The organism is Enterobacter sp. WI-ESBL-E8 (assembly GCF_053364895.1).
The window spans coordinates 1-57,671 of the sequence record NZ_JBRWXJ010000002.1 but is presented as its reverse complement, the minus strand read 5'-3'; the positions used below and the strand labels follow the sequence as shown (position 1 = coordinate 57,671).

Genomic DNA, 57,671 nt, shown 5'->3' with positions numbered 1-57,671 from the left:
AGCCGATGCCTCAAACAGATGAGCTCAGCCTTGAGTGCCGGGCACTTAAAGACGACATCGAAAAAAGCTTTAAAACCAGTGATAAAACTTGAACTCGTCAGCTATCTGAAGGTGCAATCTGCCATGAGTTTACAGCAGGCATGCAGGACGTTATCGCTGAGCAGTACGGTGTATTTTTATCAGCCTGATACCCGGTATGATGAACCGTTGATCCACACACTGACTGAGCTGGCAGAACGCTTTCCGCGGTACGGTTTTAAGAAGCTGTTCCATCTGCCGTGCAGGCTGCGCAATACATGGAACCATAAGCGTATTCACTGAATTTACTGCCTTGTGAAATTGGATTTTCGTCATAAAGGAAAACATCGGCTGCCAGTGCGTAATCCAGCTCCACTGGCGACGACGCAAGCGTTAAACCAGAGCTAGTCCATCGATTTTATGCACGGTTCGCTGGTCTGTGGCAGACGCTTCAGAGCCTTCAATGTGGTGGATGATTTTAACCGTGAAGCGCTGGCGATAGAAATCGACCTTAATATCCCGGCTCAGCGAGTCATCAATGTGCTGGACAGGATCGTGGTAAACCGCAGCTATCCGTTGAAGATGCGTATGGTAACTAGCCAGAACTGGTCTCGCTGACGCTGGCACAATGCGTCGAAGAACATGGCGTGCAACTCGAATGTATTAAGCTGAGCAAGCCTACACAAAATGATTTTATCGAACGGTTCAACCAGACATACCGGAAAGAAATCCTGGATTTTTAACTGTTCAGAACATTGAATGAAACACAGGAAATTACAGAGCGCTAGCTGATGGAATATAACGACGAGCGGCTACATGAATCCCTGACTAACCTGACGGAAGAATAATACCGGCTTATGGCTGCAAACCGGAAATCTAAAAAAGAGAGTGGGAAAAACAGGTGTGTCAAAATTAGTGTAACACATTGTTTACACATAAAATTATACAGTACCTATAACTACATGATTTTTATACTTTTAAAGTATCTTTATTCTCGGATTTGTTTTTTGACTCTTTAAAGTATTTTTTAAATGTAAATGTTGACAAAAAAAATTAATCATACATAAATATAGTATGTTAGACTAAAGAGAGCTATAACATGGGCATCATTAAAATATTTACAAATTCCGTTGCATGTACTTTTATTATTTTCATTTCAAGCTCCACATATTCATCCTCTGATATAACAGAGTATAAAGATAATGAATTAAAAGAGGTGGCATCACAGAATACATGTCCTGCTGATATTGATTGCGATGATCCTTCATGGTTTTATATGGGAGGTAGACCTGATTGCTGTATGCCTGATTATGTTGCTAAAGGAAAGTGATTTTATAATAACTATTATTTTAATGTGTTGTTCAATTAATAATAAATGTTAACAGGATTAGGTAAAAACCTAAACAGGTTTTAAGTATGGAGTTGGTAATATATATTCACAAATAATTTCGAGTTAAGTTTTTGTATTTGCAATTTATTTGATTTTGAAGTGATATAAAAAACGGCTGAATTGAATTGTAATAATTAAATTTCACATAGTTAAATCATTCACGTGGTAATTTATATCCAAGATGATAAAATCTATCTAAATATTTTTTTGCCTTTTTATTTAAGGCGCACACTTAGTTCTTTCAGTTAAATATTATTTTAATGGGGATACTGCAGAGTTTAAATTTAATAATCAGGTTGTATTGCAATATTAATTTAAGATAACTATGGTCATATTATTGATTGCGAAAGAGATGTTGTTAGTTTATAATCATATTTAACTTTTCCTTATTTAAAGGATGCTTTTATGAATAAAAAAATGTTAACAAATAATATATATAATCATAATCAGATAGCTTGGAATAAAATGGCAAAAGAACAAAGCCCTTGGTCGCAACCAGTGAGCTCTGAAATAATTGCAGAAGCACGTGCAGGAAGATTCAATTTACCTTTGCTGCCAACTAAAATACCTTCAGGATGGCTTCCTGATCAAGTGCAAGGTATGAGTATTTTGTGCCTTGCGGCTTCAGGAGGGCAACAAGCACCTATTTTGGCTGCTGCTGGTGCTGATGTTGTCGTATTTGATGCTTCACCAGAACAATTGGCACTTGATGAACTCGTAGCAAAACGTGAATGTTTGGAATTAAAAACTATTTGTGGGGACATGCGTGATCTTTCCACTTTTTCTGATGAATCATTTGATCTAATCATTCATCCAGTGTCGAATCTTTATGTGCCTGATATAAATATAGTTTGGGATGAGTGCTTCCGTGTATTAAAATATGGCGGACGTTTGCTGAGTAGTTTTTATAATCCTGTAGCATTCGTATTTGATAGGGATCCTTATCTCAAGGAAAAAGGGATAACAAGACCTTGTTATAAGTTACCTTATTCTGATATGAAGGATCTTGAACCCGACTTATTAGAAGATAAAAAAATAAACTCTATACCACTAGTATTTGGGCATACATTAAATGATCAAATTGGTGGGCAATTAGATGCAGGTTTTATTATCAATGGATTTAATGAATCTTTCCACCCTAACCCACGCTTTCTTATAGAAGAGTATGTTCCTGTTTTGATTGCAACCTGTTCGTTAAAAGTAAAGAGTATGAGCTTATGAAACATAGGAAATGTTGTAAACTATAATTTTAACATTTACTTATATACATGCTTTTTGTATGGTATCATGATACTCAATGACAGTTTTTATCTATAAACGGGTGATTAAGATATGTTTTATGTTTTATGTTTTATGTTTTATGTTTTATGTTTTATGTTTTTTATTGTAAAAAAATGCAGTTATACTTCTAAAATATTTCTTTAGATTACTATTCATAATAATAGGTTGTAAATGAATAAACTAAAGTTACGATTGGTTGAGTGACTGTTACTCTATAAATTCAGCACAAAATGTGTGCTGACTTTGCCTATATCCTTGATCAAAAGAAGGCTTAGTTAACATTTTACAGGGTGTCTAATTAATGAAAAAATTAATTTTACAAGGTGAAGGTAATTCAATCTTTGGAAAAGATTCCAATGCTTATCATGAAGGTAGACCTAATTATCCTTCGAGAATATATACTTTATTACGTGAGTATAATAATGGTCGACCATTTAATAATGCTTTCGAAGTCGGTCCTGGTACGGGGCAGGCAACCGAAAATTTACTCAAAATGGGACTGTCTGTGACAGCAGTAGAATCCGATTCAAAATTATCAGATGATCTAACTCGAAGGTTGTGTGAATTGTATCCAGAGCGACTTAAAGTTATTAATTTGAAGTTCGAAGAATCATTGCTTGCATCTGAATATTTCGATCTTGGTATTGCAGCCACATCTTGGCACTGGATAGATCAATTATCAGGAACATTAGAAGCATTCAGAATTATTAAGCCAGGAGGATGTTTTGCAATCTGGTGGACCGTGTTTCAAGACCGGTGGAAAAAGGACGATTTTTATCAAAAAACAGAACATCTTTTTCGATGTCTTAGCTTTACTCCTTCTTATCAAGGCAGAGATATTACACCATTTGGTTTACAGAAAACAGCAAGAACAGAAGCTCTTGTTAGGGCTGGATTTGTTGATGTTATAAACGAAGTCGTAGACTGGCATACTGAAATGAGTGCATCTCAGACAAAGGCTCTCATTTCGACTTTTTCACCTGTGTTAAAGCTGGAAGAGAAAGAACGAGTTTCTTTACTTGATGAGATTGAGCGTATTGTCAATATAGAGTTCGGTGGGAAAGTGACTCGATACTTTTCCTCTGTTATCTATCTTGGCCGTAAGCCCGATAACTTTATATTTTAAAGATTATATTTTTGAACTGCCTCTGGGATCTTGGATACTAAACCCCTGTGAGAAATTTTTTACTGACTAACATCTGGAAACATTATCATGCTAAATTTGTGTATTAGCTATTTTTTTTCATTTTAACAGGAATAATATCCGCCATGCAAAAAGATCAACTATACCAATGACCCTGACCCAAAATCCTGCGCCATTCAGAAACAGAATGCCGGCATTGTCTACACTCCCTGAACGGAGGTGGTGCCGATGAAAAAATCACGATTCACCGAAGAGCAGATTTTTTTGCACTGAAGCAAGCCGAACCGGTGACGTCTGTGCCTGAGGTCTGCCGTAAGCTGGGAGTGATTTTACACTACTGGAAGCTGAATATGGCGTCCTGAGCCTTCCCACCATGATCGGGAAAAACCATGTTGGTACAGATCCAAAGTTTATCTCTTGTGAACGGTCGGTTAGGCTATCACGATATTCAGAAAATTATCCCTTAGGGGATCTTTTATCCGTGAATTCCAGGCTATGCCAGTTTGCCATGTTGTATATTCGCCTTCCAGAGCAATAAGATTTACCCCTGATGAAAGAATATATCGGACACTTTCTGGTAGAAGAGCCACTCCATAACCAGCAGCGACAAGTGCCAGTAGGGTTTGAATATCATCGGCAGCAGCCACTTTTTTAGAGAACAAGTTATGCGACATCAGGAAGCGGGAAGTTTGTGTTGACAATCCTTCCCCGCGGTTTGGCGAAAGCTGGAGAAGAAGGTTTTTTTCAATCAATTTCAGTGCTGTCTCTCCTAAACCGGTAAGACAGTTTGATGCTACAGCAAGGACCAGCTTTTCTTCCGCCAGAACCTTACTTTGCAATTCATCAAAAACAGGTAACCGTACAAAGCCAGCCTGGAGATTTCCTTCAAGCAACTCGCGGCACTGCACCATTGAAGGCATATCATTAAGAAAAACCTGTATATCAGCAAACAAACTTCGAAAAATTGCAACTTTTTCAGGGGCTAAGCGAAAAGATGAAATGCCAAATCCCAGCATTATTTTGCAGGTATTACCTTTTTGTATATCCCCCGCCTTTCTTAGAAATTTTTCATAGTAGTTCACAGCCTCGTACGCCTCATGAAGCAACTGCTCCCCAGCTATAGTCAATTTTGCACCATGGCGGCCGCGTTGGAAAAGTGTTACTCCAGAGAGGTTTTCAAGCATTTGAATCTGCTTTGTCAGTGCAGGCTGTGTTACACTGGACTGACCCCACGACAGTAGATAAATTCTGTCCTCACGACGATGTCAGTCCATTCTTGTATGCCATTCGTCTGACAGAAGACAGAAAAAATGCATTACGTCTTACAGCAAAGATGATTTCCGCATTTTAAGTTCTTGAAATCCACTTGCAGTTAATTTTAAATGCAGTTGAGAAACTTGAAGAGGAAACAGGTTTCTCATTTTTACTCACTCCTGAAGGAGCCATTAAGTCTATAAAAAACGCTCTGTTGCGGAGCTAATTGCAGAGAAGAAATCTAAATTAATTCCATAAGGAGCAAAATGAAACAGGAAAAGAAAGATGTATTCAATTGGTTTTCAAAGGGGGGAGGGGAATATGCTCGCTACAGGCCAGAATACCCGGCTGAGATTGCTAAGTTTCTTAGCGGGTTATCAGACAGCAAAAAAGTGCTCTGGATGTAGGTTGTGGTACCGGTCAGCTTACCCGACTACTTTCCATCTACTTTGAAAGAGTTATCGGCGTTGATCCAAGCGAAGATCAGCTTAGTGAGGTACATCTGATTTTCCAGATATTACTGTCATCCTTCGATGCCGCACACCAGTCAATAAAGCCATGAACGTCAAGGTATATGTGTAACTCCTTGAAAATAATGCTAATAAATTAAAGTTTAACCATTGGTTGAAGCGGTTAGGTTATCCAGGTGGTACAGTCTGGATGAGGGAGGCATGTGAAGAGAAATCCTTCTTACTTGCAATCAGCATCAGTTTAGGCTCTTAACTGCAAATCAGTAACGTCATATCTGCAAACCTACCGCCAGTATTCTGCCGCGCAGGCTGAAGCCACCTAATGTTAAGTAACGATTTAAACTGTGCGGTTGTTATCAGTTTTTCCTCTGCCTGATATCCAGCTTCCATTGCCAACGTCAGTTGTAAATTTATCTTAAGACTCTTAAACATGCTCCTCATATACAGGGTTATGACCTGATATCACTGGTGTGTCGCATTGTTGTCGTGATTGTGTCGTATACGACGCCGGGCTAATATGCGAATATTTACACAGGCATTGAAGAGGACGATAACAATGACGACTGTCGGTGAAAAGGTGAAAACGTATCGCCTGCAAAAAGCTTGGTCGCAGGAACAACTGGCTGAAGTCACCTCTCTTTCTGTAAGGACCGTGCAGCGTACCGAAAAAGGTCAGAAGCCGAGTCTGGAAACACTCAGCGCACTTGCCTCTGCCTTTGGTGTTAATGTTTCTGAACTCTCGGAAGAGACTTACGTAGCCAGCAATGCTCTTGATGAACGTATCAGTGAAGCCAAAATTCAGGTAGCACAAGAAACCTCGTTTTACAGGATTCTTGTTACTGCAGTTCTGGTATGCACAGTATTAGTGATAATTAACTATCTTTTTACTCCGAAAAGTTACTGGTCCGTTATGGTGGTTGTTATATGGGGGAGCCTTGTTACATTCAGGGCAATAAGAGTGTTTATCATTCGTGGAAAAATTGCCTTATGGCAACAACGCAGGTTGCAGAAAATTCTTCGGTCAGGAAATAAAAAACTGGATAATAAAGCCACTGAAAGGTGATAATGTTTCGATTCAATTTGTATTAAAAAAGATTCACTTTCGTAAATGAGGAAAATTATGGATATAGCACTCTTTTTAAGAGAAACACCCGTCTGGGTATGGATCCTGTTGGCATTTTTATTGCGCCGCGGTTTTGCTGCTCTTTATGATCGGGAGATGACAACCGGTCGGCTGTTTTTTCTCCCGGTGATTTTTCTTGTCTGGGGAGCATATGGTGCTATCACCGAGACAGAACTGGCTGGCGTAAGTCTTATAATGATGGCTGCAGGACTGCTCGCAGGAACCGCTCTTGGATACAGATTGTGGCGCTCACAGCCACCGCTGAGAGATTCTGATAATCCGGGCATGATTATCAGAGCCGGGACACCGCTGACCCTGGGACTGATTGTGATTACTTTTTGCATGAAGTTTATCCTTACCTCAGCTATTTATCTGCAGCCTGGATTAGAGTCATCCGCAAGTTTTTGTATGTTGTTTGGCGGTGTGACGGGGCTTGTTGATGGTGTATTCTGGGGGGGGGCCCTGAGACTCTTCATACCTTGGTACAACAAAAGATGATTAACCGTAACTGCCTGTAATCGAAATCGCACCTACCCGCGATCAATTAGCCTGGTGAAACAGAAATTTTCTTCTGCGGTAAGCGATGGACATCCGGTTAGAGTTGACCCAAAGTAGGCAACCAAATGAGACTGTTTTTCTATCTCACTTGTTTCTTATTGTCTCGTCCCGGCGCCAGGTTTGTATCATCAAAAGTCCAACTAGACAGTATCAATCATTAAGGTACTATACGGCTACCACCGCGTTTCAACCTGAGTTCAGGCTCTAACCCCGCAGACGCAAATCCTTCGCGATATAAGCTGTGAAACCATCTGAGCAGAAAAAACCAGGTGCAGCGGCCGTACTGGAAGGTGCGAGTTAGAGCTGTTACTGGATTCCTGTGCTCCGGAGATACGACCCGCGTGGCTTGTCTCGCCCTCAGCGTTAAGGAGCTGCAGGATATCGTGTTTGCCCTGATTCAGCAGGGCGTAACACTCAGCAGCAGGCAAACTTTCCTCTACTGGCACATCTTGCAGCTAATAAATTAGAATATGTTTTAACCACAATTACAAGCGAGCATACTGAATACTGATATCAGAATAGTACAGCATATAAATATCTATTCAATGCATACCATCGAAGTTACCTGAAAATTTATTTCCGTTAAACAATGTATTACTTTGATGTTTTTTGAAACATCCTGAAGCATTATTCCAGATCTTGAAATAACGTTGCTAAATTATATGGTATTTATAATACTGTGTTTTACTCATTCTGAATGATGCAGATACTGAAAATAAATAGAGCCTAAACAAAATTAAAATAATGAATGTCAACCCGCAATGTGTATCCTTAATAAACACATATAAAATATCATTCTTTTAATGATGCGTGTATTTTTAGATTTAATGTTCTGCTTTGAATTATATGGTTTTTTCTAAAGAGTGTTAAGTTTTATAATTGAGGCTAACTATCAATGTCGATTATCTTTTAATCCCTCCCCTATCAAAACTCCTTGCTTACTTTTTCTTGTAAAGCCGAAGGGAGGCATGTATGTTTACCTTATGAAAAACTCACAGCGATTTAACTAATTTTGTCTTGAATAAACACTCCGATACAAGGAAGTACAAAAAATGACAACAAAACAAAATTCATGTTTTTTTTCCCGACGGAAGATGTTTTCTCCTGCGCTGCGATCACTTGTCTGGATAAATATTGTCATACAGGTAGCTTTCCCGCTTGTTGTGGCTTTTACACCATTAATGGCTGGGGCTGAGCAACATTTTCTGCAAGCATCGCCCTTAACTCTGCGTATGCAGGAACAAACCCCGGGAGTCGGGGAAACCTCTTACTCAGCGACCAAAAAAAATAATCTAACAATGGAAAAGTTCCACATCTTCGCGCGTAGCCAGAATAGCCCGCAGCCTGGGGATAATGTGGACATACCGCTGATGAAGGCAGAGGATACTAAAACCACGACAGATGCCCTCCCCGAAAGGTCCACCTCTGCAGAAGAAGGCGATGAGCAGGCGCAGAAAGTTGCCGGGTATGCCTCACAGGCTGGGAGCTTCCTGGCTGGCAGCGCGAAAAGTGATGCGACAGTTTCCATGGCCCGGGGTATAACCACCGGCGAGGCGGGCGGAGCCCTTCAGCAGTGGCTGAGTCACTTCGGTACTGCCCGCGTGCAGCTGGACGCGGACAAAAACTTCTCCCTGAAGAACTCGCAGTTCGACCTGCTGATGCCCCTGTATGACCAGGACAATGAGATGGTTTTCTCCCAGGGTAGCCTGCACCGCACCGACAGCAGGTCCCAGGCTAATCTCGGCGCCGGGTGGCGCCACTTCACCCCCACATACATGCTGGGGGGGAACATGTTCGGGGACTACGACCTGTCCCGGGATCACGCGCGTATGGGAGTTGGGGTGGAATACTGGCGGGACTTCCTGAGGTTGAGTATCAACAGTTACATGCGTCTGACGGGATGGAAAGACTCTCCGGACCTGGCGGATTATCAGGAGCAGCCAGCGAACGGCTGGGATGTCCGGGCGCAAGCCTGGGTACCGTCGCTGCCGCAGCTGGGCGGCAAGCTTACGTATGAGCAGTACTATGGCAAAGAAGTCGCCCTGTTCGGGGTGGACAGCCGCCAGAGGAACCCGCATGCCATCACGGCCGGGATTAACTATACCCCGGTGCCGCTGATTACCCTGGGGGCGGAGCAGCGTCAGGGCCAGTCAGGCAAAAGCGACGCCAGGCTAACGATAGGGATGAACTACCAGCCGGGAGTGCCGTGGCGTACCCAGCTGGACCCGACAGCGGTGGCTGCCATTCGTAGTCTCACCGGCAGCCGGTATGACCTGGTGGAGCGCAACAACAACATCGTACTGGAGTACCGTAAGAAAGAAGTTATCCGGTTGCACACAGCAGAACTGGTGATGGGGCACCCCGGTGAACAGAAATCCCTGGGGGTGTCGGTGACCAGCACTTACGGGTTGTCCCGCATCGACTGGGATGCACAGGCTCTGAGTGCAGCCGGTGGTAAAATCACACAGAACGGCGCAGATTACGCGGTGGTGCTCCCGGCGTACCAGTCATCGGCGCAGGGTGTAAACACGTACACCGTCAGCGGTGTGGCGGTTGACACGAAGGGCAACCGCTCTGACAGGAGTGACACTCAGGTGACGGTGCAGGCGCCTGAGGTGAACAAACAGACCTCGACCTTCACGCCTGTAAGCAGCGTGCTCCCGGCGGACGGGAAGAGCACGCAGGTGCTGACCCTGACGCTGCGGGATGAAAATAACCAGCCGGTGGACATTGATGTGAAGGACATCAGTCTGAAAACCAGCGTACCGCAAAGCGCCGCGGTATCGGCGCTGACTCGAAAATCTGCCGGGGTCTACACCGTTACAGTGACGGCGGGCATGGATGTGGAGATGGTAACCCTGACGCCGTCGTTGAGTGGTATCACATTATCTCCGGCTGAGGTGACCATCAACAGTACCGCGCCGGATGCAGGGCAATCGGTATTCACGGCGACTCCGGAGACCATTGTCGCTGACAATACGGCCACCTCCGCGCTGACTCTGGTTGCGAAGGACGCGCAGGGCAATCCTCTGACGAACCTGAAGGGCAGTCTGACGTTTGTGGTGAAGGACAGCAGCGGTCAGACACCAGCCAGCGGGGTTATTACAGAAAGCGCTATAATGGAGAGTGGTATAAAAGGGATGTATACAGCAAATATGAAGGGAGTCGTAGCGGATAAATACACGGTGGTACCAGAATACAATGGTACCGCAATGGGTAGTTTGAGTACCACAGTAACTTTAACTTCGAATCCCTCGTATATGGACTCCGGTATTGTGACGGACAGAGACAGCTATGTTACCGGTGAAGACATGATGGTGACGGTAACGCTGAAGGATGCGCTGGGTAATGCTGTGACCGGTGCGTCAGCCCTGCTGACCGGTAACGCGGTGACGGTGCCGGACGCGACGCTGAAGAGCGGTGGCTGGAAGGACAACGGAGACGGTACCTACACGGCGACATACGCAGCCACCACTGCAGGCACGGGTCTGAAGGCGGTGCTGAAGCTGGCGGACTGGAGTGGTACGACAGAGTCAGCCGTGTACGCCATCACGGCGGGCCAGCCGGCACAGTCGCAATCCGGTATTGTGACGGACAGAGACAGCTATGTTACCGGTGAAGACATGATGGTGACGGTAACGCTGAAGGATGCGCTGGGTAATGCTGTGACCGGTGCGTCAGCCCTGCTGACCGGTAACGCGGTGACGGTGCCGGACGCGACGCTGAAGAGCGGTGGCTGGAAGGACAACGGAGACGGTACCTACACGGCGACATACGCAGCCACCACTGCAGGCACGGGTCTGAAGGCGGTGCTGAAGCTGGCGGACTGGAGTGGTACGACAGAGTCAGCCGTGTACGCCATCACGGCGGGCCAGCCGGCACAGTCGCAATCCGGTATTGTGACGGACAGAGACAGCTATGTTACCGGTGAAGACATGATGGTGACGGTAACGCTGAAGGATGCGCTGGGTAATGCTGTGACCGGTGCGTCAGCCCTGCTGACCGGTAACGCGGTGACGGTGCCGGACGCGACGCTGAAGAGCGGTGGCTGGAAGGACAACGGAGACGGTACCTACACGGCGACATACGCAGCCACCACTGCAGGCACGGGTCTGAAGGCGGTGCTGAAGCTGGCGGACTGGAGTGGTACGACAGAGTCAGCCGTGTACGCCATCACGGCGGGCCAGCCGGCACAGTCGCAATCCGGTATTGTGACGGACAGAGACAGCTATGTTACCGGTGAAGACATGATGGTGACGGTAACGCTGAAGGATGCGCTGGGTAATGCTGTGACCGGTGCGTCAGCCCTGCTGACCGGTAACGCGGTGACGGTGCCGGACGCGACGCTGAAGAGCGGTGGCTGGAAGGACAACGGAGACGGTACCTACACGGCGACATACGCAGCCACCACTGCAGGCACGGGTCTGAAGGCGGTGCTGAAGCTGGCGGACTGGAGTGGTACGACAGAGTCAGCCGTGTACGCCATCACGGCGGGCCAGCCGGCACAGTCGCAATCCGGTATTGTGACGGACAGAGACAGCTATGTTACCGGTGAAGACATGATGGTGACGGTAACGCTGAAGGATGCGCTGGGTAATGCTGTGACCGGTGCGTCAGCCCTGCTGACCGGTAACGCGGTGACGGTGCCGGACGCGACGCTGAAGAGCGGTGGCTGGAAGGACAACGGAGACGGTACCTACACGGCGACATACGCAGCCACCACTGCAGGCACGGGTCTGAAGGCGGTGCTGAAGCTGGCGGACTGGAGTGGTACGACAGAGTCAGCCGTGTACGCCATCACGGCGGGCCAGCCGGCACAGTCGCAATCCGGTATTGTGACGGACAGAGACAGCTATGTTACCGGTGAAGACATGATGGTGACGGTAACGCTGAAGGATGCGCTGGGTAATGCTGTGACCGGTGCGTCAGCCCTGCTGACCGGTAACGCGGTGACGGTGCCGGACGCGACGCTGAAGAGCGGTGGCTGGAAGGACAACGGAGACGGTACCTACACGGCGACATACGCAGCCACCACTGCAGGCACGGGTCTGAAGGCGGTGCTGAAGCTGGCGGACTGGAGTGGTACGACAGAGTCAGCCGTGTACGCCATCACGGCGGGCCAGCCGGCACAGTCGCAATCCGGTATTGTGACGGACAGAGACAGCTATGTTACCGGTGAAGACATGATGGTGACGGTAACGCTGAAGGATGCGCTGGGTAATGCTGTGACCGGTGCGTCAGCCCTGCTGACCGGTAACGCGGTGACGGTGCCGGACGCGACGCTGAAGAGCGGTGGCTGGAAGGACAACGGAGACGGTACCTACACGGCGACATACGCAGCCACCACTGCAGGCACGGGTCTGAAGGCGGTGCTGAAGCTGGCGGACTGGAGTGGTACGACAGAGTCAGCCGTGTACGCCATCACGGCGGGCCAGCCGGCACAGTCGCAATCCGGTATTGTGACGGACAGAGACAGCTATGTTACCGGTGAAGACATGATGGTGACGGTAACGCTGAAGGATGCGCTGGGTAATGCTGTGACCGGTGCGTCAGCCCTGCTGACCGGTAACGCGGTGACGGTGCCGGACGCGACGCTGAAGAGCGGTGGCTGGAAGGACAACGGAGACGGTACCTACACGGCGACATACGCAGCCACCACTGCAGGCACGGGTCTGAAGGCGGTGCTGAAGCTGGCGGACTGGAGTGGTACGACAGAGTCAGCCGTGTACGCCATCACGGCGGGCCAGCCGGCACAGTCGCAATCCGGTATTGTGACGGACAGAGACAGCTATGTTACCGGTGAAGACATGATGGTGACGGTAACGCTGAAGGATGCGCTGGGTAATGCTGTGACCGGTGCGTCAGCCCTGCTGACCGGTAACGCGGTGACGGTGCCGGACGCGACGCTGAAGAGCGGTGGCTGGAAGGACAACGGAGACGGTACCTACACGGCGACATACGCAGCCACCACTGCAGGCACGGGTCTGAAGGCGGTGCTGAAGCTGGCGGACTGGAGTGGTACGACAGAGTCAGCCGTGTACGCCATCACGGCGGGCCAGCCGGCACAGTCGCAATCCGGTATTGTGACGGACAGAGACAGCTATGTTACCGGTGAAGACATGATGGTGACGGTAACGCTGAAGGATGCGCTGGGTAATGCTGTGACCGGTGCGTCAGCCCTGCTGACCGGTAACGCGGTGACGGTGCCGGACGCGACGCTGAAGAGCGGTGGCTGGAAGGACAACGGAGACGGTACCTACACGGCGACATACGCAGCCACCACTGCAGGCACGGGTCTGAAGGCGGTGCTGAAGCTGGCGGACTGGAGTGGTACGACAGAGTCAGCCGTGTACGCCATCACGGCGGGCCAGCCGGCACAGTCGCAATCCGGTATTGTGACGGACAGAGACAGCTATGTTACCGGTGAAGACATGATGGTGACGGTAACGCTGAAGGATGCGCTGGGTAATGCTGTGACCGGTGCGTCAGCCCTGCTGACCGGTAACGCGGTGACGGTGCCGGACGCGACGCTGAAGAGCGGTGGCTGGAAGGACAACGGAGACGGTACCTACACGGCGACATACGCAGCCACCACTGCAGGCACGGGTCTGAAGGCGGTGCTGAAGCTGGCGGACTGGAGTGGTACGACAGAGTCAGCCGTGTACGCCATCACGGCGGGCCAGCCGGCACAGTCGCAATCCGGTATTGTGACGGACAGAGACAGCTATGTTACCGGTGAAGACATGATGGTGACGGTAACGCTGAAGGATGCGCTGGGTAATGCTGTGACCGGTGCGTCAGCCCTGCTGACCGGTAACGCGGTGACGGTGCCGGACGCGACGCTGAAGAGCGGTGGCTGGAAGGACAACGGAGACGGTACCTACACGGCGACATACGCAGCCACCACTGCAGGCACGGGTCTGAAGGCGGTGCTGAAGCTGGCGGACTGGAGTGGTACGACAGAGTCAGCCGTGTACGCCATCACGGCGGGCCAGCCGGCACAGTCGCAATCCGGTATTGTGACGGACAGAGACAGCTATGTTACCGGTGAAGACATGATGGTGACGGTAACGCTGAAGGATGCGCTGGGTAATGCTGTGACCGGTGCGTCAGCCCTGCTGACCGGTAACGCGGTGACGGTGCCGGACGCGACGCTGAAGAGCGGTGGCTGGAAGGACAACGGAGACGGTACCTACACGGCGACATACGCAGCCACCACTGCAGGCACGGGTCTGAAGGCGGTGCTGAAGCTGGCGGACTGGAGTGGTACGACAGAGTCAGCCGTGTACGCCATCACGGCGGGCCAGCCGGCACAGTCGCAATCCGGTATTGTGACGGACAGAGACAGCTATGTTACCGGTGAAGACATGATGGTGACGGTAACGCTGAAGGATGCGCTGGGTAATGCTGTGACCGGTGCGTCAGCCCTGCTGACCGGTAACGCGGTGACGGTGCCGGACGCGACGCTGAAGAGCGGTGGCTGGAAGGACAACGGAGACGGTACCTACACGGCGACATACGCAGCCACCACTGCAGGCACGGGTCTGAAGGCGGTGCTGAAGCTGGCGGACTGGAGTGGTACGACAGAGTCAGCCGTGTACGCCATCACGGCGGGCCAGCCGGCACAGTCGCAATCCGGTATTGTGACGGACAGAGACAGCTATGTTACCGGTGAAGACATGATGGTGACGGTAACGCTGAAGGATGCGCTGGGTAATGCTGTGACCGGTGCGTCAGCCCTGCTGACCGGTAACGCGGTGACGGTGCCGGACGCGACGCTGAAGAGCGGTGGCTGGAAGGACAACGGAGACGGTACCTACACGGCGACATACGCAGCCACCACTGCAGGCACGGGTCTGAAGGCGGTGCTGAAGCTGGCGGACTGGAGTGGTACGACAGAGTCAGCCGTGTACGCCATCACGGCGGGCCAGCCGGCACAGTCGCAATCCGGTATTGTGACGGACAGAGACAGCTATGTTACCGGTGAAGACATGATGGTGACGGTAACGCTGAAGGATGCGCTGGGTAATGCTGTGACCGGTGCGTCAGCCCTGCTGACCGGTAACGCGGTGACGGTGCCGGACGCGACGCTGAAGAGCGGTGGCTGGAAGGACAACGGAGACGGTACCTACACGGCGACATACGCAGCCACCACTGCAGGCACGGGTCTGAAGGCGGTGCTGAAGCTGGCGGACTGGAGTGGTACGACAGAGTCAGCCGTGTACGCCATCACGGCGGGCCAGCCGGCACAGTCGCAATCCGGTATTGTGACGGACAGAGACAGCTATGTTACCGGTGAAGACATGATGGTGACGGTAACGCTGAAGGATGCGCTGGGTAATGCTGTGACCGGTGCGTCAGCCCTGCTGACCGGTAACGCGGTGACGGTGCCGGACGCGACGCTGAAGAGCGGTGGCTGGAAGGACAACGGAGACGGTACCTACACGGCGACATACGCAGCCACCACTGCAGGCACGGGTCTGAAGGCGGTGCTGAAGCTGGCGGACTGGAGTGGTACGACAGAGTCAGCCGTGTACGCCATCACGGCGGGCCAGCCGGCACAGTCGCAATCCGGTATTGTGACGGACAGAGACAGCTATGTTACCGGTGAAGACATGATGGTGACGGTAACGCTGAAGGATGCGCTGGGTAATGCTGTGACCGGTGCGTCAGCCCTGCTGACCGGTAACGCGGTGACGGTGCCGGACGCGACGCTGAAGAGCGGTGGCTGGAAGGACAACGGAGACGGTACCTACACGGCGACATACGCAGCCACCACTGCAGGCACGGGTCTGAAGGCGGTGCTGAAGCTGGCGGACTGGAGTGGTACGACAGAGTCAGCCGTGTACGCCATCACGGCGGGCCAGCCGGCACAGTCGCAATCCGGTATTGTGACGGACAGAGACAGCTATGTTACCGGTGAAGACATGATGGTGACGGTAACGCTGAAGGATGCGCTGGGTAATGCTGTGACCGGTGCGTCAGCCCTGCTGACCGGTAACGCGGTGACGGTGCCGGACGCGACGCTGAAGAGCGGTGGCTGGAAGGACAACGGAGACGGTACCTACACGGCGACATACGCAGCCACCACTGCAGGCACGGGTCTGAAGGCGGTGCTGAAGCTGGCGGACTGGAGTGGTACGACAGAGTCAGCCGTGTACGCCATCACGGCGGGCCAGCCGGCACAGTCGCAATCCGGTATTGTGACGGACAGAGACAGCTATGTTACCGGTGAAGACATGATGGTGACGGTAACGCTGAAGGATGCGCTGGGTAATGCTGTGACCGGTGCGTCAGCCCTGCTGACCGGTAACGCGGTGACGGTGCCGGACGCGACGCTGAAGAGCGGTGGCTGGAAGGACAACGGAGACGGTACCTACACGGCGACATACGCAGCCACCACTGCAGGCACGGGTCTGAAGGCGGTGCTGAAGCTGGCGGACTGGAGTGGTACGACAGAGTCAGCCGTGTACGCCATCACGGCGGGCCAGCCGGCACAGTCGCAATCCGGTATTGTGACGGACAGAGACAGCTATGTTACCGGTGAAGACATGATGGTGACGGTAACGCTGAAGGATGCGCTGGGTAATGCTGTGACCGGTGCGTCAGCCCTGCTGACCGGTAACGCGGTGACGGTGCCGGACGCGACGCTGAAGAGCGGTGGCTGGAAGGACAACGGAGACGGTACCTACACGGCGACATACGCAGCCACCACTGCAGGCACGGGTCTGAAGGCGGTGCTGAAGCTGGCGGACTGGAGTGGTACGACAGAGTCAGCCGTGTACGCCATCACGGCGGGCCAGCCGGCACAGTCGCAATCCGGTATTGTGACGGACAGAGACAGCTATGTTACCGGTGAAGACATGATGGTGACGGTAACGCTGAAGGATGCGCTGGGTAATGCTGTGACCGGTGCGTCAGCCCTGCTGACCGGTAACGCGGTGACGGTGCCGGACGCGACGCTGAAGAGCGGTGGCTGGAAGGACAACGGAGACGGTACCTACACGGCGACATACGCAGCCACCACTGCAGGCACGGGTCTGAAGGCGGTGCTGAAGCTGGCGGACTGGAGTGGTACGACAGAGTCAGCCGTGTACGCCATCACGGCGGGCCAGCCGGCACAGTCGCAATCCGGTATTGTGACGGACAGAGACAGCTATGTTACCGGTGAAGACATGATGGTGACGGTAACGCTGAAGGATGCGCTGGGTAATGCTGTGACCGGTGCGTCAGCCCTGCTGACCGGTAACGCGGTGACGGTGCCGGACGCGACGCTGAAGAGCGGTGGCTGGAAGGACAACGGAGACGGTACCTACACGGCGACATACGCAGCCACCACTGCAGGCACGGGTCTGAAGGCGGTGCTGAAGCTGGCGGACTGGAGTGGTACGACAGAGTCAGCCGTGTACGCCATCACGGCGGGCCAGCCGGCACAGTCGCAATCCGGTATTGTGACGGACAGAGACAGCTATGTTACCGGTGAAGACATGATGGTGACGGTAACGCTGAAGGATGCGCTGGGTAATGCTGTGACCGGTGCGTCAGCCCTGCTGACCGGTAACGCGGTGACGGTGCCGGACGCGACGCTGAAGAGCGGTGGCTGGAAGGACAACGGAGACGGTACCTACACGGCGACATACGCAGCCACCACTGCAGGCACGGGTCTGAAGGCGGTGCTGAAGCTGGCGGACTGGAGTGGTACGACAGAGTCAGCCGTGTACGCCATCACGGCGGGCCAGCCGGCACAGTCGCAATCCGGTATTGTGACGGACAGAGACAGCTATGTTACCGGTGAAGACATGATGGTGACGGTAACGCTGAAGGATGCGCTGGGTAATGCTGTGACCGGTGCGTCAGCCCTGCTGACCGGTAACGCGGTGACGGTGCCGGACGCGACGCTGAAGAGCGGTGGCTGGAAGGACAACGGAGACGGTACCTACACGGCGACATACGCAGCCACCACTGCAGGCACGGGTCTGAAGGCGGTGCTGAAGCTGGCGGACTGGAGTGGTACGACAGAGTCAGCCGTGTACGCCATCACGGCGGGCCAGCCGGCACAGTCGCAATCCGGTATTGTGACGGACAGAGACAGCTATGTTACCGGTGAAGACATGATGGTGACGGTAACGCTGAAGGATGCGCTGGGTAATGCTGTGACCGGTGCGTCAGCCCTGCTGACCGGTAACGCGGTGACGGTGCCGGACGCGACGCTGAAGAGCGGTGGCTGGAAGGACAACGGAGACGGTACCTACACGGCGACATACGCAGCCACCACTGCAGGCACGGGTCTGAAGGCGGTGCTGAAGCTGGCGGACTGGAGTGGTACGACAGAGTCAGCCGTGTACGCCATCACGGAACGCGTGTTTATAAAAGATCTTCTCGCTGGTGACTATCGGTTTTCTCCTGATTCTGGATTTCCTTCAACAGGTTATAAAGGGGCGGAATTCAGAATTGAGCTTAATGCGACCAATGTCTCTGACTATGATTGGACATCCAACCAATCATGGGTTTCTGTCAGTAATGGCATAGTAACTTTTTCGGATACAGGGAATAATGACGCTGTTACTATAACAGGTAAACTAAAAAACGGCGATGTAACAGTAAGTTATACATTTAGGCTGAGTGCTTGGTTTGATTTTAGCGCTGGATCAAGTGTAGTTTATCCAGAGGCTGTTAATCACTGTAATAGCCTACCGGGGTATACATTGCCGACTATAAATCAATTAGTTTCAGCAAAGGGTAATATTCGTGCTGTTGGAACCTGGTGGGGCGAATGGGGGAGTGACAGATATTATCCCAAATCAGATATTAAGCCTGAAGCATATTGGTCAAGTACGGTGGGTGGCGGTACATGGCCATATTTTTACTATTGGGTTATTTATGCTGATACTGGGGTATATCATGCTGCGTATACGGGGGATTCACTCTATGTAGTCTGTCGGAAGGATTTAGCAGGATGAATATTGTAAGTTTTGTTTTGATTTAAATTTTAGTATATAAAATATGCTAGCCATAGAATGGTAGGGTGATGATGAGATAATTAACATGCCATGATGTTCTTGGGGGGGGCTTGCTCCCCATGTAAGTGATATAAGCATAAAAGCGTAAACATACATGGTGGATAGCCTTCCATGTTTCTTGGTTGAGTTGAAAAGGTGGTATATGAAACTATTTCTAACATCAATGTACTTTGGGAATAACGCTGATGCGTTAGCGCTATTGCATAGTGGTTCAAGGAAAGTTGCAATATGTCTTAACGCTAATGATTTTTTAGGTGATGCGGGGAGATTAAAGTATTTTAATAAGACATCAAAGGATTTTGAATGTTTAGGTTTTGAGGTGGAGGAAATAGATTTAAGACACTATTTTGGCAAACCCAATCAATTAAAGATGTATCTTGATACGGTCGGCATATTTTGGGCGGCTGGAGGTAACACTTTCAATCTTCGCCGTGCTTTTAAATACTCAGGCATGGATGTGTTATTACCTGAGATTCTTAAAGGAGATCACTTTATTTATGGTGGCTTTAGCGCTGGAGCGTGCATAATGTCACCTTCACTTACTGGTCTTAATCTTGTTGATAACCCTGAGGAAATACCTGCTGGATATGACAAAGACATCGTTTGGAGTGGATTAAACTTAGTTGATTACCAAATCGTACCACATTATAATTCAGTTAATAAGAGTCTCGCAAAGTTGATGCAAGACATCATCATAATGTATGATAAAGAAAATATTGTCTATAAGACTTTGACTGATGAGCAGATTTTAATTGTCCATGGTTTAGTTTGATTTTTTACCACTCAGGCATTCTTGAGTTTGTGTGTGAATGAAATGATGTGTATTTTAAGCATCTTTGAAACCTTTATTCATACATTGGTAAAGTGTTTCTAAAATTATCCAGGGTTAAATAATTAAATATAAACTTGTATAGGGAGTGTTCTATAAAACTAATATTCTCCACAGGTGTATGATAAATGTACATTACTGTTCGATATATTGCCTTGGAGTTGTTCCGGTCATAGTGCGAAAAAAATAAATGAATGCGCTATCACTTGCGAATCCTAATGCCTGTGCTGTGTCAGTGATGCGTTGCCCGTCAGAGAGCATTTCTACTGCTTTCATCAGGCGCCACTGCTGACGCCACTGCAGGAAAGACATGCCAGTATCACGACGGAAAATTCGACTTATGGTTTTCTCACTGGCTCCAGTTTTTAATGCAAGTTGCTGCAATGTGGGTGGTAACTCCGTGTGAGGAAGATCTGCCAGTCGCCTATCTTTAGGTAGTGCAAGCATCATTGGCTCATGGGGTGACGCACAAATTTCCGCCTCACATAGTCTTACAAGATAGTAATTTGGCATAGTATTCCAGCAAGTATCCCATGGTTGTTCGGAAATCCGTTCGAGTAGTTCTCGCAACAAGGGTGATACATTGAGTATTGCAGGAAGGAGAGGGAGAGAGGGAAAGTGACGTTTCTGAAACCAAACAGAACGGTAAGCGACACTGTTTTTCATTTCAGCACGATGGCTTACGCCCGAAGGGATCCATGCCGCGCGCGTTGGGGGGAGTAGGCACAGCAGGGAATCGTTGTTCATAGAGAGCTTTACGCAACCTTCACGGGTAAATAGGATTTGCCCCATAGTATGCAAATGCAAACCGGAGTCATGATTGCTGAACTGAGCCTGAATACCTACAACAACACTATTAAAGGTGTCCGGATTAAATGCTTCATCGTTGTTAAGCCAAGCCAAAATGTCTAGTTTCCGATTTTTTTCACTATATTTATAGTACTCAAAAAATATTTTTTTTACAATAGTGTCTCTTGTACATCGGGCAGTATTTTCAACGGTATGCTATTATAGTTTTTACATCATTACTGAATGTTTCCTCAAGTTGAGGAAACCATGTACATCCTGTTGCTGACCTATGGTTTTATTAACTTTCCCATTAGTTCTTCTTATGGGGACACATCAACGAATTCTTAATCGCCACTGGTAATCTAGACACTTTTTATTCATTGATAATATTGGTTTTCATATTCCTTCGGAGGTGACTGATCACTCGAACCATACCGACGCTTACTCTTATAAAAAATTTGATGTAATCAAAAATATCGCTGCCGGCTTCTTCTCTCGAACCGTATATATTTTTTATCCGTTCGCGCTTCAGTAGTCGGAAATAACTTTCTGCAACTGCATTGTCGTGACAGTTAGCACGACGGCTCTTACTGTCCTCCAACCCGTGTGATTTCAGGAACGACTGAAACTCATAGCTTGTGTACTGATCTCCTTAGACGCCTTTCTAAGAGTCAAGACATTTTTGGGTACTATTGATCTGTCGATTTTTATTTCTCAGCAGCTTATAGAATTTGCGTGAGATATAACGCTTGATAAGCGTGGGGACATTGATGAATGTATTAAATCACATAAGTAATGTGACTCTCATGGTGGCTCTGAATAGCGCTCTGCCTTAAAAAACTTCTGCTTTTTGGCACTGAGCGGACAAACACGCTTGCTTGTCGGGTGCTGGCGGCGCCAGTATCGCCAAAGGAGCCGACACCAGCTGAGCTTTTGAAAGCTAAATATGAGCGGATGAAAGCCGATGGCAGTGCATAGGGATGAAATGATCCGCTTTGAGCGAAATATAGTCATTCGCACCCTGAGAATTACACTTTTAAGTGATTCAGGGTATGCGCTTACTGGTTACGAATATTGAGCGAGAATCACGTGATGATCGCTGCTTTTCTTTCGAGCCAGTGGGTGTTCCACGTTCGCTAACGAATACTCAGGGCATGCAGATAAACTGCTGGCTATATTTCTTTCGAAGAGCGTGGAATGCATACCAATCCCCGATAAAAAGGAGTTGGTGATGACTGCGACTAATCAATTTGCTGCGCATGTTGGTCTGGACTGGGCAGATAAAAAGCACGATGTCTGTGTTCAGTTTAAAAACGGTGAATGTACATTCCAAGTGATTGCCCATACGCTCCTCCTTGTATCTCGAAAGTGGATTACTATGAACTGGCTTAGATTTGGCAAGGTGTGTGTAGTCCGATTCCTCCCGGGGTTATTGAAGCCCATAGCATAGCGATTGACGCACAGGCTGAGCCGTTCATCTGAAGTCCAAGCTGCACCGACAGTGGAAAGCGTTCAACCGGGATCTGAAGCAGGAGAGGCTGAAACATCTGGAGTTCGATAAAGAAACGCGGAAACTAACCTGGCATAAATCCGTGGTCAGTCGTCATAACGCGCAGGAGAAGCGCTTTTATGGGCAGGTGCCTTTCTGCGATATAACCGACGTTTTCCGCTTTGTTAACGAACGGTGCCGGTTTCTGCCTGCTATGAAGCCGCTGCAGCCCCGTTATGCAAAAATTACGCTGATGCAGACAGCCTGATAGCGGTCATCGTTGCTCAGGCGATGAATCATGGTCATCACGTGATGGCACGAACCAGCGATATTCCGTTCCATGTTCTGGAAACAATGTACGAACAGTACCTTCGCCTGGCGTCGCTTCTCACAGCCAAAGAATGCATTACAGATACCGTTAAGGAACTGCCGATTTTCCCGCTCTATTCGTTTGACCCGGAAACCCTTTATGGTGCCGTTGACGGGCAAAAATTTGGCGTTGAACGACAGACAGTAAAGCCAGGTATTCGCGTAAATATTTCGGCTGCGGTAAAGGTATGGTAACGGAAAAATCTGGGGTTCCGGCTAAGAACACCTATATCAGTGATACCAGGGAACTTAATACGGAAGCTGCAAAGGCGTACACGCTAAAAGCACCTCTGTGTTCATGTGCGAGATTGGGGTGAGTACGTCGAGGTTAGGACTGCTGACGGACTGTATCTCAGCATTACCGGCAGCAGACGCAGACACAGGAAGAGATGCTCGGGCGCTATATGAGTCATATCCCGGCAAAGAATTTTAAGAAGGTCCGCTACTATGGCTTCTTGTCCAACCGGAAACGGTGCGAACTGCTGCCAAAAGTGTATGAGGCTCTGCAGATGGAGGCGCGGAAATAAACGGAGCAGCCGGGCTTCGCCGCGCTGATTAAAGGGTTCCTGCACACGGATCCGAATAAATGCCTTCTGTACGGCAATCGGCTACGCTTCAGCGGTGCATAGGCTGGCTGACACGCCACGGAGTTAGTGGCAGATGCACAGCATTGACCGGAAACGATGGCTTCTGTCACATGTCACAGGCTGCGGGATAAGTGAGTCTGAAAAACGTCTTTCAGGCTAGAAATGCACCGAAAACCACATTTTATCGGCACAAATTGCATTAGCACCCAACGATACCATTCATGGTAAGGATATTTTTAATAACGATGATTCATTTTCCTAACCATCAAGAGGCTGGTGTTTTATATTTCCCATCAAGTTGAGCCTGCATTTTCAGCCAGAAATTTTCTTGGCAACGATTATAAAACTGCTTTTTCTGCGGTGAAATGGCGTATCCGCCATCATGTACCACATCATAACTGACCCAACACTCATGACAAACGTCATTCGATTGGAAGGTTTCGGATTCCATTCTATATAAAATCTGAACGTCATTATTAAACACGTAAAGGATTTCGCACTCTTCTATCGTGTTTTCCCCTTCAGAGAATCGCTTGAGGGTTTCCGTTTTATTGACCGTTTTTACCGATGACGGCAGTGCATGGATAGCACAAAGGTATGTGTAAAGTCGATGCATGGCAATCTGCCTCCAAACTTGTCACTGTCGGAAATACTTTCCCAAGAATAAAGCAAATACCTGTGTCTTCAGCCAAGATGATGACAGTTATCGGGGGGCATTCAGGTTCCGTTAAATCCCGTTACCTGTTCCTGAATGTTTGAACGGACATGTCCTGTCTCTGTTTGTTTTCGGAAGCCCGCATTTCTTCCGAAAAACCATTTTTTTGCTACCCGCCTGACTCACCACAAGCAATAAGTCTGGAAACCCGAGGGGCACAGCATGCTGCGCCCCTACGTATTATCTTCTGCCGCTTCTTTCAGTAACCATTCGCTAAATATTTCCATCGCCGGGGTCATTGCTTTCGATTTTAAATGGGTTAACCAGTAACTGCCCATATTGATTTCGGTAGCAAATGGGCGCACCAGCTGCGCGGTGGTTAGCTCCCGGACAAACATTTTCGCTGGGGCTAATGCCACACCGCCGGAATGGATAGCGCTCTCGATCATCAGACGGGATGAGTCAAAGATGGCGCCATTCACTCTCACAGCCTGCAAGCCAGCGGCAGCAAACCAGTTTTCCCACTCTTCAGCACGGTAAGAACGCAGTAAATCCTCTTGCAGCAGATCGGCTGGGGTAACGAGCCGCTTAGCCGTAGCTGGCGTGCACAATACGGTCAGCGGAGCATTAAACAGCATCTCGTTATGGGTTGATGGCCACAAGCCCGTGCCAAAACGGATGGCGAAATCAAGCCCTTCGGCGGCCAGATTAACAACGTTGTTGTTGGTGCGCAGCCGCAATTCGACAAAAGGATGCTCTTGCCTGAACCGATCGAGACGTGGTAACAGCCAGCCCACGGCAAAAGTGCCGACGGCAGCCACGGTAAGCACCTCCTGGAACTGCCCCCCTTCAAACTGCCGGAAGGCTTTTTCAATATGGCCAAAGGCGTCGTTTAACACGGCAAACAGCGCCCGAGATTCCTCTGTCATTTCTAAACCACGGGGTAATCGTTTAAACAGCACCATGCCCAGGCGCTCTTCAAGCAGCCGAACCTGTTGGCTAACGGCAGCCTGGGTAACATAGAGCTCCAGCGCTGCCCGAGTGAAACTCAAATGTCTGGCAGAGGCTTCAAAAGCACGTAGAGCATTCAGGGGAGGGTTAGAACGCATAGGTATTATCCAAAAGATTTTCTTTATGTTAGAGAAAATTCTTGTCGCTTGTCAATAACGGTCTAAAAGAAGATAGTTCTCGCCATCTGCAGAACAACCCGCTGAGTTAATCCATTTTATGTGAGGCAAAACATGGTTAAAAATACATTACGTCAAACCACCCTGATGGTCGCTACGGTTATGCCGCTGCTGTTCGGTAGCGCACCATTATGGGCTCAATCCGCTAATGCCAACGCGAATATTCAGCAGCAACTGTCCGAGCTCGAGAAAAACTCCGGTGGCCGCCTTGGCGTGGCGCTGATCGATACCGCCGATAATTCGCAGATCCTGTATCGTGGGGATGAACGTTTTCCCATGTGTAGCACTAGCAAGGTGATGGCGGTGTCGGCGTTGTTAAAACAGAGCGAGATGGATAAAAATCTTTTGGCTAAGCGGATGGAAATCAAACAATCCGATCTGGTCAACTACAACCCGATCGCCGAAAAACACCTGGATACCGGGATGACCCTTGCAGAGCTCAGTGCCGCCGCCATCCAGTACAGTGACAACACGGCGATGAACAAGATCCTTGAGCATCTTGGCGGCCCGGCAAAAGTGACAGAGTATGCGCGTACTATTGGTGATAAAACCTTTCGTCTCGATCGTACCGAGCCTACTTTAAATACTGCCATTCCCAGCGATAAGCGTGACACTACCTCGCCGCTGGCGATGGCAAAAAGCCTGCAAACCCTAACTTTGGGCAAGGCGCTGGGTGAACCACAGCGTGCTCAACTGGTTGAATGGATGAAGGGGAACACTACCGGCGGAGCCAGCATTCGCGCAGGTCTGCCAGCCACGTGGGTGGTCGGTGATAAAACCGGCAGTGGTGATTACGGTACCACTAACGATATCGCCGTGATTTGGCCAGCGAACCACGCACCGTTGGTGTTGGTAACCTATTTCACTCAGCCACAGCAGAATGCAGAAGCCCGCAAAGACGTGTTGGCTGCTGCCGCTAAAATTGTCACCGAAGGGCTTTGAATCAGGGATATGCACCGCGTATCTGCGCCGGGATTTCGACTGACTAGTCCTAGCATAGGTTGACACTTTTATGCCTGTAAAACGCCTGATGCACCGTATCGGGCGTTTTGTATTTTAGTGCCTAGTGAGGCTGCACTCTGTTGTAAATTGCTATTGATTCCCTCACCATCTTTCTTGCCTGCTACAGATCTGCCGGGCGTGACAGCAAAAACTTCGTCTTCAGTATCTCGTTGACCTTTTCCGCCAATGCGTTCTGATAGGCTTTGTCGCATTAAGGGTTTCGCGCACATTTCCACGATAATGCTAACGTGGTCGGTAAAAATCTTTTATTTTCATTATATTGACCTTTTAAAAAAACCGACTGCGACGTTCACATTTTCGACTCTTCGATGATTTTATTGACCGTGGAACGTGCGATACTTATCATCTTTGCTATTTCTGTCGCTCCGGTTTCCTTTGACCTTCTCCCCGTTGATTCATACACACCGATGATAGTAATGTCTTCATATTGACGCGCTCCCAGTATGTGATCCATTCATAATTAGGAATATCCGGCTTCTGACCCCGCCCCCGAATATGCTCCAGTCATAATCAGGAATAACCGGCTTCATGTTGGTTACATATTCTGGCAACCGACAGATTTTTCTGCAAATTCGGACGGGGTCATCCATCCCAGAGTAGAATGGGGACGCTTCTGGTTATAGTGTATGCGCCAAGCCTCGATTTTGGACCGGGCATCTTCCAGCGACATGAACCAGTTTTCATTCAGGCACTCCTGCCGTAGCCTGCCATTGAACGACTCCACCGTCGCATTGTCCGTTGGGGTTCCCGGGCGTGAGAAGTCTATACGGATCTTTAACCAATTCTGCCCATTCGACAGCGTCTGAGAGCATGTGTCCTCAGCAACTATAAGAGAAAGATAATGAGAGCCAGCATTTGAGCGAAGATTGTGAAGGTATGTGAAGCTAAGACAGCGGCAAAAGGGGATGATGTTGGCGTGTCATTTTATGCTTTTTTTGCCAACAAGAATGATGACCCGGAATTACTCATGTAAGTAGCCGAATGGTGGATCATGGAGATGAAGCTGGATCACTTTGAAAAAGCCAGAAAAATCATATCCCTTTTGTAATATAGTTGTAACTTAACTACTCCACTGCTGACAGAGTTTTCCTTTGCAGTAACTGAATTCGTACATATCAGAGAGGGACTGTAACCTGTCGCATCGGCTGTTTCGCGGATACTTAGTTTTTTAATACAGAACTTTCTCGTACCGCTCCTAGTCAGCCTGTTTACCCTGAGATTTCCACATATTATGTGCGTGTTTATTCCGCGAAGTGAGGATGAAAAAAGCATTACGGCGTAAGCCGTAATAATCTCTCACCCTGCCAAGCTTGAACAATCCCAATTTAAGCCACGAAGAAGGTTATGTGAGTCGTCGGAGTGGTCCAGAGTAAGCCTTAATCGGGGCGTATCTCCGCGTTAGCGTGCCGTAAACCGTCCGATCGCAGTCAGTCGTGAAAACAGCCGCTGAACGCCAGTACGCGCATGTAAACCGTCAGATACTGCTCGTTGAGATTGCGCAGGAAATCAGCGACCAGCGCATCAACCAGCGCGGGACATCCGTCGTGATACTTAACTTCCAGAGCTCGAATATGCAGGCGCAAGTCGCTCATGGTGCTGGATAGCGCAGCCAGATCGTCACGCAGTTGTATATGTCCCTGATAATTTATTACGAAGCCTACGGCAGATCGTCGTTAGCGGCCGGGTACTGCTCCAGCAGTTCGTTACCGATATACCCAGAGCCTGTACGCCTCGCCCTATAACGGGTCAGGCTGACCGTGGAATACTGCAGCCGCCAGGCTGTTATGGCGGTGAGGATATGCCGCGAAGCCATCATCAGAAAGGCTAGTCGATGGCTGACGCCGGATAGGAGAGATAAATGTGCTCGTCCCGTTACCACATGGCGAGGTACACTGGCAGATTGCGAGCCGTTACAGCTATGCATGGAAAAGATTAGTTATGAATCAAAGATTGTTTCGATGGTATTGAATAAAACCATGGAATAAAAAATAATCATTCCATTAATAATCAGATATGATTAATAACATCTAATCATTATTAGCAGTTGTATAATGTTAACTATAATTAAGTCCCTGTAATTTATTTTGTGACTTTAATCACGAAAAGAGGTTTGTCCAGATTGGATTTGTTCTTATTGCTGCTGTTTAAAAAATTGACGCAGAGCATGTTTTCATACTTTTAAAGTATACAAATCTTATCTATGAATGACGGCATTAACTTTATTTTTAATAGGATATGTATAATGAAATTGAAAATTTTTAAAACCCTCTACTAAGTTGACTGCTTTTACGCTAATGGGTATCATTTAAAAAAAGATATATTGGTGACTTATGAAACATACTTGTCATGATGTATTTATTCTAAGCCATGATAATCTTTCTGGGTATGGGTTGTACAATTTATGTTTAGAATCAGGTTTGTTTTCAAATGTAAGGATTTTCAAGGAACCATCTGATATTGAATCCGTTATTTATCGTTGTTTATTCTTAAATGAAGAGATCAAAAGAAAAACTGTCATTGTTACCTTTGATTGTGGAAGTAATGGTCCTGGGGAGTTGCCTTTTTTTTTAAAAAGACTTAGTTTGCTCAAGGAATACATTGACTTATTTTTATTAATGCCTCTTAATGCTTTTGGGTTACATTATATTTATAAAAGCCTTAATAATACCATCAGAATTATTTCTGAAAATGAAAATCTTCCCAGCATTTTATGTAAATTAAAGTCTGAGAACTTCTTTGAGAAAGAGTTAGATTATCTCCCGTCATTTACGGAGCATGAATTAAAAGTTTTTTTTAACTTCCTCAATAACCCTTTACTCCCATGCAGGAACAGGCTTAAATATATGAGTGAATATATTATTTTAGATCGACTGGCAAAAAAAATTGGAATGACAAATAGAGAGTTGAGGAGTTGCCTCTATCAACTTAATTGCGAGTATTATATACATTGATAATTCAATGTATATATAACAATTGAGAGTGAAGGGTATGCAATTAAATTACAATAGCGAAACGTGAATTATTATGGTTTACTATGAACCTATATTGTCAATGTCCGGAGCATTGTATGCTATAGAGGTATTAAGTAGAATAACTCACGCATCAAGAGGGGGGTATTTCTGCATCTGTTTTTTTGAAACTATAAGTGATGAAGTGATTTTTCATATTTTTAAGTACCAGTTGCGTCGCTTGAAAGAACATTATGAGTTTTTAATTTCAAGTAATGTTATTGCTTCTGTCAATATTACTTACAGTATTGCTGAATCAATAATTGCTGATAAGAAAATATAAAACGATATTAAGTTGTTAGGTTCTAGCATTTCGCTTGAGATATCAGAGAAATTTTTCTCTCGAAATGTAACATCAACTGCTTATGATAATATTTTATTTAAGCTTATGACCATTTGTCCACTTTGGCTCGATGACTTTGGTACAAAATCATCTAACTATGATTTGCTAAGTACTGGTTTTTTCTGTGGTTAAATTATATACACAGTTATTGCATGTATTGTCAAACGATGACATGGATAAGGTTTTATTATCATCAATTATTGATTATGTCAAAGTGAAAGGAATGAAGTGCATTATTGAAGGAGTAGAGAATTATTTTTTACTATCCATTTCAAAAGGCACGAATGCTACTGCTGCGCAAGGCTATTTGTGGTCTGGTGATTATGATCTTTATGATATGACACGTAGGAAGTTACTTTAGAGAAATTAAAAGCATAACTAAATGCGGATGGTGTAATTAATGTATTAGGGGAGAGTTTGGATATCCAATATATGGCCACTCCCGTTTTTGCAACACTGATTTTTGACGATATCATTGGCTTGCTTAAAGGGGTTCTACGCCAGAACCGCCGAAATTTCCGTCACCCCAGTTTCAGCCCGGCGACCAGCATATCCAAGTCAATAATTTCATTGGAGCTCTGGAAGGTATACGGGTCTATGAGGGGTCAGTTTGGATATCGAAAATTATTGTACGTTAAGGTTGTTTTTTGACCTTCCTACTTTAGCTGGCTTCAGCCCACGAAACTTACCAGAAGCCGGTATCCGGTTGTCTTCCCGCGCCGTCAGGCTGGAGCCGGAAGACCTGAAGTCCCTTTCTCTCCCCTGTATTCTCCACTGGAACATGAATCATTTCTTTGTGCTTCATAAGGTTCGTGGGAGCCGGCTGGTTATACATGATCCCGATAAGGGGAAGGTGACAATCTCCCTGCCGGACGCAGAGAAACACTTCACTGGCGTCGCGCTGGAGCTGATGCCAGCCAGCGATTTCACGGCTAGAGATGAAAGAAAGAAAATTCGTCTTCGCCAGCTGACAGGCAAAACACCCAGCCTGCTGGCGGCAATGTCCCGCATCAGCGTTTTCGCCTTGGCGCTGGAGATACTGACATTAGGAAGTCCTCTTCTCCACCAACTGGTGATCGATGAGGTCCTGGTTGCCGCCGATCGAAGCCTGCTGAGCGTTATCATCATTGCCTTGTTGCTGCTGTCACTGACCCAAATGTTGCTGTCGCTGGCTCGCCAGTGGGCTAGTATTACGCTGTCCGTCAATTTTAATATGCAGTGGACAGCCCGGGTGTTCCATCATCTGGTCCGTCTCCCTCTGGCCTAGTTTGATGGGAGTATTAATGCCCGTTTTGAGGCGGTAGATACGATACAGCAGACGCTGACCACGCAGGTGCTTGAAGGTATTATGGATGTATTGTTTGCGGTGACTGCGCTCTGCATGATGCTGCTGTACAGCCCTGAAATGACGCCGATATGATAAAGCTGATAAAAGAATTTGACGCCCAGGGTGTAGCTGTCCGGTTCATTGATGACGGGATCAGCACTGACGGGGAAATGGGAAAAATGGTGGTTACTATCCTGTCCGCCGTTGCACAGGCCGAGCGCTGCCGAATACTGGAACGCACCAATGAAGGCCGTCAGGAAGCCAGACTAAAAGGCATCAAATTTGGCTGCAAACGTTCTGTGGACAGAAACACAGTGCTGGAGTTTCACCAGAAAGGCACTGGTGCAACGGAAATTGCTCGTCAGCTCAGTATTGCCCGTTCCACGGTTTATAAAATTCTTGAATACGAAAAAATCCCGTAATTTTCATCAGAGGCTATAATTTTTATTTTACATCCGCGTGTTCCTGTGAGAATTTTTTCGCTTCCAGGAGCCAAGTACCATCTGCTTGTTTTTTCACAGTAACAGAGTCCGTTTTCAGCGTGGTTTCCTTAAATGTAATGACAACGTTCCCGGAGAAGACGGTAGTGTCATTAACTTTTGATGTTTTTTCCGAAGTGATTTTAAATTTATCGGCTGACTTAAAAACAATACGGACGTTTCCCTTATATTCCTGAATGGTCTGAATCGCATCAGCGGAAACCTCCATGGAATACACAGGAACGGTGAAAAACAGTGCAGCACAGACAACTGACAAAGCCGATAAATTTTTCATTATAACCTCTTGTAGGGACAGTATATTTTGATTAACACAGCGAACGGTTGACAGCAGGAAAGCTGCTTTACATATCCGGTCGATTCTATCACAACGGCGGGAATTATAAATGCAGGTCCTGCTCCGGAAGGTGCAGTCAGATCCACCGGATACCGGTTCATGCGTTCTCCCGGGTATGATCGGCGCGCCTATCCACCTTAAACGCCAACCATAATCTCTTAACGTGAGTTTTCGTTCCACTGAGCGTCAGACCCCTATAACGAACGTCTGGCGGACATTGTGCTGACCCCAACAGAAAGCCATCAGCAACAACCCGTTCAGGAAGACAACAACACGTCAGCCATCCCCTTCGAGTTCCGGGGGACCGAGACCGAAGATGCCTGTTCCCCTTATCCCTGGAGCACATTATTTTCAGCCACAAAGAGAGGAATAAACCGATACTCCAAGGAGTATCGTTGACGCTGCATCCTAGTGAAGTGGTGGCTTTTACGGGTAAATCAGGGAGCGGAAAATCGACGCTGGTGAAACTTATCCTGGGAATTCATATTCCTGATGAAGGGACAATCAGAACATTTGGCATACCGCAAACGCACCCCGATTATTTTCAGGTACGACGGCGGATTGGTACCGTACTGCAGGATGATCACCTTTTCAGGGGATCCATTGCAGATAGCATTATTTTCTTCAGCAAAGACCGCAATCAAGAAAGAATGATCCAGTGTGCCCGTCTGGCCCAGCGGAAGCGAAGCTGCAAAATGCGACATTTATGGGAAGAAGTTACCCGGCAACTGTTGCCACCGGGTTTAAAGACGTGAATTGTGGTTACGACATTACTGCTTCACAGATGTGGGATTCAGTCCCCGACCAGGAAGTGTCTGACTTACTGCTGTTTAAAATCGAGAGTTCGACCATCGGCCAGAGTGGCCCTCAGCATTTTTGCAGCCAGACCGTTGAATGAGTTATCACCAAAATTGGCCGTGAGTACCGAGCCATCGCTAAATGTGGTTTGTTGCACCCAGCCATCTTTGTCCAGCCAGCTAAAATCAGTCAGCGCTTTATCCCATAACGCCTGATGCAGAATACGGAAACTGGCATCGGCTTTAATTATTTCCGGCAATCTTTCCTTCAGAGTGCTTCGGCTGAGATTAAACAGCGGTGGCGTGTTATATAGTTGGCTAAGCAGTGCGCGCGTGGTTTTGACATCGCTAAATTTGAGATTATCAAAGGTCCAGTGATGTGTAGCAATGACTGCATCATGAAAAACAGCCTGATACAGAGGAAGTCGATAGCGCGGGTCGAACACGACTGTACGGTAGAGTGGTTTTACTTTAGCAGGGCTGAAAAAAGTTGCCGGTTGCGCGCTGGGCCACCAGATCCCCAGATAATATGGCGACTCTTTATTTTGCCGCATATCCTTGTCGCCCCAGCCGAATCCCCAGGTTTCCGTACCGTGTGCAAACATGATATGACGGGCTGTCACTGCATTTCCGTCTTCAGAACCGAGCGGTAACTTGAGGGTATCATTGAACCAGGCCATACGCGCGTTACGATCTGCAGCCATCTGTGCAGAACTCGTCGGGTGGTCCTTCTGGTAATCATCAGAAACCATACCCGTTCCGTCGACATCCAGGAACAGACTGTTTAACCCGGTAAGCTTGATCAACTCACTCATTCTGACTTGAGAGAAAGGCAGAACACAGCCGGGATTGAGGTAGTACCCTTCACCGCCAAAGCCAGGCAATTTCGTTCCATTAGCACGGACGATGGCACATCTTTCCGTTAACGTCCTGGGCAACTGAGCAGTCAGCCAGCTGTCATTCACACCCGGGGGAATGCCGGTGTCATAAGAGTCGTAGCTGCCAATCAGATACCCGGCATCTTTTGCCCGCTTGACTGCCTGCGGATGCAGGAAATCAGCGGTCCAGTTATCGGTACCGAGCCACAGCCGTGTTAAACCTGCATTATGCAAAGACGTGATGACAGGATCGGACAGGCCTGGCCCCCATTGATCTGATGGCGCGAGAAACTGCCCCAGCGTTTGCTCAGCCAGTTGACGAATCTTCACTGCCTGCTGCTGCTGTGCGACCAAAAATGATGGGCTGTCAGGGTTAGAATCGAGTGGAACCAGTATAACCAGTGCACGGTTAATCGCTTCTGTCAGTGGTTGCTTCTGCCAGTCTTTCGGCTCACATCCCTTTAATTTCTCAATCGTTTTTCTGTCTTCGGCAGAGATGTTCTGCCAAAGTTTAGCTCCCGCTGGTGACTGCAAATACCCAATCAGACCCGACCAGTTTTTGACATCTTCCTGTGCCAGCAGCGTGCTGCCCCATAAATAGATATGGCTTGCACCTATTAACTTTTCCCCTTCTGGCACTGTAGCAATTTTATCTCGCAGCGAACTGAATTGACCACTCTGTTGCAGATATTTGCGATAGCGGATGGCGCCCGACAACGGTGTGGTTCCGACATGCAGTAATACATCGAAGGAGTGCTGCTGATTAAATTGATTGAACTCATGCGAGCCCTGCATCACGACTTGTTTACCCTGCTGAGTGAAAGAGATGGTATTACTGAAGGGAGACAACATCAGCCAGCTATAAGTCTTATCTTTTTGCTCTAGCCCCCACAAGGGCAGCTTCAGATCGAAATTGGTGTCGATACTGGAAAGTGCGTTAGTCAGATAAGTCTGCCACTGGGCATTATCAAGCGGGATCCTGCTTCCCTCCCCAACCGCCAACTGCAGTGTGCTGAAATGGGATGGCATGCTGAACCAGTTGAGATTTTGTGGCCGTTCACTGTTGATGGTAAGCCGCAAATCTGAGCCGTCAGGTTTGGCCGTAATCCGGATGTTTCGCTCCGGCCAGTTCCAGTTTGCCTGCGAGGGGGAAGAGTGAAGTTCGCTGACCTTTTGCGCCTGCTGAGGATTATTCACCCTGACTGCGTCAGCGCTGATTTGTAATGTAGCCGGGTCGATATCAAATTTAACGCCTCCCTGTTGTAACAGGATGGCTGAAACTGGCGAGATATTGAGTTGAATGGCAATAAAAATCAGACTGAATCGGACTTTTTTCATAACGATTCCTTTAACGAAAGTAGGAAAAAACTCGTGACATGGCATAATTTTCTGTACGAAATAGATGTACGAATTGTAGAGCATGTACGAAACGGAACGGTTCTGGACGCCATCAGGCTGCCAGCGCCAGCCGCTGATCCATGTTCAGTTCGATACGACCATACGGATTAACATGATGGTATATCAATGGCGTCAGACCACGCCAGTCTTCTTCTGTCATTCGCTGCTGCCAGACCGGCTCTGCCAGCACATTCTGGATCAACAATGTATTGATATAGACCAGACTGATTTGCAACAGGTGCAGAGAGAGCATCGACAGCTCCTGATCCGCAGGCCGGTTGCTGGTGAATTCTCCGTGTTCGCCATAAAAAATAAAATTATTGGCGCTGTTCCAGTTTTCAACGACGTTGAGACCCGCATTAATTTCGCAACGCAGTGACTCATCGTGTAAATAACGGCAGAGGAAGATAGTCTTAATCGCTTTACCCAGCTCTGCGAGTGCCTTATAGGTTGGATGCTGAATGTTATTGCGGGTGAATCGTCGTAATATGGCCTCGGGTTCGGCGGTTCCGGTTTTAAGTGCCGCTGTATATTTGATTATCTCGTCATACTGTTGTGCAATAAGCTCCCAGTCGATCCCCCGGGTTAAAACCGGCGTCAGATGCGGGTACAACGAGGCATCCTGCTTTTCGCACACATACAGTTTCTGTCGGGCGATAGCTTTCAGGCGCGGCAACAGATCGAACCCCAGTACATCACTGAACGCAAAGGCCACCTCACTTTGTCCGTGGCTGTCCACATACTGGTGGTTAATTTCCATGTCGGTGCAGTGCCGCAGAACGCCTTCCATCATCGCGGCCACCTCCGATGAGGAACAGCGGCGCAATTGTGAATAAATACACGTGGAGTGCGTGTCCACATGCCAGTAAATCATCACGCCACGCCCGCCATAGCGGGCATGCCATTCGGTCATCAGATTCTGATCATACGCACCGAACTTTCGGGAGTCCGCAGCACAGGACGTCGTCGCGTTTCCCCAGATAGCGGGCTGACGAATACGGAAAACACCGTTCACAATATGAGCAATTGCTGAGCGTAAAGCATCTTTCTGAATAAATCGCCGTTTAACGTAGCGCAATTCATCATAGTTAACCCGGGGTTGCTGGCTGGCGATACGTTTCAGACCTACATTGGTACCGAGGCCAAACAGACATAACAACAGGCGACGTTGCAGTACCTCGGATTCAAGCACTTCCCGACTGGCAGATGTGCGAAATAACGACGAGAAATGTTCCCGTAAATCCACCTCCTTGAGTATGTCTATCAACTCCAGATCGGCCCAGCGCTGACCAATCTCCTGCTTCAGCGCTGCGGTGTTGGGGGGCTCTGCCTGCTTATCCAGCGGAGTCAGGTGGATACGGTTTTTCCCCTGTTCCCTGATGCGAAGTCTGGGATTATCCAGCAGACCATTATTCAGCGTACCGAGCCAGAAACGCATCCTGTCCTGGATTTGGTTAATAAAGGTTGCCGCATCAGTGGGTGCCTGCAACAGGGAATAATAATATGCGCGATTGGTGGCAAAATCGGCAGGGAGATCTTCTGCCGGATCACGATAACGATCAGCGCCGGTGACCCAGATTTCTTTGTTGCGCAGACTTTTGCGTAAGGCCCGTAACACACAGATTTCATAGTTGATACGATTAATACGCTCTTCACCGGTCGGGCTCTGTACGATGACAACATCCCGCCATTTTTTCTGAATAATACCGTCAACAGGCACATTACCCACCGCATAGAAATGCTGATTGCTGGTCCTGTTTTCCTTAATAATCTGGATGGCATCAATCACAGGGCGATACAGGGCGTTGCCGGACTGAAACTCAAGCCGGTCCAGTACCGGCATCAACATCCGGCGATAGTGGCTACCGTAAGAAGAACGCATGGATTCATGTACTTCCTGTTCGGTGTTTACCCCAAGTGATTTGAATTCATCGACCAGATTTTGCAGCATTTTCTGTGAGATTACGGGATAGACAACCTCCTTTATGACGCCGTCCGGCTGGTCAACAGTGGCCTCGGCCATGCGGAACAGCAGACGCGCCTTACCCCTTACTTTTTTAAACGCCGCAAACTGCTTTTTATCGACCTTTTTTTCAGCCCGGGTGCCGAGGTTATGGATTAGCACCATCAACATCTCAATCAGCGCATCGGTCAGCTGCTGGCGGCGACGCCAGCAAAACATAGCTACCATGCTGTAACGGATCGCTGAAGGGTGGCGACGAAGCTCCCTGATCGATTCACTTGCACACCGTTGTTGAAACTGCACGATGAATTTAGGGGATATGCCCTGAAAAATATTCGGCTGAAGCGCAACACCATCAAGGCATCTTAGCTGAGCAATGACGGAAAGGACATTCTCCAGACTGGGCCTTCCCGTGTCAGCTTTGAGGCCACTGAAGGTGACTTCGTTTATTCTGGCAGTGCCCGGTTCTTCGGCGGACAGTAAGTGATTGATGGCAACCTTACTGTCGAGTGAAAGTCGGGTAAATATGGTGTTTTGTTGCTTTGTTTCGAACTGATGCACGGCTGAACGTATAATCCGATCCAGATGCTCGGCGGCGGGCCGTTCAATCTGCTGTTCCTGACACCAGTCAGTAGCAAGTTCGCTGCCGTGTACAGCCTGCGGGTTTAACGGGAGGATAAATTCGGTTAACCAGGCGCTGAGTCGTGCAATATCAGCTTTACTGGGGAGTCTGACCCCCAGATAGCGACGAATATTCTGGCGGTGCCGCTGAGCTTGCCGCCCCTGAAGCGGGTAGTTTTCAAGAGATACCGAAGTGCATCCGATCTGCCCGGCAATAGCATGCACAACACCGGAAGGGAAATCGTTTAACGACTCAGGGTAATGGCCCTGCACCTGTCGGAATTTTAGTTGAATGGCAAATCCCAGGCGACCTGTATCGGTCAATCCCGGTAACAGGGAAAGCTCTTCAGCAAGCAAACGCCACTCGTCCTTGTCATCAAAAGTCTGCTCCGGTGACAACATCACAACTCCCTGAATCATCAATGGTTAATCGCTATGGCAACCATTTCACAGGTGAGTGATTTTTACTCAGATCCAGTTCAAAAAAGTCAGATGTCGCATTTTGCAGCTTCGCTCCCACTAGGCCAAATAGCTGTGTTCCCAAGTCTGGCAAATTCATACTGACGCTGCCTGAAAAATAAGGGGTAATCACCCGGCATGTCATTATCCCAGGCATGCTCGATAGCGCTCATGGCCCCGGCCTGGCGTAATGGCAGTTCCCGGATTCGATACATCCGCCGTGCCGGCAGGCTGCTCCAGTCCCCGGCCACTTTGTCAAAATCCAGCGGGGCAGGATGACCGGCAACGGGTGCCCGCTCCGCCTGTCTTCCGTCGACAGAAACCATTTCTCCGTCATCGGCGGCGACCCGGGCACAATTCTCCGCATATTGCTCCAGCAGAAAAATCAGCTCTGTTGCGATAAAGAGCTGCTCCCGTTTCAGTTGTTTCACTGCCGCCAGTCTCTCACGCCTGTGCGTGTACCGGTGCGTCAGCATCACCGCTCCAATAGCTGCCCCGGCGGTGATGAATGCCGTAGCCACGTTTCCCCAGATTCCAGGTCCCTGATTAATGACCTGGACCGTCACAGGATGTGCGGCCGCGTTCGCCAGCCCCTCAATGATGTTGTCCGGCATAACGCCGACCTCCTTTTTTATGTTGCCTGCGCTGTTTTATTGAAAAATCCCGCCCGCCATTACTTAGCGCCCCTTCACTGTAGTGAAATTCCACATGCAGTTCTCTTTACAGATATAGGGCTTTAATCCACCCCGAGCAGATTTGAGTTAAACAGAGCCAGACTAAGCCCGTGAGAAAGATCAATTGTGTCTGCCCCTGACGGTAGAACAGTGAACGCGCTCTGAGCGACAGTGTTATCTCTCCATCTGAGTGAGCCATCAGCTTCCCATCGCCACGCCAGTTCACTACCCTGGTCATCGAGCAAGAGGCACTGGACTGCTCCATTGGAATTAATCCGGTAAAAGTGAACGGCACTCATCCCGGCATTTATAAAGTCATTGAGTAAATCCGCATAAGGCATTTAATTGCCATCCATATAGTCACTTATGGTAATTATGACGCCCAGCATAACCGGCTGTGTACAACCCTGCGTCTGTCACCATGATGATTTTTCCCTGCCGTCATCATTTTTACACTGATAATAAGCAGGCATATAGCCACTCCGTTAAATTACCGGAAGCCCGTTCCGGTTGGATCCGATTTTTACGCTATATCGCAGTTTCCGGAAGTGTACCACGCACGCGGAATAAGCAAAGCGGCGTTTTCTGCTGCAGCGCGCCGGGTCACGGAACGGGGGCAAAACACTATATATAGAAGAAAACGCAGCTGAGTGAGTGGCACATGTTGTGTTTCTGCGCCGCTGCGCGCTGTGGGCAGGAAAGCAGATCCGGAACCACCAGAAATCGGATCTTAACGAGAGAAAGAGAAACTATTTGAGAAAAACCTTGCAATGGCAATACAACCAAGAGAAAGTAATCCGGTATTACGATTACCAATTTGGTAATCCATGAATACATTTATCAATTTTTATTAAAACCGTCAAAGAGGTATTCATTATGGAAAGTAAGACTTCTACTGAGCAAACCGACTCCCAGGGAACGGTCTCGGTCTCGCTTAAGGGGATCCCGACCGATCAGGGTCAGGCCCTGAAAGACGTGGCCAGAGCGCGCGATATCAACCAGTCCGCGCTGCTGCGGGAGATGGTCAGTGCCAGCATGGGCAGCATCCTCCACGTCTTCTGTCTCAAGAGCCAGCTTGTCGCGTCCCTGGATCAGGATATTGCCCAGTATAATGGCAGTATTGTGCTGCCGGCCTGGAACTGTGCGCCCCCGGCTCCGCAGTTTGAGGCGGCTTACCGTGACCTGCTTGGCATCCGGACGGAAGATGACCTGACCCGGATTTTACTGCGTAATGCACCGTACCTTCGCATGCGTGCCAGCCAGGCTCTGCCGCGGGGACAGCAGTTCTACGGGGGGACAGCCCTCTATTTTGCCCTGTTCTGTGACGTTGCCAGCCGGGATGAGCAGACCATCGAAGCCTTCTGGGCCTGCATCGCCCGCTTCTGGGGCGCGTGGTACCGCCGTCAGGATTATTACAGTCAGATTAACCAGCTGCGCAGTATCATGGGTCTTGATCCCGCAGAACGCCTCTTTGAGGCACAGGCAAAAGGTTTTTACAGCCAGGCAGAGATTTTTGAGGACGAAAGCGGTGAAAAGGGACTGAGGCAGGTTCTGCTGACGCTGCGTACCGCGAACACCCGTGCGCTGCCGCCTGACGCCATCAAAGCGTTCAGCCTGCCTTACTGCAATGGCCACATTCTGACGCCTGATCCGGGCTATGGCGAGCCGCTCATTTTCCAGAACAGCGTTCTGGGAATGGGCTTCCGGTTCAGGGAAGGCATCAGCTCCCTGCACTGTTACAGCGTGGAGGACGCCCGCATCGGAGACACCCAGACGCTCAGCGAACTGGCCAGTGCCCTGGTCGATGGCGTCGATGAAACACTCCGTGCTTATGCCCATACCATCCCGGTCAGTCAGGCGTGATTTTCGTAAAGGCCACCACCGTGTGGCCTTTCTTCTTTTGTCTGAACAGGTATTTATTCAGGAAAAGAGGTTTTCCTCCAGGCCAGCGCTTTCGTGCGTAAACCCAGTCAGTCTGAGGTTATCAATTAAACGTGAAGGAAAATTACGACTGCCAATGCTGCGCGACCAGATCTCGGATATCTCAGCATCAAGAGCTCGCGGAGAGCCAGAAAAAGCTGCAGTCAGCTCTTCTTTATAATATTCGTAGCGACTGTCATGTTCTTCACTAAAACGATAACCCCGGGCATCCATTAATGCCTGTAGACCTGCAAGCCTCTCTGCTGTTGACCATTGCACAAAGTGGGTGAGTGAGGATTTGGTGTCTTTCATCATCTTAATTTCATGCTTCGTCGCTTCCAGTAAACTCACCGGTTTTATCGGTGAATCACTAACGCTGGATATGTCATTACGTAATTCATCCTTCAGAGCATCGCGATCCCATGCCATTTTCCAGACGTCATTGAGAGTTATCAAATCTGTCATCGTCAATCCCGGAACAGTTACGGGCAGACCGATAATAAGTGCTAGATCTCTGCAGTTTTCAATTTTTTTCAATGCCTCTGTCAGTTCCTTACTACCGATGTTGTATTCAGATTTGATAGTTTCTCTGATGCCATCAAGGCCTGCAGCCGGATCAGACCATAAATGCCGTGGCGGCAACTGAACGGCAATAGCATGAAGATCTTTACGGCTGAGGTTTTTAGTGAAAACCCCGGTGGAGTATTCCTTCCATAGCCAGTGAGTCAACCCTGTTAGTTCTTCCAGTTGCTCACGAATGACGCGAAACTGATCACGCAGGACCAGCACGTTGATAACACTGACGTCTGTCAGATGTTTCCTGGCTTCAGTACTGTAACTGTAGCGAAACGTCTGACCTGTGGGATCTGTTTCCCCAATACAGCGAATGAGAGGTTCCAGCGCTGACACCTTTTCCTTATAACGCCGATCAAACGCGGCTGCATGGCCTGAAAAAAATGTCCACAGGTTCATAATATCGTGCTGATTAAGCACTTTTTCTATGTCTGTCTCAGGCGCAAGCGGCTTTTTTCGTAGCTTAGCAAGCTGACTGAGATCCTCTATCTGCCCCTTTATAGTCAGTTCCACAGAGTGTCGTAGATTGAAACAGATAGGATAAATAAGCGTATCCAGCACTGCTTTGTGTCCCGTTGTCAGGGCATCAATAAGCAGGAATACGCTGTCAGCGAAGCCATCAGCGTAGTAATAAAGGTCCGGACAACCGTTATCTCCCACGCAGGCATTGTATGCCCCCAGTTCATAATCTCCCCGGAACAGGGCATTCCAGTTCCATTGAGGCATCTTTAAATCAGAGTTTCCGTTATCTATCGTTCGCTCAACCATATGCATCCCCTCTCTGTGTAAAACTTCCGTTATAAACTGACCATACAACGTCAGAATGATTATCCCGTCTGACAATGACTTAGTACAACACAAATAGGGAGGCGGTTGTTGATAGGCACGCGGATCCGGAACTCAGGGTTTTCGGATCTCTGGAAAAGAAAGGAGTGAGGGATAAAAACTGACATTATTAAAAATACAAAAGCAATGCTTAAAAAGCATAAAAGCACTTTTTGTAATTACTACTAGTACTACAAGAAGAATCTATAGCTCGAGGCGGCGTTTATGGAGGTGATCGAGCCGGACGCGATTCCCGCATTAGCTGAGCTGCACACACTGAACGGGGATCACTTACGCGTAGACAGGCTGCCGTTCTTCTCAGAGAAGCGGCAGCCGTGGCTAAAGCATTAGGTCTTCAAAATTAAGCGTATGGCTGTACGGCTTTTTGCGGAAAGACAGCTCGTTTATACGAAGCTTAAGTGGCATAGGGCAGATCACGCCACTGAATATGCAGGTGCCGGTTGCAAGCGTTGGAATAGATTCTTCAGTCATGCGGTCTATGTAGGAAACGGATTTTTCAATAGCATACAGATCGTTCTGATTTATCAACCGGTGGATGAAATAGTTATGTGCCTGAGAAATGATAGTCGGGGAGATATCGTTTGGTCGCTGACTGGATATCGTCACAAAGACGCCAAATTTTCTGCCCTCCTTAATTATCTCTTCAAACGTTTCGAGCCGATAATCCTTCCAGCTTTCTGATTCCCTAAACGAGGTGTTCGAAAGGATATTGTGTGCTTCGTCTATGATGAGATGGAGAGTGGACGGTGCCTTATCCATTTTTTTTGCTGAATAAGCCCATTTGGCCATCAAAAGTGGAAGCGTTTTTTTCATGGTTAGATTGACCATATTAAGGTTCAGGACAACAAAGTTCGTTTCTGCCCAGATGGTTCCGCCGGATGCTGTATTGAAAATTTTACGAATATCTTTTTTCAGTCCTCCCATTCGGTTGATGACAGGAGAAAGATGTTCAGGATTTGAGCGGCTTGAAAGATATTCAATAATTAGCTGAACATACATATAGTCCAGCAACTCTTCCATTATATCGTCGGGAAATTCATAATTCTGAGCCCTGCGGTACATATTGCACTGATGCGTATTTTCTTCATTAGAAAAGTAAACACCTGTCTTAGTTCGCCATACACCACCGTTGTTATAAAAAAAGTCAATATCTGCTATCAGGTCTTCGTCCTTCAGTACGGGGCGGAATAAATCAATCAGGTCGTCACTTTTTTTCTTTTCGCAACCAAACAGAGTTTCGGTGACCCGCCGTTTCAGAATTTCACGAAAATAGGACTGAGGGTTCTGCTTCGACTCCACTCGCTTTTTGAATTCAAGCACTCGCTTCAGAAAAGGTTTCTGCGTTTTGTCGGTAGCATCCGTCAGGACAGAGAGAATCTCATGCTCAAGCAGTATCTCAGCAGGCATCGGAATGCGATCACCCTCTTCATTATGCGTGCTAAGATTGTAAACGACCTTGTCGCGCGTAATGCAGCTTCTCCCACCATATTCACCATTGAAATCAAATAAAAGAAACCGTGAATGACTCCTGAATCCTTCGCCTAGTAAGTTTTTCAGGGCTTCATAGCCATGCTGGTAAAGCGCGGCCAGAGTATTGGACTTGCCGCTGCCAGTATTACCGAAGATGGCGATGTGTGAGTTAAGAAGGCCGTTTATCGGGAGTGTGATATCAATATCTTCGAGATCGGTGCGCGAAAAATTCAGCCCGGCCTCGCCCGCTGGTGCGATCGAGTGGATAAGATGAAGTTGTTCCTCAGACATCAGAAAAACTTCATTGCCGATAAGGGGCAACTCGCGTGTTCCGCCAGTAAAGCGCCCGTTCCGGTCAATGTAGCCTGCCAGTGAGGCCGTAAGATAGCGACGGAAGCGAAGCGAATCGCTTCCGCTACCAACAGGTGCTTTTTCCTCGACAATTTTCTCGGTTTCTACCTTTGCAATCAGACTCATGAAGCCTTTCTTGATTTCAATGAAACTGCCCACTGAAACATTTTTAAGCACCTTGCCGTGATAGAAAAGGTCACTCAGATTTTTATTTTTATCGACAAGCACACTGAGTGTTCTGCCCGACACTTCACGAACCTCACCGATCCTTAATACTGCTTCTTCGTTAACAAAAGCGGAGGTCATTTCATGCCTCCCAGAAAGCTGGTTATAATTTCATTCATCTTTTTGAAGTCCAACGGAGCTCCAGGCGTAAAAACTACGTCAACGTTGGAATAATCACGGAATTTATCAAGAAATAGGTCTTTCGCCGCCTCGTTGTAGGCGAATATTACAATCTTGAGCGTGGCGTTTCGCAGCGCTTTTTTGGTGAGGGTTTCAATATGCTCATCCGCAAAAGAAAATCCGAAAACTATAAACAAAGAGCCTTCTTTATCCAGCTCATTTGAGTAAGTCCGTAGCAGGTCGTAATACACGTTTTCAAGTAAGGTTTCACGAAATTTATCCTTTCGCGGCAGAACCAGTTGATGAGACATAACCCAGTCCTGCTTCTCCTTTGGTGTATTGAACGCAACTGGCTTCATATCCTTAATGGAATAGTAGATTTCTTTATCATAGCTATGCCAGGAAAGGGATCCATGCAACTTGATGAGATTCACCGTAGGTAGTTCCACGCTGTAATTATAAAGGTTCCCGGTTGCGTGTATGGTCTGATAAAAACACTTGGCATCGAATACCGTCCGGTTGTAAATATCGGCGCGCTGACGGAATCCATCATTCAGAATGACGTTGTTATTTTTAACCGCCGCATCCTCAATGAATAAATCATAGTTAGTCGTAAAGAGGTTGATGCGACGCGGTAGCAATCCAGTGCGCCGCCTCGTTAGAAGCATTTCTAATGCACGCATGAACTTCGCGTAATTGTTTTGTGTCGATACGACATCATCTATTAAAGCAGGAAGGATGACCTCTGCGGGCCTGCTTCGCTTAAGGAGGACGTTGTTTGCCTTCCATACATTGTCCAAAAAAGACTCAGACTTACTGAAGTATTCATCATCCTTTCCGGCGCGTACCAGAGCCTCAAGTTCGCTTTCAATATCACCTAGCACGCTGATTGCAGGCAGTGATGCTCCTGAGCCAATGATGAAATTGATGTTTGCTGACTGAAATATGCGTTCAAAATATTCACGATCTCTGTCCTGACCGTAGTAAGCCCGATAAGTCGCCACGCTGTGCCTTTCCTTAAATATCGTAGATAAGATTTATCTTACATGTTTCATCAAGTGATGCATCCTGTTTAAATTTCATTCCCTGACTCATATACGAACGGAGCTAAACGAATCAGGTAGGCAGTTGCATTGCTTCCGGCTTAACATCTTTTCGGATCTCAGGAAAGGAATAGAAGCATTGTTGCCGGAAAGTCACAAAAATTGGCACATTGTTGCGGTGAGTGAATTATTGCCTGAGGAGCAAAATTCAAGGAATGGTAATTCCTAAATGGCAACAATGAGAAAAGCCAGCTTTTCCCCCTCAGCAGCAGCGTGCCGTGAGGGGGAGTAACTACCCGACCAGCGGATGGTTTGCAGTTTTCATTTCATGATGCGTCTTCATCAGTCAAGGCCTGTGAACTGACAGAGTCTTTACGGAGTGTAAAGCGGACCTTAATCTGACCACTAAAAACGGCTTCTCCTTCATATTGAGAATACAAAGCGATTTCAAGTGGTTTGCCATCAACCTCTTCAGCATTAAAAGTGAAAATGTTCTCGCCCTCACTTTTGATTTTGTACTCTTCAAAATAGTTTTTATTCACAAGCAGGGCATCAATGGCATCAAAGTGAGGCCTGATATAAAGCGAACAGCTTTTTTCTTTCCCACGGATCTGTACCTTTCGGTCTTCGTCATAAAACAATATATCTTCTTTACCCTCGACACTATCTATAGTATTCGCTCTGTACTCATTAAATTGATTCCATAATCTTTCATCACCCACAATGAGATAGTCACCTTCCTGGAGGTCATCGTAATCATGGACCACACTCAGAAGTTCGGTGAACGACGTCACATCAATATACCGTTGAGCTGGTTGGCGACTCAGCAAATGTAACAAATCAAGTACGTGCTCGTCGAACAATGAGGATGCACGATTTTCTTCAAATCCGTGTATCTTGCGAGAAAATCTGTCAGTCACATCCTGCTTGTCCATGTGGAAAACGATGCGCCTCATTATATTACTGTTCTCTACAGGGGCAGGTGTAATATTTCCAAAGAGAGAAAACAATAATTTTTTGCTTAAATTTTTTGTAAAAATTTCAGAGATAATACTTCCAAAGCCATCCAGAATTGTACTACTGACTGGAGCGTGTATTATTTCTTGCTGAATATGATTGGTAAAAAGGTCCAGATACTCTTGTATCAAGTCAGACACTTTCTGTTGTTTTTCGGTAAAAGCATCGTCAGCAACAAAAACTGCACCGGTCAGTTTATTGATGGCGTTATGCAGTGATGCAAGATTACTTACGATTTTCTGCAATAATTGATATGGTAATAGATTAGAAGCAACAATTGCTTTCATTTTAGGTGAAACAGAACTTGTATCGCCGCAACGCAACACAGACAACTCCGCTATCTGGGGAATGAGATCCTCAATTCCCCCGAGACGTCTTCCCAGATAGGTGCGCCCGCTTACCAGGCTTTTACCATGTGCTGAGGATAATTTCCTTATAATTTTCCCGGGTGAATTTAATGTCTCATCGTGGTCAGCTTTATTCCAGATAAGCAAACGGATAAAAACGTCGATAATGTCGGAACTTCTGGTCAATTTTTCAGATAAACGTTCAAAACCACCGGTATTTTCGACAAGACTCCCGTCAAGCAGAGTGCTGACAGCAAACTGACATTGTGTGTTTTGAAAGGCATCGGGCTTGCTAATGATAAAAGCAGCTGTTAAGAGTCGAAGATCGGTCAGTGTATTCTTATAGAATGAGTCCTGGAGTTGCGAAAGTTCAACCGGTTTTCTTAATGGCGTATTTTCTGGACTGAAAACAATTTCGCCATCCAGAGTTGCCTGTGTAACGATAAACTCCTGCCAGCTGAACAGTGCAGTATTATGACCATCCGCAGACCCTCGGGCAGTATGAAGCCAGCGGTTCATTAAGTCCACAGCCCAGTCAACAGAGCCTGACTCGCCTGACAGCACTGCACATGCGACTATGTCGGGTAACGTGAACAGGTGCTCTTTCAGAGAGTCATGGTATAACTGCTGACCACCAGTTTTTTTGGATATGTATTTCAGACCATCAGTCCACCCTTCCCAGATTTCGACAAAATCCCTCAAAAGGGCCTCATAACTCTGACGTTGGGTTAAATCAAGCCTCCCCGTGTTGGCATGGCCCCAGCGCACAAGGATGTCCCACGAATAAAAGGTATACCTCAAAGCAAGCTGTATTTCTTTGAAGGAAATGCTTTCTCTTTTAGAACACAGCATTACTGGAACATTCATACACTTAGTATAAAACCTCTCAGATACATCAATGCGTATAACTGCCTGCCGGAAAAGCTGATAAAGCTCTGTATATAATTTATCAGTAAAACTACGCTCCCAAAAAATGTCATCTGCCAATAACAAAAGATTATCTGCCTGCAGCCCTTGCTTGAAATTAAATCCGTCTGTAAAAGTTGTTATGTCACGACAGAATCCTTCAATAGCCTCGTCAAAAGCATTGATATCAGCACTGGCTAACGCATCTATGGTATCACCCAAAAGCCCTTTGATTATTCTGTCTGTTGCGATATTACGTTTAGTAGCAATGCCTGTGCGGAAACAACGTGTCAATAAATTTACCAGAACATGGTCAGACTCGATGTTTTTAATTTTAAACAGGGGTAGGGTATCAAACTCATCCCGGCTATCTAGCTTCGAAAACAACGCAATTGCTATTTGTTTTTTCTTTACACGTCCATACATGTTTATATGCCATAAAATAATCTTCAATGGCCACACATAGATATCTTTAATGACTTCCTGCTTTGAAGATTCACTACTGATAGCTGAGTAATCTTTTTCGAAAGAATAATCCTCAAAGGAGAGGTTGCTAAATTTATCATTTTTTATAATTTGGCTCTCAACCGGGTTATTTAAAAAAATGTTATGCAGTTGACTTCTCACATGCATTGATAAGATGTCGGCAGTGAGATAACGTAACACCATTCTTTCGCGTTTTTCATCGTCAAGCACACTGAGGCTTTGCACAAAGAACCAGACAGAAAGCGCAATGTTAAGCATCATCCATATAATACTTATTCCACAAATTATCGCGTAGTTATAGTTTCCAACGAATGTTCTCAGCAATAATCCGCAGAGCATGAAGCCAGAAAGACATAACCCGCTCAGACCTGCCAGCATGAATCCGGAATAGGTCTGATAAGCTGCGTGTACGATTTTCCGTGCTGATTTCCTCTGAAATATCACACTGACAAGGCCAACGACCATGGGATACACAATACCTATAATGGTAAGCTGTCCCCCCAGGAGGTTTATCTGGGCGTCAAACAGGGTATACCATTCAGGAAACCACTCAGCTATAAATGGTTTTATATAGCTTTTACCTGAGACCATTACAATGAAAATGGCCCCAAAAAATGATATCAATATAAGCATTGCCTTAACGTAATGCCTTGAACCGGAGACCAGTAATTTTTCAAAGCCGTTCCATTTCAGTGCCATGTAAGATTGATTTACATGAATGTTTTCACGGATGAACTTATCTGTCTGGTAGCTAATGCTGTCTAGGATTTTTTTAAGCATATTGGCTCATTAATATAAATATTATTGTTTATATACTGTGATAGAGAAAGGTCATATGAGTCAGTCACTTTAGCATCACACGCCTGGATTTTCTTCCATCAAACACACTGTTCGGTAGCTTACGCATTCGTCTGTTTGACTCATTACTCATGGCAGGCTGTAACTGTGTCTCAGGGGAGTGATTTTCCGGTTTAGCAACTTTTCGGATCTGCGCGGCGGGAAACCCGTAAGAGATATGATAATCAAACAAAGTGCATAAAATCATACTGAATGTGATATTTATCATTAATCATGAAATCATACCTGATATGATATTTGCCAATTTATTAAAAAATCATTTGAGATATGATTTTTTACTTAACCAGACATTATCAGACGGAGCGTGCAGGATGGATGAAGAAATGTTGTTTTCGCTCAGCTATGAGCAGATGACGCAGATGGCAGAGGAGGAAATAAAGCAATGCGATTTTCGCAGGGATGGCACCCATTATGTCTGGGAAGTGAACAAGGCTCATGACATCCTCCGCTTCTGGTATCTCCTGGCACTGCGCGGACACACAGGCCTGGCCATAACACGGGTCGAATCAGACTATAAACGGCTAAAAACGCTCATTTCTCAGAGGAATGAGGGACAATGATGCAGGAAAAATCCCGACGTCCGTCGCCGCTGCAGCGACGGGTGCTGATCGTGCTGGCCGCCCTCGAGGCACGCCATCCCGGAACACCCGTGCCTACCCGCCTCATTGAACGTCTGCTGACCGACGGGGGGCATGGTCCGGTATACGGGCCGAACCTGCGCGCCTCCTGCCGGCGTATGGAAGCCGCGGGCTGGCTGCGCACCCTGCGTGCGCAAAACATGCAGCTGGCCGTGGAGCTGACGGATGCAGGCCGGACGCTGGCCACTCCCATCCTTGCAGAAGAACAGGCCAGCCAGCTGGCCGAACAGCGTGCCACGGAAGTGCGGGTTCTGCCCCTGGTCCCGCACAGCCAGGCAGAGGAAGCTGACGACCGGCCGGTGGAGCTGGGCGATCGCTGGCACATGGCCTGCCGGGGTGACTACGTTATCCGTCTTGACGGCACCACCTGCCTGCAGCTTTGGAACACGGCCGGGCAGCTGACGCGCCTGGCGGGCGATCCCCTGGAGGTCGCCGCCTGGCTGCAGGCCTGCCACGATGCGGGGATTGCGGTGCGGGTGCAGGTTAATGAAAGCACCACGCCGGAGGAGGGTACACCGGACGGTTCCGCGCCGGCGGACCTGACCGGCACCTGGTACTGCCAGCTGGACGCCGCGCTGCAGGCACAGGGGATCACCGGGCTGACTGAGGGTATTCGCCTTGACGTAGTGAGCCCTGAGGAAGCCCTCCGGGCTGTGCCGGCACCGGCGCGGCTGCTGCACGTTCTGCGCGAAAGCCCGCTCACGGCTGCCGGTTATGAGGAAGACACGCAGGCCGCGCTGGCCGACCTGCTGGCGCGCGCGGGGTTCACGGGCGACCAGGCGCAGGAGCTGCAGTGGCACCGCATCCGCTGGCCGCTGATGGATCAGGAAGACGCTGACCGGCGCGAGCTGAACAGCCTGCTGGATGAACTGGAGCAGCGACAGCTGTACTGCAACCGCGGGCAGCTGACGGAGATTGTGTTTTCACCGGTCCGCAGATCTGACGAGCGCTGGACGGAACGTCTGCAGTGGCTCCTGATGACGGACGCATTCGGGTTCTGCAGTCCGCTGTCCCGTGACGCGGGCGCCCGGGCGCTGGCGATCCTGGCCGGCTACACGGGGCAGGAGGTGGCGGAACATCTGGCCACGGTGATTGTGTGGAACGACGCCGGAGCAGTAGCCGGTACGTCTTCATTCCCTCGTCCGCATGAGGAATAGAAAATTGCCTGAAAATACATCGATTTACATATCAATTATCGCCATGATAATTGCATCAACCGCAGTGCTGGTCAGTATTCATACATGGAGAAGAGCGAAGAGATACAAGATAATATTTAAAAAGCTGAAGAATGGGGAGGAGCTGAATGACAAGGAAATTTTGCTCCTTCAGAAGCTTCGTAAACCAGCTGAAAAATAATGCCTGTCTGTTATATTTCGCGACCTGACGTCCATCTCATCGTCACCTGCACGCGCCGCAAAACTGTGGCTGCAGGTGATGCTGTGTTTCCGGATGAACGTGACGTGGAGAGAGCTTACGGGCTCTGGATGGAGAGACTGGCGCAGGCCCGTCGCGGATCGCCCCCCATGACTGCCGGCGAGCTGTATACAGGCCAGCACTGGAGCAGGGCAGCTGCAGCTGCGGCGCGTAGTGGTGCTGAGATGTGGATTATATCCGCAGGCCTGGGGCTACTGCATGTCTCTGATCCCGTGGTCCCGTATGAAGCGACGTTCTCTATGATGCCGTTCTGCCATCGCACTCACTGGGAGCGGCTGACAACGCATCCACCTTCGGAACGACGGTGTACCTCACTGAAGAAGCTGATGCAGTCAAGGCCTGCCGATCGGTTTGTGGTGGCGGCCTCCCCGCTTTATCTGCGTGCCGTTGAGTCAGATCTGATCGCCGGCATGAAAGCTCTCTGCAATCCGGAACAACTGGCAGTGGTCACGTCAAAAGGCTATCAGGGAAGCCTGAAGGGCAATATCAAGTATACGAGTGCAGACATGATGAAGGCCCTCAATACCAATTTGACGGGCCTCAATATCAGTTATGCCCTGCAGCTCATTGGCTGAGTGGAGCTGCACACCAGAAAAGCAGTGCAGGGAAGTGTCTACAAAAGCCGCTTTCGCGGCTCTGCCTGTAACAGAACAGTTCTACGGCGCTTGAATTGCCAGGCGGTACATTTCTTCCAGTGCAAGCGGACACCGAAGCGTCAGCGTCTGTTGATCGAAAGCCTCCGTTCCCAGCCGTACATACCAGAATTCATAGAGCATTCTGCATATCAACGTACCACGCCGCCGGTAGTTCTCTCTGGCCTGTTCTGTGGCGGTAACGAGTTCGTTCAGCGTCATCTGATAATTCATCATAGATACCTCCAGTGGCACAGGGGAATCCTGAGCCTTGTGTAACCTAGGCTTCTGTCACGACGGCAGGCAGGCAACCAAAAAATATGAAATTACAGTACAGGTTTAGCCGGCGCTGACACTCTGGAATGTATCTTCAGATAGATTAAAGTCCCATCACGGGACAAAATACTTGAGATAGTCCTAAAATGGGACTATCATTATGACATGAAGATAATCGCTATCAAGACACTGAGGGATTTCTGGACGGCGAATCCCGATGCAGAGCAGCCGCTAAAAGCCTGGGTAGATGAGGCCAGTAAAGCTGAATGGAAAACCCCGGCAGAAATCAAAGAACAATACCGCAGTGCCAGTATTCTTAAAAACAGGCGAGTGGTTTTTAATATTAAGGGAAATGACTATCGGTTAATTGTTGCGATTGCATACCAGCGAGGATGGATGTTTATCAAATTCATTGGTACGCATAAAGAATATGACAAAATAGATGCTGAAACTGTCAGCCTGGAGTAAACCCTATGCAGATTAAACCAATTAAAACTGAACAGGACTATGAAGCCGCGTTACGCGCTGTGGAGCCTATGTTTGATAACGAACCTCCTGCAGATACCCCGGAGGGAGACTTTTTTGAAATCATGTGCGTACTGATTAATGAATACGAAAACAAACACTTTCCTATCGAAGCCCCGGACCCGATTGAAGCTATTAAGTTCAGGATGGAACAGCAGGGACTGACGGTAAAAGATCTTGAGCCGGCGATCGGAAAATCTAACCGGGTCTATGAAGTGCTTAACCGCAAACGTAATCTGACGCTGCCCATGATCCGGAAATTACATTCAATGTTTGGTATTCCTTTAAAAAGCCTCGTTGGAGGATAAGCCGGGTTGAAATTTACGAGCTTAATACCCGCAGGGTATGCAACCGGGGATATTAAATAATGAAACGGAAGTTCTGCTCACTGGTCCTGTTCGTTGTGGCGTTTTCGGCCAGTGCCGATATCAGCGGCCGGATTGTGCGCGTGCTGGACGGGGATACCGTTGAGATACTTGAGCCAGGAAACCAACTGACGCGTGTTCGCCTGGCTGGCATCGATGCGCCGGAAAAGAGTCAACCCTTTGGCCAGCGTTCCCGTCAGGAACTGTCATCGATGGTGGCTCAGCGGCCCGTAACCGTCAAGGGAAGTGAAACGGATCGCTATGGACGCCTGCTGGGTACCATATGGCTTGGTATGACGGATGTAAATGCCGAACAGGTACGTAAAGGTCTGGCCTGGGCATACCGTTACCACGGAAAACCCGTCCGGCCAGACTACGCTGTTCTGGAGGCCGAAGCCCGCCTTCAGTCAGTCGGACTCTGGTCAGAACCGGGTCAGACTGAGCCCTGGCGCTGGCGTAGCCTGCATCAGAATGGGCTAAAAAAAGAATAATGATTAAGGAGATTTCTGAATGACGTTAAAATTAACCGAAAGCAAACTGGAAATTCTTATCGATACGTTAAATGCCATTATATGCGGTGAAGTCAATATTACGCGTGAGCAGCGCGAAAATATGGTCAGGACGGTTGCAACCCTGGGTGGGTTAACAGAACGGCAGCGCCTCATCACAGCTGAAAAAGAAGCCAGAAAGCAGGTGAAAGAAGAAAAGGAAAAAAAACCACGCCTTCCGGATGAAGTATTTCCGCGTTCCGGAAAACCGTGGGCGCCGGAGGACCTGGACCTTATTCATTCGATTATTTCTGATATTCCGGATGATAGAATCGATGATCATATACTCTGGCTGTCGCAGAAACTACAGCGTACCCCTTATGCCATTACCCTGAAAATTGTCAGTGAAGGCCGAATGAACGAGGAGTGGGCTAAAGGGTGGAAGCCTGCCGCCAAATCTATTCGTGAGGATTTTGCTCTGGTCAGGGCAAAGACTAAAGCAAACAATACAGATAATTAATGAACGGTCTTACATCACTAAAAATGAGTCGATAAATTGACTAAGGTTTAGAACGTTAATATGAAAATTTAATTAGGAAATTTCCTACTCCGCTAAATATAATATTCATGCAGCCGATAATAAGAGTGTAAGAAAGGGGGCGGTGTGAACGATTTTCATATTTTAAGTATTTGTATTCAGAATAAGGATGTGGCAGGCGCAATGCGCGTGCTGCGTGATAAATCAGAATTTGCGGTGCGCAAGATTCTGGAGAAACTAAAGATCAGGGTCACAACGCAAACCGGCAGGGCATTCTGGCATTATGTTCAGGGCTGGCTGTTAACCGCGTGTCGCCAGGGGAATCTACAGCATGAATCGTTCAGTACCCGACGTTCTTCCCACTATCCGGAACGCCAGCCAGCTCAGTCCCGCAGCTCTCGATATGGTCAAACTTCTCGCACTTCTGGCCATGATTATCGACCACATCAATACGGTGTTTCTGTCGCCAGCCTTGCCGGTGATGTATGCGCTTGGCCGGATGGCCTTCCCCCTGTTCACGCTTATATGGGCGATGAACGTACAGCGCACCCCGGAACGACTTCAGAAGAGAGCCAGTCGTCTGTGGATCTGGGCAGTCATCACCCAGCCGGTGTTCAGCCTGGCCTTCTGGCATCAGCAGCCCTGGTGGGCCCTGAACATTCTGTTCGTGTTTGCCGGCGTCACGCAGCTGCTTGCCCTGCAGTACCGGCACGGCCGGAAAGGAATGTTTGCGGGATATCTGCTCCTGGCCCTCATGATTTGGCCACTGCAGCCGGCAAGCTACGGGCTGGCAGGAATAACGCTGGCCATCAGTATGGCAACGGTTTCTGGCAGCGATACACCCGGAGTGCAGCGGCTGGCAGCCCTCGCTGCCGTGCTGTCACTGATTTGTTTAAACGGGTTATCGCATCTCCTGGATATGCCCGCAGAAACATTATTACTGGCCACGCTGCCTACTCTGGTATTCCCCCTGGTGGTGGTTTCATTCTGCAGGCAAATCTGTCCGGAGGGCCGCAGGCGTTTCATGCCGCGTAATTTCTTTTATCATGCTTACGCCGGTCACCTGGGGATTATTGGTCTGGTACAGTATACTTTCGCCTGATTAGGGAGGACGTGATGGCTATCAGTGAGAAAGAGCTGCTTGAGGCAGGTTTCAGCAAGAGCGAAGTGGACAATTTACTGGGCAGGCTTGCAGCAGGCGGAGGCACCATGCAGCATCTCATCGATGCGCTCTCTCGGCGCTTCCGGGTGTCGGTATGGATCACTGTCGCGCTGGTTCTGGTTATGCTGGTCACCCTCATTGCCGGCAGCCGGACACACATTCTTTCCGGGGGAATGAGTTCCCTTGTAGTCCTGATCATTGCCTGGGTGACCTTCCCACCTGTACTGGGCTGGAAAGCATTCCGCCTGAAGAAGACTATTTCCCGGAAGGCTCAATAGTCAGTAAATCAAGCGCCACTTTGGCTTTAACCCCCCATCCCGCAATTTTAAGCGCCATTGCGGGACGTGGCGTGCCGGATACTTTCCTGAAGAAATCGGGCCTGGTCCAGTACCACAGCCGTTGTGCTTCGGGTTTCAGCCTCAGGCCATACGCGCCGTAGACTTCGCTGAAGAGTGTGACAGCCTTGTAGGTTCCCAGCCCCTGCTGCCGGCTGAAGCCGAGGAATTCTGCGACCTCCATCGAGCCGTCAGCGAAAATTCCCTCCGTCTGCTTATCACCGAGGAGGTTGTGTGCGGCCTCACGTGAAATAGTGTTAAGCCCGTTAACAACAATCACGGCACCGGCCACCACGCCCACCGGCGTCATGGAGGACATCATGACGATCCCACCAAAGATGGCCGCACCGGCCACCACGACGTCGACCGCTGAAATGATGTAGCCCACAATTTTGTTCTCGTCCCGGACAACCTTCACCTCAGCATAGAGTTTTGCATAGCCGGTTTTTAGCGATCGGGACTGCTCCAGCAGGCTGGTATTCTCAGCCCGTAAGGCCCGCAGACAGGCCATACAGTCATCATCCGTTTTCGCCCGGCGCGCGGCCTCAAACTGGGCCATGATGAATGCCCTGATCTCATCCACAAACTGAATCCGGATGAAACCATCCTGGAGATGCATAGCCGCCACCGTGTTGGCCGTATTCACCAGTTTCCGGGCCTCCAGGTTGATCATGGTTTCGGCCCAGGCACGGGGATTCTGGCCGGGTAAAAGCAACGTGTCCATTTTATCGCCTCGCTTATCTGTTTCTGAAAGCATATTCCCGAAACGAGTTTTGACAACAAAAAATGGGCACGCTGTCCTACAGAACTCACTGATGCCGCATCGCGGCATGGAGGCGCCAGCTGAGGCCAGACAGGGAGAGAATGCCGACGGGCGCCGTGACCGGCGTAAGCCGCTGCGGTTTGAAAGGTTCTGCCTGTCCCATCCCTTACCCTGCAGAGCCATACCCGTTAACCGCCACGCCTGGTAGTGATGTGCGCGGTCGGAGTGAGCACGTCGAGGCCAGAGGCCGCTGACGGGCTGTATCTCCGCGTTAGCGCCGTGAGGCGCTTACGAGCGTGTACAGAGGGCTTGCCGCTACGCTAACTGCAGCAGCTCTTACTTCTAGTTACAACATCCCTCTTAAAGCGATGGTGTTCCGGCCCTTCGGGCCGGGGCGGCGTCGGTTTAGCAGGGGTCAGGTATGTATGCGGTGCCTGGTTCTGGCGAGAACGGGGCCCGGCGCTTGCGACGGGAGGTACTTTTGATTTCCTTCTGAGCGCGCGGCCGTGAGGCCGCTGCACGCGAAGGCATTTTACATTATCCACAGAGTGGCCGAAGACAAAGATCTACTCTGGAATGTAATGAACAGAGAGATAAAAAAGGTGAAGTAAGACCGTTTTGCGGAATGTCTTTTATTCATTTCCGGGTTACTTCACTTATTCGTTTGCGGATTTCTGTGTAAAAAAAAGAGACTGTGGCCATTGCGAGCCATAACGACCGGCAGAACGTCATGGTGACCGGAAGAAGAAAGGAGTGAAGGATGAAAAATGAGCAGAATGGCCGAAAAAAAACAAGCACGAAAAGCCCCGGTGAGGGGCCTGTAAACAGGAAGACTGTTGTGTCGTCTGTGACTAGTCTGGTGGAGAAAGCGCCAGATCCAGCTGGTAAAGATGCTGGATGGCCAGAGCCTTCAGGCGCTCAGATGTGCACCAGTACGCTTCGTCAGGCGGCATGGTGCGATAAATCCATTCAGACATTGCATGGAGTCGTTCATCTGCCGGCAGCTTAATCAGGTTGTTGGCACGTTTACGCTCCGCGCCTTTTTTGCGGCGGTAAACGAGTGCCTCCTGACGCTTACGGCCAGACCAGCATTTCCGCGCAGAGTGGGCCTGAACATCATCATGTTCGCTCATCACCCCTTCCCGCATCAGCTGCTCACGCTCGGCGCTCTGACGGAGCTTCTTCTCCTGCTCTTTAAACAGCTTGTCCATATCGACGCCCAGCATCTGGAATCCCACAGGGGTGATATAGACATACGTTGGCAGCCAGGTGCGGGATTCACGATCCCAGGCGCGTTCTTCCGCGAGACCCAGAACGCCAAACCGTACCTGTTCCTCAATAAGCCGTGAAAGGCGTGACACCGTCACCTCCGTTTCAGGAATGACATTGCCTTTTGCGTCCTTTGCACTGAGTTCTTTTGCAAGACGGGAGATACACATGCCGACGGTATGCTTGCCGGCATCACAGAAGCTGATGAGCACTGGCCAGAGCGCATCGAGCAGGCGCTGACGTTCCGGACGGAAGCCATATTTACGTCCCGCCTTACGGCGGCCGGCGACATAGAGAGGGTGACGAGAAACATGCATGCGCAGGCTGACCTGCCCGGTTTCTTTATCTTTTTTCACCAGGCGATTGTAGGCATGACCGAGCTGTCCGGAGAGCTTTTTATAATGCTCCGGGCGATACCAGGCCGGGTTCTCACATTTGGCTTTTGTGGAATGCTCACCGCGTTTGCGGCGGGTCAGTTTTTTGACCGGTGCAATGAGGAAATTACCCTGAGTGCCGGCATCGACATCCTGCCAGAAACGGGTTAGCTCATCTTTCGGTAGATCTGACCAGTAAACAGAAATCTGATTCTCATTCAC

The 57,671-nt window shown here is 48.8% G+C and carries 39 protein-coding genes and 11 pseudogenes (1 of these 50 running past the window's edge); 31 read left to right on the top strand and 19 right to left on the bottom strand.

Annotated features, from left to right (window positions below; all coding sequences use genetic code 11):
- The 4 genes and pseudogenes from ACWHWP_RS24045 to ACWHWP_RS24030 all read left to right on the top strand — a co-directional run.
- Window positions 1-803: pseudogene (locus ACWHWP_RS24045) on the top strand (transposase) (its annotated part extends 185 nt beyond the left edge of the window); the annotation flags it as partial.
- Window positions 804-1,117: 314 nt separating this feature from the next.
- On the top strand, window positions 1,118-1,348 hold the full coding sequence (locus ACWHWP_RS24040; RefSeq protein WP_133058716.1) for a hypothetical protein: 231 nt from the start codon (window positions 1,118-1,120) through the stop codon (window positions 1,346-1,348).
- A 465-nt stretch (window positions 1,349-1,813) separates the two neighbouring features.
- Window positions 1,814-2,629 carry a class I SAM-dependent methyltransferase gene (locus ACWHWP_RS24035; RefSeq protein WP_207622578.1) on the top strand — a complete coding sequence of 272 codons (816 nt, stop codon included), beginning with the start codon at window positions 1,814-1,816 and terminating at the stop codon, window positions 2,627-2,629.
- Between the two features lie 361 nt (window positions 2,630-2,990).
- Window positions 2,991-3,815 carry a class I SAM-dependent methyltransferase gene (locus ACWHWP_RS24030; RefSeq protein ID WP_086533287.1) on the top strand — a complete coding sequence of 275 codons (825 nt, stop codon included), beginning with the start codon at window positions 2,991-2,993 and terminating at the stop codon, window positions 3,813-3,815.
- A gap of 449 nt (window positions 3,816-4,264) precedes the next feature.
- Here ACWHWP_RS24030 and ACWHWP_RS24025 read toward each other — a convergent pair whose 3' ends face one another.
- Window positions 4,265-5,071, bottom strand: coding sequence for a LysR family transcriptional regulator (locus ACWHWP_RS24025; RefSeq protein WP_278248748.1), 807 nt, complete (start codon window positions 5,069-5,071; stop codon window positions 4,265-4,267).
- 282 nt (window positions 5,072-5,353) lie between these two features.
- On the opposite strand from ACWHWP_RS24025, the gene ACWHWP_RS24020 reads away from it, so the two are divergent.
- The 7 genes and pseudogenes from ACWHWP_RS24020 (at window position 5,354) to ACWHWP_RS23990 (ending at window position 20,030) form a co-directional block, all read left to right on the top strand.
- The gene (locus ACWHWP_RS24020) at window positions 5,354-5,494 is read left to right on the top strand and encodes a hypothetical protein (RefSeq protein ID WP_242669365.1); all 141 of its coding nucleotides are present in this window, start codon (window positions 5,354-5,356) and stop codon (window positions 5,492-5,494) included.
- Window positions 5,464-5,649, top strand: coding sequence for a class I SAM-dependent methyltransferase (locus tag ACWHWP_RS24015; RefSeq protein WP_341350376.1), 186 nt, complete (start codon window positions 5,464-5,466; stop codon window positions 5,647-5,649). Before ACWHWP_RS24020 ends, ACWHWP_RS24015 begins: the two co-directional genes overlap by 31 nt.
- Window positions 5,650-6,113: 464 nt before the next feature.
- Window positions 6,114-6,620 carry a helix-turn-helix domain-containing protein gene (locus ACWHWP_RS24010; RefSeq protein WP_086533284.1) on the top strand — a complete coding sequence of 169 codons (507 nt, stop codon included), beginning with the start codon at window positions 6,114-6,116 and terminating at the stop codon, window positions 6,618-6,620.
- Between the two features lie 57 nt (window positions 6,621-6,677).
- Window positions 6,678-7,178, top strand: a complete 501-nt coding sequence (locus tag ACWHWP_RS24005) for a DUF6622 family protein (RefSeq protein ID WP_086533283.1) — start codon at window positions 6,678-6,680, stop codon at window positions 7,176-7,178.
- Between the two features lie 282 nt (window positions 7,179-7,460).
- Window positions 7,461-7,666 (top strand): annotated as a pseudogene (locus ACWHWP_RS24000) (recombinase family protein); the annotation flags it as partial.
- An 870-nt stretch (window positions 7,667-8,536) separates the two neighbouring features.
- The gene (locus ACWHWP_RS23995) at window positions 8,537-19,198 is read left to right on the top strand and encodes an invasin domain 3-containing protein (protein ID WP_447856775.1); all 10,662 of its coding nucleotides are present in this window, start codon (window positions 8,537-8,539) and stop codon (window positions 19,196-19,198) included.
- Between the two features lie 202 nt (window positions 19,199-19,400).
- The gene (locus tag ACWHWP_RS23990; RefSeq protein WP_165764075.1) at window positions 19,401-20,030 is read left to right on the top strand and encodes a Type 1 glutamine amidotransferase-like domain-containing protein; all 630 of its coding nucleotides are present in this window, start codon (window positions 19,401-19,403) and stop codon (window positions 20,028-20,030) included.
- 192 nt (window positions 20,031-20,222) lie between these two features.
- On the opposite strand, the gene ACWHWP_RS23985 is transcribed toward ACWHWP_RS23990, so the two are convergent.
- On the bottom strand, window positions 20,223-20,990 hold the full coding sequence (locus tag ACWHWP_RS23985) for an AraC family transcriptional regulator (protein WP_086533279.1): 768 nt from the start codon (window positions 20,988-20,990) through the stop codon (window positions 20,223-20,225).
- A gap of 263 nt (window positions 20,991-21,253) precedes the next feature.
- A pseudogene (locus tag ACWHWP_RS23980) lies at window positions 21,254-21,528 on the bottom strand (IS3 family transposase); the annotation flags it as partial.
- Between the two features lie 826 nt (window positions 21,529-22,354).
- On the opposite strand from ACWHWP_RS23980, the pseudogene ACWHWP_RS23975 reads away from it, so the two are divergent.
- Window positions 22,355-22,928 (top strand): annotated as a pseudogene (locus ACWHWP_RS23975) (Tn3 family transposase); the annotation flags it as partial.
- Between the two features lie 165 nt (window positions 22,929-23,093).
- A pseudogene (locus tag ACWHWP_RS23970) lies at window positions 23,094-23,360 on the top strand (transposase); the annotation flags it as partial.
- Window positions 23,361-23,586: 226 nt separating this feature from the next.
- On the opposite strand, the gene ACWHWP_RS23965 reads toward ACWHWP_RS23970, so the two are convergent.
- Both ACWHWP_RS23965 and ACWHWP_RS23960 read right to left on the bottom strand, forming a co-directional pair.
- On the bottom strand, window positions 23,587-23,937 hold the full coding sequence (locus tag ACWHWP_RS23965) for a hypothetical protein (RefSeq protein ID WP_058671248.1): 351 nt from the start codon (window positions 23,935-23,937) through the stop codon (window positions 23,587-23,589).
- A gap of 272 nt (window positions 23,938-24,209) precedes the next feature.
- Window positions 24,210-25,085, bottom strand: coding sequence for a LysR family transcriptional regulator (locus ACWHWP_RS23960; protein ID WP_086533277.1), 876 nt, complete (start codon window positions 25,083-25,085; stop codon window positions 24,210-24,212).
- A gap of 132 nt (window positions 25,086-25,217) precedes the next feature.
- Here ACWHWP_RS23960 and blaFONA point away from each other — a divergent pair, with 132 nt between their 5' ends.
- Window positions 25,218-26,105 (top strand): FONA family class A beta-lactamase, encoded by an 888-nt coding sequence (gene blaFONA, locus ACWHWP_RS23955; RefSeq protein WP_086533276.1) that lies wholly within the window; start codon window positions 25,218-25,220, stop codon window positions 26,103-26,105.
- A 49-nt stretch (window positions 26,106-26,154) separates the two neighbouring features.
- Here blaFONA and ACWHWP_RS23950 read toward each other — a convergent pair.
- Both ACWHWP_RS23950 and ACWHWP_RS23945 read right to left on the bottom strand, forming a co-directional pair.
- Window positions 26,155-26,364, bottom strand: a pseudogene (locus ACWHWP_RS23950) (integrase core domain-containing protein); the annotation flags it as partial.
- 357 nt (window positions 26,365-26,721) lie between these two features.
- Window positions 26,722-26,955 (bottom strand): annotated as a pseudogene (locus ACWHWP_RS23945) (integrase core domain-containing protein); the annotation flags it as partial.
- Between the two features lie 96 nt (window positions 26,956-27,051).
- Here ACWHWP_RS23945 and ACWHWP_RS23940 point away from each other — a divergent pair.
- Window positions 27,052-27,234, top strand: a pseudogene (locus ACWHWP_RS23940) (DUF6500 family protein).
- Window positions 27,235-27,613: 379 nt separating this feature from the next.
- On the opposite strand, the gene ACWHWP_RS23935 reads toward ACWHWP_RS23940, so the two are convergent.
- A complete protein-coding gene (locus ACWHWP_RS23935) occupies window positions 27,614-27,778 on the bottom strand; it encodes a hypothetical protein (RefSeq protein ID WP_154590091.1) in 165 nt (54 codons plus the stop codon).
- A gap of 738 nt (window positions 27,779-28,516) precedes the next feature.
- On the opposite strand from ACWHWP_RS23935, the gene ACWHWP_RS23930 reads away from it, so the two are divergent.
- From ACWHWP_RS23930 to ACWHWP_RS23910, 5 genes and pseudogenes are all read left to right on the top strand, one after another.
- Window positions 28,517-29,137: a hypothetical protein gene (locus tag ACWHWP_RS23930; protein WP_447724463.1), complete on the top strand. Its 621-nt coding sequence runs from the start codon at window positions 28,517-28,519 to the stop codon at window positions 29,135-29,137.
- Between the two features lie 73 nt (window positions 29,138-29,210).
- On the top strand, window positions 29,211-29,477 hold the full coding sequence (locus tag ACWHWP_RS23925; protein ID WP_133058714.1) for a hypothetical protein: 267 nt from the start codon (window positions 29,211-29,213) through the stop codon (window positions 29,475-29,477).
- Window positions 29,478-29,709: 232 nt separating this feature from the next.
- On the top strand, window positions 29,710-29,898 hold the full coding sequence (locus ACWHWP_RS23920) for a hypothetical protein (RefSeq protein ID WP_242669362.1): 189 nt from the start codon (window positions 29,710-29,712) through the stop codon (window positions 29,896-29,898).
- A gap of 333 nt (window positions 29,899-30,231) precedes the next feature.
- Window positions 30,232-30,954 (top strand): annotated as a pseudogene (locus tag ACWHWP_RS23915) (cysteine peptidase family C39 domain-containing protein); the annotation flags it as partial.
- Window positions 30,948-31,286 (top strand): annotated as a pseudogene (locus ACWHWP_RS23910) (recombinase family protein); the annotation flags it as partial. The pseudogenes ACWHWP_RS23915 and ACWHWP_RS23910, both read left to right, overlap by 7 nt.
- A gap of 22 nt (window positions 31,287-31,308) precedes the next feature.
- Here the strand turns inward: ACWHWP_RS23910 and ACWHWP_RS23905 are convergent.
- Window positions 31,309-31,638: an LptA/OstA family protein gene (locus tag ACWHWP_RS23905; RefSeq protein ID WP_086533274.1), complete on the bottom strand. Its 330-nt coding sequence runs from the start codon at window positions 31,636-31,638 to the stop codon at window positions 31,309-31,311.
- A 386-nt stretch (window positions 31,639-32,024) separates the two neighbouring features.
- Between ACWHWP_RS23905 and ACWHWP_RS23900 the strand changes: the two are divergent.
- Window positions 32,025-32,372: pseudogene (locus tag ACWHWP_RS23900) on the top strand (ATP-binding cassette domain-containing protein); the annotation flags it as partial.
- Window positions 32,373-32,518: 146 nt separating this feature from the next.
- Here ACWHWP_RS23900 and ACWHWP_RS23895 read toward each other — a convergent pair.
- The 3 genes from ACWHWP_RS23895 to ACWHWP_RS23885 all read right to left on the bottom strand — a co-directional run bounded on the left by ACWHWP_RS23895 (window position 32,519) and on the right by ACWHWP_RS23885 (window position 38,428).
- Window positions 32,519-34,711, bottom strand: a complete 2,193-nt coding sequence (locus ACWHWP_RS23895; protein ID WP_086533273.1) for a glycoside hydrolase — start codon at window positions 34,709-34,711, stop codon at window positions 32,519-32,521.
- A gap of 112 nt (window positions 34,712-34,823) precedes the next feature.
- Window positions 34,824-37,775: a Tn3 family transposase gene (locus tag ACWHWP_RS23890; protein ID WP_086533272.1), complete on the bottom strand. Its 2,952-nt coding sequence runs from the start codon at window positions 37,773-37,775 to the stop codon at window positions 34,824-34,826.
- Between the two features lie 68 nt (window positions 37,776-37,843).
- A complete protein-coding gene (locus tag ACWHWP_RS23885) occupies window positions 37,844-38,428 on the bottom strand; it encodes a hypothetical protein (protein WP_447724466.1) in 585 nt (194 codons plus the stop codon).
- 936 nt (window positions 38,429-39,364) lie between these two features.
- Between ACWHWP_RS23885 and ACWHWP_RS23880 the strand changes: the two genes are divergently transcribed.
- On the top strand, window positions 39,365-40,351 hold the full coding sequence (locus ACWHWP_RS23880) for a hypothetical protein (RefSeq protein WP_447724468.1): 987 nt from the start codon (window positions 39,365-39,367) through the stop codon (window positions 40,349-40,351).
- 57 nt (window positions 40,352-40,408) lie between these two features.
- On the opposite strand, the gene ACWHWP_RS23875 is transcribed toward ACWHWP_RS23880, so the two are convergent.
- From ACWHWP_RS23875 to ACWHWP_RS23860, 4 genes are all read right to left on the bottom strand, one after another.
- Window positions 40,409-41,749, bottom strand: coding sequence for a hypothetical protein (locus ACWHWP_RS23875; RefSeq protein WP_447724470.1), 1,341 nt, complete (start codon window positions 41,747-41,749; stop codon window positions 40,409-40,411).
- 396 nt (window positions 41,750-42,145) lie between these two features.
- Window positions 42,146-43,954, bottom strand: coding sequence for an ATP-binding protein (locus tag ACWHWP_RS23870; RefSeq protein WP_447724472.1), 1,809 nt, complete (start codon window positions 43,952-43,954; stop codon window positions 42,146-42,148).
- Window positions 43,951-44,997, bottom strand: coding sequence for an SIR2 family protein (locus ACWHWP_RS23865; protein WP_447856773.1), 1,047 nt, complete (start codon window positions 44,995-44,997; stop codon window positions 43,951-43,953). Before ACWHWP_RS23865 ends, ACWHWP_RS23870 begins: the two co-directional genes overlap by 4 nt.
- Window positions 44,998-45,362: 365 nt before the next feature.
- Complete coding sequence (locus tag ACWHWP_RS23860) at window positions 45,363-48,572, bottom strand: hypothetical protein (RefSeq protein WP_447724476.1); 3,210 nt, start codon at window positions 48,570-48,572, stop codon at window positions 45,363-45,365.
- Window positions 48,573-48,961: 389 nt separating this feature from the next.
- Between ACWHWP_RS23860 and ACWHWP_RS23855 the strand changes: the two genes are divergently transcribed.
- From ACWHWP_RS23855 to ACWHWP_RS23845, 3 genes are all read left to right on the top strand, one after another.
- A complete protein-coding gene (locus tag ACWHWP_RS23855) occupies window positions 48,962-49,210 on the top strand; it encodes a hypothetical protein (RefSeq protein ID WP_073001835.1) in 249 nt (82 codons plus the stop codon).
- 89 nt (window positions 49,211-49,299) lie between these two features.
- Window positions 49,300-50,445, top strand: coding sequence for a hypothetical protein (locus ACWHWP_RS23850; protein ID WP_320737907.1), 1,146 nt, complete (start codon window positions 49,300-49,302; stop codon window positions 50,443-50,445).
- A gap of 198 nt (window positions 50,446-50,643) precedes the next feature.
- Window positions 50,644-51,297 (top strand): DUF6884 domain-containing protein, encoded by a 654-nt coding sequence (locus ACWHWP_RS23845; protein ID WP_447856771.1) that lies wholly within the window; start codon window positions 50,644-50,646, stop codon window positions 51,295-51,297.
- Between the two features lie 81 nt (window positions 51,298-51,378).
- Here ACWHWP_RS23845 and ACWHWP_RS23840 read toward each other — a convergent pair whose 3' ends face one another.
- Window positions 51,379-51,591, bottom strand: a complete 213-nt coding sequence (locus tag ACWHWP_RS23840) for a hypothetical protein (RefSeq protein ID WP_073001829.1) — start codon at window positions 51,589-51,591, stop codon at window positions 51,379-51,381.
- 204 nt (window positions 51,592-51,795) lie between these two features.
- Here ACWHWP_RS23840 and ACWHWP_RS23835 point away from each other — a divergent pair, with 204 nt between their 5' ends.
- The 6 genes from ACWHWP_RS23835 to ACWHWP_RS23810 all read left to right on the top strand — a co-directional run bounded on the left by ACWHWP_RS23835 (window position 51,796) and on the right by ACWHWP_RS23810 (window position 54,986).
- Window positions 51,796-52,098 carry a type II toxin-antitoxin system HigB family toxin gene (locus ACWHWP_RS23835; protein WP_029403837.1) on the top strand — a complete coding sequence of 101 codons (303 nt, stop codon included), beginning with the start codon at window positions 51,796-51,798 and terminating at the stop codon, window positions 52,096-52,098.
- Window positions 52,099-52,103: 5 nt separating this feature from the next.
- Complete coding sequence (locus ACWHWP_RS23830; RefSeq protein WP_029403836.1) at window positions 52,104-52,463, top strand: helix-turn-helix domain-containing protein; 360 nt, start codon at window positions 52,104-52,106, stop codon at window positions 52,461-52,463.
- 59 nt (window positions 52,464-52,522) lie between these two features.
- Window positions 52,523-53,011 (top strand): thermonuclease family protein, encoded by a 489-nt coding sequence (locus ACWHWP_RS23825; protein ID WP_447724481.1) that lies wholly within the window; start codon window positions 52,523-52,525, stop codon window positions 53,009-53,011.
- Window positions 53,012-53,030: 19 nt separating this feature from the next.
- On the top strand, window positions 53,031-53,528 hold the full coding sequence (locus tag ACWHWP_RS23820; protein ID WP_447724483.1) for a hypothetical protein: 498 nt from the start codon (window positions 53,031-53,033) through the stop codon (window positions 53,526-53,528).
- A 349-nt stretch (window positions 53,529-53,877) separates the two neighbouring features.
- On the top strand, window positions 53,878-54,648 hold the full coding sequence (locus tag ACWHWP_RS23815; protein WP_447724485.1) for a TraX family protein: 771 nt from the start codon (window positions 53,878-53,880) through the stop codon (window positions 54,646-54,648).
- A gap of 14 nt (window positions 54,649-54,662) precedes the next feature.
- Entirely contained in the window at window positions 54,663-54,986 is a 324-nt protein-coding gene (locus ACWHWP_RS23810) for a hypothetical protein (RefSeq protein ID WP_447724487.1), read from the top strand.
- Here the strand turns inward: ACWHWP_RS23810 and ACWHWP_RS23805 are convergent.
- A complete protein-coding gene (locus ACWHWP_RS23805) occupies window positions 54,964-55,767 on the bottom strand; it encodes a DUF4225 domain-containing protein (RefSeq protein WP_047650691.1) in 804 nt (267 codons plus the stop codon). The genes ACWHWP_RS23810 and ACWHWP_RS23805 overlap by 23 nt on opposite strands.
- Window positions 55,768-56,657: 890 nt before the next feature.
- Window positions 56,658-57,671: plasmid replication initiator RepA (gene repA, locus ACWHWP_RS23800; protein ID WP_447856769.1), on the bottom strand; the 1,014-nt coding region annotated here is incomplete at its 5' end.

Coding starts and splice junctions, on each gene's coding strand:
- blaFONA (WP_086533276.1), top strand. CDS start 25,218: ATGGTTAAAAATACATTACGTCAAACCACCCTGATGGTCGCTACGGTT.
- ACWHWP_RS23890 (WP_086533272.1), bottom strand. CDS start 37,775: ATGATTCAGGGAGTTGTGATGTTGTCACCGGAGCAGACTTTTGATGAC.
- ACWHWP_RS24010 (WP_086533284.1), top strand. CDS start 6,114: ATGACGACTGTCGGTGAAAAGGTGAAAACGTATCGCCTGCAAAAAGCT.
- ACWHWP_RS23830 (WP_029403836.1), top strand. CDS start 52,104: ATGCAGATTAAACCAATTAAAACTGAACAGGACTATGAAGCCGCGTTA.
- ACWHWP_RS23835 (WP_029403837.1), top strand. CDS start 51,796: ATGAAGATAATCGCTATCAAGACACTGAGGGATTTCTGGACGGCGAAT.
- ACWHWP_RS23880 (WP_447724468.1), top strand. CDS start 39,365: ATGGAAAGTAAGACTTCTACTGAGCAAACCGACTCCCAGGGAACGGTC.
- ACWHWP_RS23885 (WP_447724466.1), bottom strand. CDS start 38,428: ATGCCGGACAACATCATTGAGGGGCTGGCGAACGCGGCCGCACATCCT.
- ACWHWP_RS24030 (WP_086533287.1), top strand. CDS start 2,991: ATGAAAAAATTAATTTTACAAGGTGAAGGTAATTCAATCTTTGGAAAA.
- ACWHWP_RS24035 (WP_207622578.1), top strand. CDS start 1,814: ATGAATAAAAAAATGTTAACAAATAATATATATAATCATAATCAGATA.
- ACWHWP_RS23810 (WP_447724487.1), top strand. CDS start 54,663: ATGGCTATCAGTGAGAAAGAGCTGCTTGAGGCAGGTTTCAGCAAGAGC.
- ACWHWP_RS23895 (WP_086533273.1), bottom strand. CDS start 34,711: ATGAAAAAAGTCCGATTCAGTCTGATTTTTATTGCCATTCAACTCAAT.
- ACWHWP_RS23815 (WP_447724485.1), top strand. CDS start 53,878: ATGAATCGTTCAGTACCCGACGTTCTTCCCACTATCCGGAACGCCAGC.
- ACWHWP_RS24040 (WP_133058716.1), top strand. CDS start 1,118: ATGGGCATCATTAAAATATTTACAAATTCCGTTGCATGTACTTTTATT.
- ACWHWP_RS23920 (WP_242669362.1), top strand. CDS start 29,710: ATGGATAAGGTTTTATTATCATCAATTATTGATTATGTCAAAGTGAAA.
- ACWHWP_RS23855 (WP_073001835.1), top strand. CDS start 48,962: ATGGATGAAGAAATGTTGTTTTCGCTCAGCTATGAGCAGATGACGCAG.
- ACWHWP_RS24005 (WP_086533283.1), top strand. CDS start 6,678: ATGGATATAGCACTCTTTTTAAGAGAAACACCCGTCTGGGTATGGATC.
- ACWHWP_RS23960 (WP_086533277.1), bottom strand. CDS start 25,085: ATGCGTTCTAACCCTCCCCTGAATGCTCTACGTGCTTTTGAAGCCTCT.
- ACWHWP_RS23965 (WP_058671248.1), bottom strand. CDS start 23,937: ATGCATCGACTTTACACATACCTTTGTGCTATCCATGCACTGCCGTCA.
- ACWHWP_RS23905 (WP_086533274.1), bottom strand. CDS start 31,638: ATGAAAAATTTATCGGCTTTGTCAGTTGTCTGTGCTGCACTGTTTTTC.
- ACWHWP_RS23825 (WP_447724481.1), top strand. CDS start 52,523: ATGAAACGGAAGTTCTGCTCACTGGTCCTGTTCGTTGTGGCGTTTTCG.
- ACWHWP_RS23990 (WP_165764075.1), top strand. CDS start 19,401: ATGAAACTATTTCTAACATCAATGTACTTTGGGAATAACGCTGATGCG.
- ACWHWP_RS23820 (WP_447724483.1), top strand. CDS start 53,031: ATGACGTTAAAATTAACCGAAAGCAAACTGGAAATTCTTATCGATACG.
- ACWHWP_RS23930 (WP_447724463.1), top strand. CDS start 28,517: ATGAAACATACTTGTCATGATGTATTTATTCTAAGCCATGATAATCTT.
- ACWHWP_RS23925 (WP_133058714.1), top strand. CDS start 29,211: ATGGTTTACTATGAACCTATATTGTCAATGTCCGGAGCATTGTATGCT.
- ACWHWP_RS23805 (WP_047650691.1), bottom strand. CDS start 55,767: ATGGACACGTTGCTTTTACCCGGCCAGAATCCCCGTGCCTGGGCCGAA.
- ACWHWP_RS23870 (WP_447724472.1), bottom strand. CDS start 43,954: ATGACCTCCGCTTTTGTTAACGAAGAAGCAGTATTAAGGATCGGTGAG.
- ACWHWP_RS23875 (WP_447724470.1), bottom strand. CDS start 41,749: ATGGTTGAGCGAACGATAGATAACGGAAACTCTGATTTAAAGATGCCT.
- ACWHWP_RS23860 (WP_447724476.1), bottom strand. CDS start 48,572: ATGCTTAAAAAAATCCTAGACAGCATTAGCTACCAGACAGATAAGTTC.
- ACWHWP_RS23840 (WP_073001829.1), bottom strand. CDS start 51,591: ATGATGAATTATCAGATGACGCTGAACGAACTCGTTACCGCCACAGAA.
- ACWHWP_RS23845 (WP_447856771.1), top strand. CDS start 50,644: ATGCCTGTCTGTTATATTTCGCGACCTGACGTCCATCTCATCGTCACC.
- ACWHWP_RS24020 (WP_242669365.1), top strand. CDS start 5,354: ATGAAACAGGAAAAGAAAGATGTATTCAATTGGTTTTCAAAGGGGGGA.
- ACWHWP_RS23995 (WP_447856775.1), top strand. CDS start 8,537: ATGGAAAAGTTCCACATCTTCGCGCGTAGCCAGAATAGCCCGCAGCCT.
- ACWHWP_RS23935 (WP_154590091.1), bottom strand. CDS start 27,778: ATGAGCGACTTGCGCCTGCATATTCGAGCTCTGGAAGTTAAGTATCAC.